The sequence below is a fragment of the Methylobacterium sp. SD274 genome (assembly GCF_017355285.1).
GTDB lineage: Bacteria > Pseudomonadota > Alphaproteobacteria > Rhizobiales > Beijerinckiaceae > Methylobacterium.
Genome location: NZ_JADIJP010000009.1, coordinates 1 through 57,671, shown reverse-complemented (window position 1 = coordinate 57,671; position 57,671 = coordinate 1). Strand labels below are relative to the sequence as shown.

At 67.7% G+C, this 57,671-nt stretch carries 48 protein-coding genes (1 of these 48 running past the window's edge); 22 read left to right on the top strand and 26 right to left on the bottom strand.

Going from position 1 to position 57,671, the window contains the following annotated elements; all coding sequences use genetic code 11:
• The 5 genes from IPV08_RS10200 to IPV08_RS10180 all read right to left on the bottom strand — a co-directional run.
• Nucleotides 1-644, bottom strand: the 5' portion of a protein-coding gene (locus IPV08_RS10200) for an ABC transporter permease (protein ID WP_056425186.1). The gene continues 247 nt to the left of window position 1, outside the view; only the first 644 of its 891 coding nucleotides appear in the window; its start codon is at nucleotides 642-644; its stop codon lies beyond the left edge, outside the window.
• Nucleotides 641-1,546 carry an ABC transporter ATP-binding protein gene (locus tag IPV08_RS10195; protein WP_207411783.1) on the bottom strand — a complete coding sequence of 302 codons (906 nt, stop codon included), beginning with the start codon at nucleotides 1,544-1,546 and terminating at the stop codon, nucleotides 641-643. Before IPV08_RS10195 ends, IPV08_RS10200 begins: the two co-directional genes overlap by 4 nt.
• Nucleotides 1,547-1,557: 11 nt before the next feature.
• The gene (locus IPV08_RS10190; protein ID WP_207411782.1) at nucleotides 1,558-2,589 is read right to left on the bottom strand and encodes an ABC transporter substrate-binding protein; all 1,032 of its coding nucleotides are present in this window, start codon (nucleotides 2,587-2,589) and stop codon (nucleotides 1,558-1,560) included.
• A 358-nt stretch (nucleotides 2,590-2,947) separates the two neighbouring features.
• Nucleotides 2,948-3,613: a methionine ABC transporter permease MetI gene (locus IPV08_RS10185; protein ID WP_207411781.1), complete on the bottom strand. Its 666-nt coding sequence runs from the start codon at nucleotides 3,611-3,613 to the stop codon at nucleotides 2,948-2,950.
• A complete protein-coding gene (locus IPV08_RS10180; protein WP_207411780.1) occupies nucleotides 3,603-4,727 on the bottom strand; it encodes an ATP-binding cassette domain-containing protein in 1,125 nt (374 codons plus the stop codon). Before IPV08_RS10180 ends, IPV08_RS10185 begins: the two co-directional genes overlap by 11 nt.
• Nucleotides 4,728-5,222: 495 nt before the next feature.
• Between IPV08_RS10180 and soxC the strand changes: the two genes are divergently transcribed.
• Together soxC and IPV08_RS10170 are read left to right on the top strand one after the other, a co-directional pair.
• Entirely contained in the window at nucleotides 5,223-6,482 is a 1,260-nt protein-coding gene (soxC, locus tag IPV08_RS10175; protein ID WP_246747884.1) for a sulfite dehydrogenase, read from the top strand.
• A complete protein-coding gene (locus tag IPV08_RS10170) occupies nucleotides 6,472-7,080 on the top strand; it encodes a cytochrome c (protein ID WP_207411779.1) in 609 nt (202 codons plus the stop codon). The genes soxC and IPV08_RS10170 overlap by 11 nt, the downstream gene beginning before the upstream one ends.
• Here the strand turns inward: IPV08_RS10170 and IPV08_RS10165 are convergent.
• The 3 genes from IPV08_RS10165 to IPV08_RS10155 form a co-directional block, all read right to left on the bottom strand.
• Nucleotides 7,044-7,862: a MetQ/NlpA family ABC transporter substrate-binding protein gene (locus tag IPV08_RS10165; protein WP_207411778.1), complete on the bottom strand. Its 819-nt coding sequence runs from the start codon at nucleotides 7,860-7,862 to the stop codon at nucleotides 7,044-7,046. The genes IPV08_RS10170 and IPV08_RS10165 overlap by 37 nt on opposite strands.
• A 113-nt stretch (nucleotides 7,863-7,975) precedes the next feature.
• A complete protein-coding gene (locus IPV08_RS10160) occupies nucleotides 7,976-8,776 on the bottom strand; it encodes a MetQ/NlpA family ABC transporter substrate-binding protein (RefSeq protein ID WP_207411777.1) in 801 nt (266 codons plus the stop codon).
• Nucleotides 8,777-8,814: 38 nt separating this feature from the next.
• Nucleotides 8,815-10,212 carry an LLM class flavin-dependent oxidoreductase gene (locus tag IPV08_RS10155; protein WP_207411776.1) on the bottom strand — a complete coding sequence of 466 codons (1,398 nt, stop codon included), beginning with the start codon at nucleotides 10,210-10,212 and terminating at the stop codon, nucleotides 8,815-8,817.
• Nucleotides 10,213-10,537: 325 nt separating this feature from the next.
• Between IPV08_RS10155 and IPV08_RS10150 the strand changes: the two genes are divergently transcribed.
• Nucleotides 10,538-11,755, top strand: a complete 1,218-nt coding sequence (locus IPV08_RS10150) for an acyl-CoA dehydrogenase family protein (RefSeq protein WP_207411775.1) — start codon at nucleotides 10,538-10,540, stop codon at nucleotides 11,753-11,755.
• Between the two features lie 51 nt (nucleotides 11,756-11,806).
• Nucleotides 11,807-13,159, top strand: a complete 1,353-nt coding sequence (locus tag IPV08_RS10145) for an LLM class flavin-dependent oxidoreductase (RefSeq protein WP_207411774.1) — start codon at nucleotides 11,807-11,809, stop codon at nucleotides 13,157-13,159.
• Nucleotides 13,160-13,240: 81 nt separating this feature from the next.
• Here the strand turns inward: IPV08_RS10145 and IPV08_RS10140 are convergent, their stop codons facing one another.
• The 8 genes from IPV08_RS10140 to IPV08_RS10105 form a co-directional block, all read right to left on the bottom strand.
• Complete coding sequence (locus IPV08_RS10140; protein ID WP_207411773.1) at nucleotides 13,241-16,579, bottom strand: DEAD/DEAH box helicase; 3,339 nt, start codon at nucleotides 16,577-16,579, stop codon at nucleotides 13,241-13,243.
• Nucleotides 16,580-16,909: 330 nt separating this feature from the next.
• On the bottom strand, nucleotides 16,910-17,704 hold the full coding sequence (locus IPV08_RS10135; protein WP_207411772.1) for an ABC transporter ATP-binding protein: 795 nt from the start codon (nucleotides 17,702-17,704) through the stop codon (nucleotides 16,910-16,912).
• A complete protein-coding gene (locus IPV08_RS10130) occupies nucleotides 17,698-18,741 on the bottom strand; it encodes an ABC transporter permease subunit (RefSeq protein WP_207411771.1) in 1,044 nt (347 codons plus the stop codon). The genes IPV08_RS10135 and IPV08_RS10130 overlap by 7 nt, the downstream gene beginning before the upstream one ends.
• Nucleotides 18,742-18,750: 9 nt before the next feature.
• Nucleotides 18,751-19,824, bottom strand: a complete 1,074-nt coding sequence (locus IPV08_RS10125; RefSeq protein WP_207411770.1) for an ABC transporter substrate-binding protein — start codon at nucleotides 19,822-19,824, stop codon at nucleotides 18,751-18,753.
• 70 nt (nucleotides 19,825-19,894) lie between these two features.
• A complete protein-coding gene (locus IPV08_RS24540; RefSeq protein ID WP_244477986.1) occupies nucleotides 19,895-20,065 on the bottom strand; it encodes a hypothetical protein in 171 nt (56 codons plus the stop codon).
• A 382-nt stretch (nucleotides 20,066-20,447) separates the two neighbouring features.
• Nucleotides 20,448-23,546: an efflux RND transporter permease subunit gene (locus IPV08_RS10115; protein ID WP_207411769.1), complete on the bottom strand. Its 3,099-nt coding sequence runs from the start codon at nucleotides 23,544-23,546 to the stop codon at nucleotides 20,448-20,450.
• Between the two features lie 59 nt (nucleotides 23,547-23,605).
• Complete coding sequence (locus tag IPV08_RS10110; protein ID WP_207411768.1) at nucleotides 23,606-24,835, bottom strand: efflux RND transporter periplasmic adaptor subunit; 1,230 nt, start codon at nucleotides 24,833-24,835, stop codon at nucleotides 23,606-23,608.
• Nucleotides 24,832-25,515, bottom strand: coding sequence for a TetR/AcrR family transcriptional regulator (locus IPV08_RS10105; protein WP_207411767.1), 684 nt, complete (start codon nucleotides 25,513-25,515; stop codon nucleotides 24,832-24,834). The genes IPV08_RS10110 and IPV08_RS10105 overlap by 4 nt, the downstream gene beginning before the upstream one ends.
• A gap of 350 nt (nucleotides 25,516-25,865) precedes the next feature.
• Between IPV08_RS10105 and IPV08_RS10100 the strand changes: the two genes are divergently transcribed.
• Entirely contained in the window at nucleotides 25,866-26,363 is a 498-nt protein-coding gene (locus tag IPV08_RS10100) for a hypothetical protein (RefSeq protein WP_244477987.1), read from the top strand.
• A 392-nt stretch (nucleotides 26,364-26,755) separates the two neighbouring features.
• On the opposite strand, the gene IPV08_RS10095 is transcribed toward IPV08_RS10100, so the two are convergent.
• The 10 genes from IPV08_RS10095 to IPV08_RS10050 form a co-directional block, all read right to left on the bottom strand.
• Nucleotides 26,756-27,154, bottom strand: a complete 399-nt coding sequence (locus IPV08_RS10095) for a hypothetical protein (RefSeq protein ID WP_056425232.1) — start codon at nucleotides 27,152-27,154, stop codon at nucleotides 26,756-26,758.
• Between the two features lie 808 nt (nucleotides 27,155-27,962).
• Nucleotides 27,963-28,856, bottom strand: a complete 894-nt coding sequence (locus tag IPV08_RS10090) for a transporter (RefSeq protein WP_207411766.1) — start codon at nucleotides 28,854-28,856, stop codon at nucleotides 27,963-27,965.
• Nucleotides 28,857-29,174: 318 nt separating this feature from the next.
• On the bottom strand, nucleotides 29,175-30,743 hold the full coding sequence (locus IPV08_RS10085) for a cytochrome c (RefSeq protein WP_207411765.1): 1,569 nt from the start codon (nucleotides 30,741-30,743) through the stop codon (nucleotides 29,175-29,177).
• Between the two features lie 46 nt (nucleotides 30,744-30,789).
• Nucleotides 30,790-31,149: a hypothetical protein gene (locus IPV08_RS10080; RefSeq protein ID WP_207411764.1), complete on the bottom strand. Its 360-nt coding sequence runs from the start codon at nucleotides 31,147-31,149 to the stop codon at nucleotides 30,790-30,792.
• Complete coding sequence (locus IPV08_RS10075) at nucleotides 31,146-31,667, bottom strand: tryptophan-rich sensory protein (RefSeq protein ID WP_207411763.1); 522 nt, start codon at nucleotides 31,665-31,667, stop codon at nucleotides 31,146-31,148. Before IPV08_RS10075 ends, IPV08_RS10080 begins: the two co-directional genes overlap by 4 nt.
• The gene (locus IPV08_RS10070) at nucleotides 31,664-32,848 is read right to left on the bottom strand and encodes a geranylgeranyl diphosphate reductase (RefSeq protein WP_207411762.1); all 1,185 of its coding nucleotides are present in this window, start codon (nucleotides 32,846-32,848) and stop codon (nucleotides 31,664-31,666) included. The genes IPV08_RS10075 and IPV08_RS10070 overlap by 4 nt, the downstream gene beginning before the upstream one ends.
• A 5-nt stretch (nucleotides 32,849-32,853) precedes the next feature.
• Entirely contained in the window at nucleotides 32,854-34,197 is a 1,344-nt protein-coding gene (locus tag IPV08_RS10065) for a BCD family MFS transporter (RefSeq protein ID WP_207411761.1), read from the bottom strand.
• On the bottom strand, nucleotides 34,197-35,120 hold the full coding sequence (chlG, locus tag IPV08_RS10060) for a chlorophyll synthase ChlG (protein WP_207411760.1): 924 nt from the start codon (nucleotides 35,118-35,120) through the stop codon (nucleotides 34,197-34,199). The genes IPV08_RS10065 and chlG overlap by 1 nt, the downstream gene beginning before the upstream one ends.
• A 100-nt stretch (nucleotides 35,121-35,220) precedes the next feature.
• A complete protein-coding gene (gene ppsR, locus IPV08_RS10055; protein ID WP_207411759.1) occupies nucleotides 35,221-36,666 on the bottom strand; it encodes a transcriptional regulator PpsR in 1,446 nt (481 codons plus the stop codon).
• Nucleotides 36,667-36,701: 35 nt separating this feature from the next.
• Nucleotides 36,702-37,586, bottom strand: coding sequence for a cobalamin B12-binding domain-containing protein (locus IPV08_RS10050; protein ID WP_246747883.1), 885 nt, complete (start codon nucleotides 37,584-37,586; stop codon nucleotides 36,702-36,704).
• Between the two features lie 292 nt (nucleotides 37,587-37,878).
• On the opposite strand from IPV08_RS10050, the gene bchF reads away from it, so the two are divergent.
• The 17 genes from bchF to bchO all read left to right on the top strand — a co-directional run.
• Nucleotides 37,879-38,385 (top strand): 2-vinyl bacteriochlorophyllide hydratase, encoded by a 507-nt coding sequence (gene bchF / locus IPV08_RS10045; protein ID WP_207411758.1) that lies wholly within the window; start codon nucleotides 37,879-37,881, stop codon nucleotides 38,383-38,385.
• The gene (locus IPV08_RS10040; RefSeq protein ID WP_207411757.1) at nucleotides 38,382-39,665 is read left to right on the top strand and encodes a ferredoxin:protochlorophyllide reductase (ATP-dependent) subunit N; all 1,284 of its coding nucleotides are present in this window, start codon (nucleotides 38,382-38,384) and stop codon (nucleotides 39,663-39,665) included. The genes bchF and IPV08_RS10040 overlap by 4 nt, the downstream gene beginning before the upstream one ends.
• Before the next feature lie 4 nt (nucleotides 39,666-39,669).
• Nucleotides 39,670-41,316 carry a ferredoxin:protochlorophyllide reductase (ATP-dependent) subunit B gene (gene bchB / locus IPV08_RS10035; RefSeq protein ID WP_207411756.1) on the top strand — a complete coding sequence of 549 codons (1,647 nt, stop codon included), beginning with the start codon at nucleotides 39,670-39,672 and terminating at the stop codon, nucleotides 41,314-41,316.
• A complete protein-coding gene (locus IPV08_RS10030) occupies nucleotides 41,291-45,001 on the top strand; it encodes a magnesium chelatase subunit H (RefSeq protein WP_207411859.1) in 3,711 nt (1,236 codons plus the stop codon). Before bchB ends, IPV08_RS10030 begins: the two co-directional genes overlap by 26 nt.
• Nucleotides 44,998-45,891 (top strand): ferredoxin:protochlorophyllide reductase (ATP-dependent) iron-sulfur ATP-binding protein, encoded by an 894-nt coding sequence (gene bchL / locus IPV08_RS10025; protein WP_207411755.1) that lies wholly within the window; start codon nucleotides 44,998-45,000, stop codon nucleotides 45,889-45,891. Before IPV08_RS10030 ends, bchL begins: the two co-directional genes overlap by 4 nt.
• Nucleotides 45,892-45,906: 15 nt before the next feature.
• The gene (gene bchM, locus IPV08_RS10020) at nucleotides 45,907-46,647 is read left to right on the top strand and encodes a magnesium protoporphyrin IX methyltransferase (protein WP_207411754.1); all 741 of its coding nucleotides are present in this window, start codon (nucleotides 45,907-45,909) and stop codon (nucleotides 46,645-46,647) included.
• Nucleotides 46,644-48,089, top strand: a complete 1,446-nt coding sequence (locus IPV08_RS10015) for a BCD family MFS transporter (protein ID WP_207411753.1) — start codon at nucleotides 46,644-46,646, stop codon at nucleotides 48,087-48,089. Before bchM ends, IPV08_RS10015 begins: the two co-directional genes overlap by 4 nt.
• A gap of 2 nt (nucleotides 48,090-48,091) precedes the next feature.
• On the top strand, nucleotides 48,092-48,865 hold the full coding sequence (gene puhA / locus IPV08_RS10010; RefSeq protein ID WP_207411752.1) for a photosynthetic reaction center subunit H: 774 nt from the start codon (nucleotides 48,092-48,094) through the stop codon (nucleotides 48,863-48,865).
• Nucleotides 48,862-49,548: a photosynthetic complex putative assembly protein PuhB gene (puhB, locus tag IPV08_RS10005; RefSeq protein WP_207411751.1), complete on the top strand. Its 687-nt coding sequence runs from the start codon at nucleotides 48,862-48,864 to the stop codon at nucleotides 49,546-49,548. The genes puhA and puhB overlap by 4 nt, the downstream gene beginning before the upstream one ends.
• Nucleotides 49,549-49,566: 18 nt before the next feature.
• Nucleotides 49,567-50,040 (top strand): photosynthetic complex assembly protein PuhC, encoded by a 474-nt coding sequence (gene puhC / locus IPV08_RS10000; RefSeq protein WP_207411750.1) that lies wholly within the window; start codon nucleotides 49,567-49,569, stop codon nucleotides 50,038-50,040.
• Nucleotides 50,037-50,336 (top strand): hypothetical protein, encoded by a 300-nt coding sequence (locus IPV08_RS09995; protein ID WP_207411749.1) that lies wholly within the window; start codon nucleotides 50,037-50,039, stop codon nucleotides 50,334-50,336. The genes puhC and IPV08_RS09995 overlap by 4 nt, the downstream gene beginning before the upstream one ends.
• 50 nt (nucleotides 50,337-50,386) lie before the next feature.
• Nucleotides 50,387-51,424 (top strand): magnesium-protoporphyrin IX monomethyl ester (oxidative) cyclase, encoded by a 1,038-nt coding sequence (gene acsF, locus IPV08_RS09990; RefSeq protein WP_207411858.1) that lies wholly within the window; start codon nucleotides 50,387-50,389, stop codon nucleotides 51,422-51,424.
• A gap of 1 nt (nucleotide 51,425) precedes the next feature.
• A complete protein-coding gene (puhE, locus tag IPV08_RS09985; RefSeq protein ID WP_207411748.1) occupies nucleotides 51,426-52,238 on the top strand; it encodes a putative photosynthetic complex assembly protein PuhE in 813 nt (270 codons plus the stop codon).
• A 222-nt stretch (nucleotides 52,239-52,460) separates the two neighbouring features.
• The gene (gene hemA / locus IPV08_RS09980) at nucleotides 52,461-53,678 is read left to right on the top strand and encodes a 5-aminolevulinate synthase (protein ID WP_056425295.1); all 1,218 of its coding nucleotides are present in this window, start codon (nucleotides 52,461-52,463) and stop codon (nucleotides 53,676-53,678) included.
• 230 nt (nucleotides 53,679-53,908) lie between these two features.
• Nucleotides 53,909-55,069, top strand: coding sequence for a magnesium chelatase ATPase subunit I (gene bchI / locus IPV08_RS09975; RefSeq protein WP_207411857.1), 1,161 nt, complete (start codon nucleotides 53,909-53,911; stop codon nucleotides 55,067-55,069).
• Nucleotides 55,066-56,832 (top strand): magnesium chelatase subunit D, encoded by a 1,767-nt coding sequence (locus IPV08_RS09970; protein ID WP_207411747.1) that lies wholly within the window; start codon nucleotides 55,066-55,068, stop codon nucleotides 56,830-56,832. Before bchI ends, IPV08_RS09970 begins: the two co-directional genes overlap by 4 nt.
• Before the next feature lie 11 nt (nucleotides 56,833-56,843).
• Nucleotides 56,844-57,671 (top strand): alpha/beta fold hydrolase BchO (gene bchO, locus IPV08_RS09965; protein WP_207411746.1); only part of this gene is annotated, 828 nt, incomplete at its 3' end.

Below are 57,671 nucleotides of genomic sequence, written 5' to 3'. Positions count from 1 at the left end.
ATCGCCGGCAGGGCGGCGGGGATGAGGATCTGAATCACATAGGACGGGCCGCGCAGGCCGTAATTGCGCCCGGCCATCCGCAAGGTTTCGGGTACGCCCTGAAAGCCCGCATAGGTGTTGAGCGCCATCGGCCACAGCACCGAATGGATGAGGACGAAGATCAGACTGCCGGAACCGAGGCCGAACCAGAGCAGGGCCAGCGGCAGAAGTGCGATCGCCGGCAGCGGATTGAACATCGCCGTCAGGGTCGAGAGCAGGTCGCGGCCGAACTGGGTCGATACGGCCAGCGTCGTCAGCAGGAAAGCGAGGACGATCCCGCAGACATAGCCCTGCAGCAGTACGACGAGGGAGATCCGTACCCGGTCCAGCAATTCGCCGTTCACCAAACCATCGAACAGGGCCGCCATCGTGGCGCCGAAGCCGGGCAGCAGCAGGTCGTTGTCCTGCCACCGGGCCAACCCCTCCCAGAGGAGGATCAGAGCGACGATGATCAGGCCCTTGCGCAGCCAATCCTGCTGCCAGAGCCGCGTCGAGAACGGCAGCACCCGTTCCACCGGGGCTTCCACGAAGGGGGCGAGCACATGGTCGTATTCCGGGCGGATCGGCGGCACGAGGGGCCGGCCCGCGAGACTGGCATTGCTCATGCCGCAACCTCCGTGGATGCGCGGCTTTCGGGTGCGGCCTCGAACAGGCGCGTGTGCAGTCGCTGCACCGCGTCCTGAAAATCGTGGCTCCCGATGCTGGTCAGATCGAAAGCATGGCTGTTGAACTCGGCCCGCACCCGGCCCGGATGGGGCGAGAGCAGCGCCACCCGGTTCCCGACCACCAGGGCCTCCTCAATAGAGTGGGTGACGAAGAGAAGGGTGAAGCGGGCGTCCTCCCAGAGGGCCAGCAACTCCTCCTGCATCCGGCGCCGGGTCAGGGCATCCAGAGCCGCGAAGGGCTCGTCCATCATCAGGACCTTCGGCTGCATCGCGAGCGCGCGGGCGATCGCCACGCGCTGCTTCATGCCGCCCGAGAGCTGGTGCGGGTAGCTCTCGGCGAAGGGCGTCAGCCCGACCTTGTCGATGTAGTGGCGGGCCCGCTCCATCGCTTCGCGCCGTCCCAGCGCCCGTGCCGCGCGCAAGGGGAAGGCGACGTTCTGGGCCACCGTCTTCCAGGGCGGCAACTGGTCGAATTCCTGAAACACCACGATCCGGTCGGGTCCCGGCTCGCGCACGGGCACGCCGCCGAGGGTGATCTCGCCCTCGACGGGGCGAATGAAGCCCGCAGCCGCCTTGAGCAGGGTGGACTTGCCGCAGCCCGATGGCCCCAGCAGAACGAAGCGGTCCCCCTGGTGGATGTCGAGATCGATGCGATGGGTGGCGCGCACCACCCGTTCCGGCGTGCGGTATTCGAGCGTCACACCCGCGATCCGCAAAAGCGGCGATGCCTCGGCCGCGATCGGGGAACGCGCGCGCGCGTCTTCACGCCGGATGGAACCCCGCGCGCGGGATTCGGGATGTTCGGCGATGGCAAAGTCGGAGCGGTGGGCTGCGAAACTCATGGCGTGCCGCCTCAGCTGCCGCTGCTGATGCGCGGATCGTCGAAGAAGTAGTCGCCGATGGCCGATGGCTCGGCCTTGATCGCGCCGACCCGGTGCATGAACTTGCCGAGGCCGATCGTGTTTTCCGGCTGCACCTTGAAGGTCGCCGCAGGGTTCTTGATGATCTTCGTCAGGAGAGCCGGGTCGAGCTTGCTGTTGTTGATCCGAATATAGATGTCGGCGGCTTTCTCCGGGTTCTCGGTAATGAACGTCGCGGCTTCATCGAGCGCGCCCAGGAACGCCTTGTAGGTCTTCGGGCTGTCCTTGTAGAATTTCTCCGTGGCGTAGAGCACGGTGGAGGAGGCCGGCCCGCCCTGCACGTCATAGGAATTGAGGACGATCCGGGCCTTCGGGTTCTCGGCCAGTTCCTGCTCTTGGAAGGGCGGGTTGCCGAAATGGCCCGAGATCTCCGTGCCGCCCTTGATGATCGCGGCGGTGGCCTCGGGATGCGGGACGGCGACACTGATCTTGTCGAGTTTGGCGAAGTCCTTGTCGCCCCAAAGCTTCGCCGATGCCAGTTGCAGGATGCGCGACTGAACCGAGACGCCGACGGCGGGAACCGCGATACGGTCCTTCTCGGTGAAGTCGGCGATGGTCTTCACGTCCGGATTGTTGGTGACGAGGTAGTAGGGGAAGTTACCCAGGGACGCGACGCCCTTGACGTTCTGCCGCCCCCTGGTGCGGTCCCAGAGGGTGAAGAGCGGGCCGACCCCGGCACCGGCGATCTCGATATTGCCGGACAGGAGGGCGTCGTTGACCGCCGAGCCGCCGGAGAGCTGGACGTAGTCCACCTTGATATCGAGGCCCGCCTGCTTGCCGTGCTTCTCGATGAGCTTCTGATCCTCGACCACGTTGAGGAGCAGGTAGACGACACCGAATTGCTTGGCGATGCGCAATTGGCCTTCGCCGGCGGCAGCATGGCCCACGGCCACCAGGGACAGGGCGAGCCCGCCGAAAAGGGACGCGGCCTTGCGGCGCGAAAGGGACATGCGTCGGGTCGTCATGGGGAACCTGCTGTCGAATTCGGGCGCGGAATGCGGAGCCGGGACGTGAAAGGCACCTGCAAATCTGCTTGGCGGCGCTCGCCGCGTCAATGAAATCGTTCTCTTTATAGAACAGCGGATGGAGATGATCCGTCTCTAAAAGCCGTATACTTTAGTAGCCATCCAGCTTTCATCGATAACAAGAAGGATATTTCCAGCACTTCAGTGGGAATCTGGAGGTTGCTGGTTTGCACCCTCCCCACAGTCGTTCGTTTTATGGGACACGGAGGGCAGCTTGTCGGATGTAAGGCCGGTCACCGTCCCCGCCACACCAACTCATGTGCCGGATCGATCTCGCCCGATCGGCACGGAGGCGGGATCACGCCCGGCGGACACGCCGGTTGAGTCGGGCAGCGAGACGCTCGCCGATGGTCTGCACCGCCTGGACCAGCACGATCAGCACGACGACGACGGCGAGCATCATCTCGGGGCGAAAGCGCTGGTAGCCATAGCGGATGCCGAGATCGCCCAGCCCCCCACCGCCGACGGCGCCGACCATGGCCGAATAGCCGAGCAGCGACACCACCGCGAGGGTGAGGCCGAGGAGGATGCCGGGCAGCGCCTCGGGGATCAGCACCTTGCGGATGATGGTGAGCGGGCCGGCACCGAAGGCGCGCGCGGCCTCCACGAGCCCGGAATCGACCTCGCGGATCGCGGCCTCCACGAGGCGGGCGATGAAGGGGGTCGCCGCCACCGTCAGCGGCACCGTGGCGGCCCATAGGCCGATGGAGGTGCCGGCGATGAGGCGGGTGAAGGGGATGATTGCCACCACCAGGATGATGAAGGGTGTCGAGCGGGTGGCGTTGACGACGAGACCCAGGATGCCGTTGAGCCACGGTGCGGCAAGCAATTCCCCGCGCCGACTGGTCGCCAGGAAGATCCCGAGCGGCAAGCCGAACAGCGTTCCGAGACAAGCCGCGACGGCCACCATGGCGAGGGTGTCACCGGTCGCCTGGAGCAGCAGGCGGATCATTTCAGGCGACACGGCGAGCCTCCACGCTGCGAGCCGGCAGGTAGCCGAGGAGATCGGAGACGAGACCGTGGGCGTCGAGGAACGCACGTGCGCGCCCGACGACATCCGGCCCCGCGGGCAAGCCCACCGTCAGCGAGCCGAAGGGCTGTCCGGCGATCTCGTCGACGGTGCCGGACAGGATGTTGGCCTCGATGCCGGTCTCACGCGCGAGCCGCGCGATGATCGGGTCGCTGGCGTGAGCTCCGCGAAAGGCGATCCGCAGAACCGCGGTGCCGCCGGGAATCGGCTGGGTGTCGATCTCGGCGCGAAGCCCGGCCGGCAGCGCCAGCCCCATCTCCCCGGCCAGGAGTGTCCGGGTGATCTCGGCCTGCGGACGGGTGAAGACCTCGAACACGTCGCCCTGCTCGACGATACGGCCCGCCTCCAGCACGGCGACGCGGTCCGCCACGGCGCGGATCACCGACATCTCATGGGTGATGAGCACGATGGTGAGGCCGAGTTCGCGATTGATCCGGCGCAGCAGCGCCAGGATCGACCGGGTGGTTTCGGGGTCGAGGGCGGAGGTGGCCTCGTCGGAGAGGAGCACGCTCGGTCCGGTGGCCAGCGCGCGGGCGATGCCGACACGCTGCTTCTGCCCACCCGAGAGTTCGGCGGGATAGCGGTCGCGCTGATCCTCCAGTCCGGTCAGGGCCAGTAATTCCCCGACGCGGGTGCGGATCGCGGCCCTGCCGCGCCCTTCGATCTCCAGCGGTAGGGCGATGTTGCCCGAGACGGTGCGAGACGAGAGCAGGTTGAAATGCTGGAAGATCATGCCGATGCGGCGGCGCACGTGGCGTAGCGCGCGCTCGTCGAGGGACGAGACCTCGGCATCCCCGACCTTGATCGTCCCGGCGCTGGGGCGTTCCAGCCCATTGATCAGACGGATCAGGCTCGATTTTCCGGCGCCCGACCGGCCGATCACCCCCAGCACCGAACCCGCCGCCACCGAGAGGTCGATCCCACTCAGCGCCGAGACATGGACGCCGTCACGGGTCGAGTAGGACTTCGCGACCCGGTCGAAGCGGATGAGTGCATCCGACGGCGCGAGGCCGGCCTTGCCGGGGCTATCATGATGAACTGACGACACGCAACGAACCTCATGGACCTGCACACGCATCGCCCATGCAGGTTCGCCAGAATGACTAGGATCGAAGATGTATTCCTACATCTTATACTTTGGACGCTCAATGAAAACGGTTATCAAATCGATCGCCGATTGGAAGAGAACGATCCCCGTATTCGCACCGGAAGGGAAGGATCCTCCATCCGCCCACTCGACCCGGCTCTCGCAGCAGGACTTCCGAGCACCGATTTCCGCGAGCCAAGACGCTGCGGCCCCCTTCGGCAGCACTATTCGACCGCGCAGGCCGGACCCACGAAAATCACCCCGTCAGACACCCGCTCGATAGAAGATGCTATCGAATTCTCGAAAGTGTTCAGAATTTCATTTCATTGAATACATGGGACGATTACGCTTTAATGCTTCGAGATCGGCAGAGGCGGCAGTGCCTTTGCACGGCTCTGAATCCCATGACCTTATGTTTCGCGTTCTTTGACGAACGCCCATTCGGACCCCGTCTTCATGTCGTTTGATATCATGCGCGTACCGCGCCGGTCATCGAGCCGGCGCGGCTTCCTTCGGCTGGCCGGTGGCGCGGCGGGCGGGATCGGCATCGCGTCAGCCGCGCAGGCCCTGGATGCCGGCGATCCCCTGGCCGTTCCCGAATGGAGCCGTACGCCCGGAGCACCGTCCGCATCGCCGCCCTATGGACGGCCATCGCCCTACGAAGTTCTGGGCCGCAAGTCGCGGACGCCACCGACCTTTCCGGGAGCCGCCTCCACCGGCACGCCGCTCCAGCACCTGCATGGCATCATCACGCCCAACGGTCTGCATTTCGAACGTCATCACGCAGGCGTTCCAGCCATCGACCCGGAGCGCCACCGGCTGGCGATCCACGGCCTCGTGGAACGCCCGCTCGTCCTGACCATGGACGATCTGGTGCGGATGCCCTCGGTCTCGCGCATCCACTTCCTCGAATGCTCGGGCAATACCCCTTGGCTCGGGGCCAAGCCGGGCTGGACCCTCCAGGAAAGTCACGGGCTCCTCTCCTGCGCCGAATGGACCGGGGTCGACTTGGCGACTCTCCTCGATGAGGTCGGCGTGAAGCCGGGCGCCGCCTGGATCCTTGCGGAAGGCGCGGACGCGGCCGGGATGACCCGTAGCATTCCCCTCGATCTCGCACGCGACGGTGCGATCCTGGCCTATGCCCAGAATGGCGAGCGGCTCCGCCCGGAACAGGGCTACCCGCTGCGGCTGTTCGTGCCGGGGGTCGAGGGCAACCTCAGCATCAAATGGCTGCGCCGGCTCAAGGTCGGAGACCAGCCGTTCCAGACGCGCGAGGAAACCTCGAAATACACCGACCTGATGCCGGATGGGTCGGCACGGCAGTTCACGTTCGCGATGGAGGCGAAATCCGTCATCACCTCACCCTCCGGTGGCGAGCAGTTGCGAAGCCCCGGCTTTCGCGAGATCCGCGGTCTCGCCTGGACGGGACGCGGCCGCATCGCAGGCGTCGAAGTCTCCACCGACGGCGGAGCATGCTGGCAGGCAGCCGTTCTGGAGGGTCCGATCCTGCCGCGATGCCTGACCCGGTTCCGGCTCCCCTGGCGCTGGGAGGGCGGCCCCGCGCATCTCCTCAGCCGGGCCACCGACGAGACGGGCTACGTCCAGCCACCGCGTGAGGCGCTGCTCTCCGTCCGGGGCACCCAATCCTTCTACCACAACAATGCGATCGCCGGCTGGCGTGTCGCCGCCGGAGGAAACGTGAGCCATGCGGTTTAGCGGCCTCGGCCTTCTCCCCTGCCTGATGGTGACGGGCGCCGCCCTGGCGGACCCGTCCGGGCCCGTCTCCCTCCCTGGCAACGGGCTCGGCCCTCTGGCGATTGGGCAGCCGGCGAGCCAAAGGATCCTCGCCCTGTGGGATATCGACGTGCGTGCCGACGGGCAGGGCCTGCCCGCCGGCCATGGCAGCGTGCGCCAGGGCGAGGCCCTGTTCGGCGCGCGCTGCGCCGCCTGCCACGGGGCGCAAGGGGAGGGTGCATCCGCCGACAGGCTCGTGGGCGGCCAGGGCAGCCTCGCGACGGGCAAGCCGGTGCGGACGGTGGGCAGCTTCTGGCCCCATGCCACCACCCTGTTCGACTATATCCGCCGCGCCATGCCCTACGACGCACCGCAATCCCTGAGCGCCGACGAGACCTACGCCCTCAGCGCCTATATCCTGCATCTCAACGGCATCCTGCCGGAGGAAGCCGAACTCGATGCCGCCTCCCTGCCGAGGGTGCGGATGCCGAACCGGGACGGGTTCACCGCCGATATCCGCCCCGACGTGCCGGCGCGCGCCAGTCAGACGCCTCTTACCGGGATCACCGCGCCGCGATAGCGCTCGCGGATGAAACCGGCGACCTCGGCGGATTGTATGAGGGAGGAGAGCGTCTGGATGCGTGCATCCTGGGCCAGTGCCTGGGTCGTCACCAGCACGTTGGCGTAGGGGTTGCCCTCCGCCCGCTCCAGCCCGAGGGAATCCTTGGCCGGGTCGAGGCCGGATTCGAGGGCGTAGTTGCCGTTGATGACCGCGAGGGCGACGTCGTCGAGGGAGCGCGGCAATTGCGGCGGCGCCACTTCGATGAAGCTGAGAGATTTCGGGTTCTCGGCGATGTCGCCGGCCGTGGCGAAGGTGCCGTCGCCGCCGGGCCTGAGACGGATGAGGCCGTTCTCCTGCAGTAATCTCAGCCCGCGGCTGAAATTAGTGACGTTGTTCGACAGGGCGACGGTCGCCCCCTTCGGTAGGTCGGCGAGGCTGCGGACGCGGCGCGAATAGAGCCCGAGCGGCTCCACATGCACGCTTGCGGTCACGGCGAAGCGGACACCGAGTTCGGCCTCTTCGCTTCGCAGATACGGCACGTGCTGGAAGAAGTTGGCGTCGGCATCGCCATCGAGAACGAGGCGGTTCGGGCGGATGTCACCACTGATCTCGATGATCCGCAGGGGCAGGTCCGGAGCGAGCTTGTCCTGCACATAGGTCAGGATCTCGGCATGCGGCACCGAGGAGGCGACCACCTTGAGGGGTGTCGCGGCCCGGGCCGCGGAGGCCGTGAGCAGGGCAAAGGTGCCGCCCAGCAGGGGAAGGGTGCCGCCCAGCAGGGCGCGACGGTTCAGCGGCATGGAAAATCTCTCGGTTCGGAAGTGCCTGAGCGATCGCATTCGAGCGCCGTACCGGGCTGCGGGTGCGCGCTTGATCAAACGGAGCGGGGCGGGAGTTTAAGTCGGCGACCGCGCTACCAGACCGGCTCGAGGAAGCCCTTGTAGGTCCGCTCGATGTAGTCGCGCACCGGCGCCGACCGGAAGCTGCGGATGAAGGCGGTGAGACGCGGATCGTCGCGATTGTCGGGCCGCGCGACGAAGCTCAGCGTATAACGCCGATCCCCGGCCCCATCGGTGATGAGGGAGGTTCTGGGGTCGCCGCCGGCGGCGATCAGGTAGGTGAAGCTCACCTGCGCCAAGGTCACGTCGTCCATCGCACGCGGCAATTGCGCCGCTTCGAGTTCGATGATCCGCAGGCGCTTCGGATTGGCGACGATGTCGGCGACGGAGGCCTCGTCGCCGACGCCCGGCTTCAAGGTGATCAGCCTGGCGGTCTCCAGCAGGCGCAAGCCCCGCGCCGCGTTGACGGGATCGTTCGCGATGGCGACCGAAGCGCCGTCGGGGACCTTGTCGAGGCTGGTCACCGTCTTCGAGAACAGGCCCACGGGCAGGACCATGGCGCCCTCCACCGCCACCAGCTTGTAGCCGCGCGAGCGGATCGCGCTCTGGAGGTAGGGCACGTGCTGGAACAGGTTGGCGTCGATATCACCCGAGGCCACGGCCTCGTTGGGCGTCACCCAATCGGTGAACTCGACGATCTCGACATTCTGTCCCTGCTTGCGGGCGAGATCGGCGGCGAAGGCCAGGGTCTGCCCCACCGGCCCCGGCGTCGCGCCGATCCGCAGGGGTTTTTCCGCGGAGGCGGGGCCGGTCGCCAGAGCGAAGAGGACGGCCGCGAAGCCGAGGAGGCCGCGGCGGGTACGGAGCGGGGGCATCGTGGAAGCCTGTGATCGGGGAGGGGAGAGGGTGGCGGTCAGGCGGCGGAGGCGCGCGCCTCGCTGCCGGACCGGCGGAAGCGGGCACCCGGATGGGTCGCCTTCAGGGTGGCGCCGCCCTCCGGGAAAAGCTTTTCGCGGAGCGTGCCTTCGCGATACCGCGTCTTGAACGCGCCCCGGTCCTGCAACGCGGGCACGACGAGATCGACGAAGGCCTCGATCGTCTCGGGCGCGACGGCGCGGGTGAGATTGAATCCGTCGATATCGGCCTCGTCGGCCCAGGACAGCAGCGCGTCGGCGACGTCCGAGGGCGATCCGACGATGAAGGGAGCCCTCGCCCCGCGCGGGCCGAACTCGGCGAAATCGGCACGGGTGAAGGGCCGTTCGCCGGGCAGCGTCAGGTTCTCCAGCAAGGACTGCATGGCATTGGTCTTGACGTAGGCGAGCCCCTCATGGGCATCGAGTTCGGACAGGTCGATTCCGGTCCAGCCGGAGACGAGGGCGAGTTGGCCCTCCACATCGAGATACCGCGCATACTCGTCGCGCAGATCGAACGCCTCGGCGCGGGTAGGCGCCACGATAACGGTGGCCCCGAGGAACATCCGGATATCGTAGGGATCGCGGCCCGCCTCCTTGGCCGCCTGCCGCGTGGCGCGCACGGCCTTGCCCGCGATGGCCTTGGTCTGGCCGTTGAGGAAGATGCTCTCGGCATGGCGGGCGGCGAAGAGACGTCCTTGCGACGAGGCGCCGGCCTGGTAGAGCACGGGCGTCCGTTGCGGCGACGGCTCGCTGAGATGCTGCCCATCGACCCGGTAGCTCGGCCCGTCATGGCTGACGCGGTGGACCCGGTCCGGCTGCGTGAACAGGCCGCTCGCCCGATCACGCAGGGCCGCACCGTCTTCCCAGCTTGCCTCCCAGAGCTTGTAGGCGGCCTCCAGGAAATCCTCGCCGGCATCGTAGCGCGCATCGTGTTCGCGGGCTTCGGGCAGGCCCATGCCGCGTGCGCCGCTCTCGAGATAGCCGGTGACGACATTCCAGCCGATCCGCCCATTGGTGAGATGATCGAGGGTCGAGAGCCGGCGGGTGAAGGTGTAGGGGTGTTCGTAAGTGAGGTTCGCCGTGACCCCGAAGCCGAGATGCGTCGTGGCATGGGCCATCGCCGGCACCAGGAGGAACGGATCGAGGTTCGGCGCCTGCGCCGCCCGGGCGAGGGCAGTGGCCGGGGAGGCACCGTAGACGTCGTAGACCCCGACCACGTCGGCGAGGAAGATCCCGTCGAACAGGCCGCGCTCGGCGGTGCGGGCCAGCGACACCCAGTAATCGAGGGTATTGTAACGCGCCGCCGCGTCGCGCGGGTGCCGCCACAGCCCGGCCCAGGTATGGCCCGGCGCCCCCATCTCGAAGGCGTTCAGCCTCAATTCGCGGCGTGGGCTCATGGCAGATCCAGGCAATCCGGGGCGACGGTATCGTGCGATGGGGAAGAGAGGCCTCGTTCACGCGATGCGGGAGGCCTTCAGGCGCATGAGCCTAGCCGGAGACCGGACCCGGTCAACAAGAATGATCTTTCAACGATCACCCCTTCCAAGCATACATCGTCTATTTTACGATGTTTTAGAGCATAACATCTCCAAATCGCACATTTGATCATAATTTATACTTGTCTGCCCTGCCCGGATTGACGATCAGGACGACCACGAGGCCGGGGGCCATCGAGCGCGAGCCCCTTCGGCGTCACGGCATCACAGGCACGGGATCGACGGAATGTCTCAGACGGAAGCGGGATGGGGCGCGGGACCGAGCGCGGGCTACGAGGCGCTCGCGGCCGGTTTCCGGCCGGTCTTCGCGCGCATCCGCGCCACCGCCATCACCCGCGATCTCGCGCACACGCTCCCCCATGACGAAATCGACTGGCTGAAACAGGCGGGCTTCACCACCCTGCGTCTCGCACGCGAAGAGGGCGGCCACGGCGCGAGCCTGCCCGAATTGTTCAACCTCCTCATCGAGTTGTCCCAGGCCGACCCCAACGTCACCAACGCCCTGCGCGCGCATTTCGGCTTCACGGAGGACATGCTGTGCTCGTCCTCGCCGGAATGGCGGGCGCGCTGGACCGCCCGGATCGGCGATCGCCAGACCGTCGGCAGCGGCGTGTCCGAAACCGGCGAGGCCAAGGTCGGGCAGTTCGATACGGTGCTGAGGCCGCAGGGTGGGCAATGGCTGCTCAACGGCCGGAAATTCTACACCACCGGCTCGCTCTTCGCCGATTGGATCCACGTCTCGGCCCAGGACGAGGCGGGCGCATCCCTGGTGGCGGCCGTGCCGGCGCGGGCGCCGGGTGTCGAGATCGTCGACGATTGGGACGGTTTCGGCCAATCGCTCACCGCGAGCGGCACGGCGATCTTCACGGACGTCCTCATCGGGCCGGAGCTGATCAAGCCCGATCCGGAGCGTTTCCCCTACGCGATGGGGTTCTTCCAGCTCGTCCATCTGGCGACTTTGGCCGGCATCGGCCGTTCGGCCGCCATCGACGTGTCGCGGCTCGTGGCCGAGCGCAAGCGGGTCTACAGCCACGGCAACGGCAGCCGGGCCGGCGACGATCCCCAGGTGCAGCAGGTGGTGGGGCGCGTGCGCGGGGCGGCCTATGCGGCGGGCGCCATCGTCCTCAAGGCGGCGGAGGCCCTGCAGCGGACCTACGACATCCACCGCACGGGAGAAGCGGCGGACCATGCGGCGGGTATCGCCGACATCGAGGTGAACCAGGCGGTGACCGTGGTCACCAATCTCGTTCTCGAAGCCACCACGACCCTGTTCGATGCGCTCGGCGCCTCGGCGGTGAAGAGCGGTCTCGGCCTCGATCGGCACTGGCGCAACGCCCGCACCATCGCCTCGCACAATCCCCGGATCTACCGCGACCGGGCGGTGGGCAATTTCGCGGTGAACGGCACGGCCCCGCCGCGCCAATACCGGGTCGGCTCGGCCTGAAGCGCCCCCTGCCAAGCAAGCCCATTGCAACGAGAGATCAAGGACAGACCCATGTCACGTCGCCGGGACACGATGCGCCTCGGTGCCTTCCTCTATCCGGGCGGGCACCACGTCGCGGCGTGGCGGCACCCCTCGTCGCAGGCGGATGCGGGGATCGATCCCGCCCATTACCGCCGCCTCGCCAAGGTGGCCGAGGCGGCGAAGTTCGACCTGATCTTTCTCGCCGACGGGGTCAGCATCCGCGGCGACGACATCGACGCCCTGAGCCGCACGGCGATCCGTTATGTCGGACAGTTCGAGCCGCTGACCCTGCTCTCGCATCTCTCGGCGGTGACGGAGCGCATCGGCCTCGTGGCCACCGCCTCCACGACCTACAACGAGCCGTTCCACGTGGCGCGCAAGTTCGCCTCCCTCGACCATCTCAGCGGTGGCCGGGCGGGCTGGAACCTCGTCACCTCGGCGGACCCGCGCGAGGCCTACAATTTCAGCCGCGACAGCCATCTCGCCCATGCGAGCCGCTACGCCCGCGCCGAGGAATTCGTGGATGTGGTCACCGGCCTCTGGGACACGTTCGAGGACGACGCCTTCGTCCGTGACCGCGACGAGGGCCGCTTCTTCGACCCGGCCAAGCTGCACGTGCTTGGGCATGAGGGCGAGCATTTCTCCGTGCGCGGCCCGCTCAACGTGCCCCGTCCGCCCCAGGGCCATCCGGTCGTCGTGCAGGCGGGCTCCTCGGAGGCCGGCAAGGCATTGGCGGCCCGGACCGCCGAGGTGATCTTCACCGCCCAGGCGACCCTGGACGATGCGACCGCCTTCTACGCCGACGTGAAGGGCCGGCTCGCCCGGCACGGCCGAGAACCGGACGCGCTCAAGATCCTGCCGGGCGCTTTCCCGGTGGTGGGTCGCACGATGGCTGAAGCCGAGGACAAGTACGGCGCGTTGCAGGAGCTGATCCACCCCGTCGTCGGCCGCTCGCTCCTGGAACAACTCGCAGGGCTCGACCTCTCCGGCTATTCCGACGATGCGCCGGTTCCGCCGGCCAGCGGGACGGAGGGCGGCAAGAGCCGGCAGGACCTTCTCGTCACCATCGCCCGGCGCGAAGGCCTGACCATCCGCGAGCTCTACCTGCGCATCGCCGGCGCTCGGGGCCACTGGACCCTCATCGGAACACCAGCCCGGATCGCCGATGCCCTTCAGGAGCGGTTCGAAGCTTATGGCGCCGACGGGTTCAACATCATGCCGCCGACGCTCCCCGGCGGGCTCGACGATTTCGCCACACTGGTGATCCCCGAATTGCAGCGGCGTGGACTGTTCCGAACGGAATACGAAGGGACCACGCTCCGCGAGAATCTCGGCCTCGCCCGGCCCCACCATCGTCGTCACGACGTGGCCCGGCCAGAATGATGCGCCGCAGCTTGCCCCGAGGCGTCCTCCTTCAGACGCCTCGGGGCAAGCGATGACACTTCCCGTCCGAGCCCCCCGATCTCACCCGGCCTTCCGCATCGGCGAAGATCCGCTCCTTCCCTCCTTAGCCGGGCGCCGGGCGCTGGCCTCCTGCAGGCGTTCGAGGAGGCGGGCCGCAAGATAGCCGCGCTCGACGGCATCCTCGCACTGCGCGCGCAGGAGCACGCGGCGGTCGCGGCGCTCGATATGCGCGTTGACCGGCAGCAGGATCGGCGGCGCGTTGGCACGGAAATCCGCCGCCAGGCCTTGAGGTCCTCCGCTCAACCGGGCGATTCCGAGCGTGCGGCAACCGACCCGGAGCCGGGCCAGGGTGACGAGGGCCTCGAACGCCTCCGGCGGTGGCCCGAACCGGTCCGCAACCTCGTGGCGGAGCGCCTCGACCTCGTCGGCGGTCGTCAGGCGCAGGAGCCGCGTATAGAGGCTCAGGCGCACTTCCGGCTCCGGTACATAATCCGCAGGCACGCCGCCGGAGAGACCGATCCGGATCTCGGGGGTCCAATCCTCGGCGGTCTCGCCCTTCGCGGCCCGCAAGGCGAGATGCAGAAGGTGCTGATACAGGCCGAGCCCGATCAGCTTCACATGGCCGGCCTGGTTTTCGCCCACGAGATCGCCGGCCCCGCGCAGGTCGAGGTCGCGGGCGCTGATGGCGAAACCGGCACCGAGCCGGTCGAGGGCTTCCAACGTGCGCAGCCGCTTCTCCGTCGCCGGGCTGAGAGGCTTCTCCGGCTGGTGAAGCAGGTAGACGACGCCCCGGCGTTGGCCGCGACCGACCCGGCCCCGCAGCTGGTGCAGCTGCGACAGGCCGAAACGCTCCGCATCCCAGACCAGCATCGTATTGGCGCGGGGCACGTCGAGGCCGCTCTCGATGATGCTGGTCGCCAACAGCACGTCGCCCTCGCCATCGGCGAAGCGCACCATCACGTCGTCCATGTCCGCCGCCTTGAGCTCGCCATGGGCGATCATCGTGCGCAGGTCGGGGACGAGCTTGGCGAGACGCTCCGCCATGGGGCCGATATCCTCGATCCGCGGGCAGACGACGAAGCTCTGTCCGCCCCGTCGATGCTCGCGCAGGAGCGCGTCCCGCAGGCCATCGGCGTCGAACGGCGCGATCACCGTGCGGATGGGCTGGCGCACCGCGGGCGGCGTGGCGATGACGCTGAGGGATTGCAGTCCGACGAGGGCGGATTGCAGGGTGCGGGGGATCGGCGTCGCCGTGAGCGTGAGGACGTGACCGTCCCCCGCCGTGTTGCGGAGCGCCTGCTTCATCTTGGTCCCGAAGCGCTGCTCCTCGTCGATCACCACGAGGCCGAGATCGGCGAAACCGACGCCCTTGGCGGTGAGGCAATGGGTGCCGACGACGAGGCGGATGCTGCCGTCGGCGAGCCCGGCCTTCACGCGCTTCGCCTCGGCCGGCGAGACAAGCCGTGAGAGATGGGCGACCTCGATGCCGAAACGGGCGAAGCGCCGGGTAAAGGTCTGCACATGCTGGCGAGCCAGCACGGTGGTGGGCGCCACCACGGCCACCTGACGGCCGGCGAAGATCGCGGCGGCGGCGGCACGCAGGGCCACCTCGGTCTTGCCGAAGCCGACATCGCCGCAGACGAGCCGATCCATCGGCCGCCCCGAGGCGAGATCGCCCATCACCCCGTTCACGGCGCGTGCCTGATCGGCGGTGAGGTTGAATCCGAAACCGGCGGCGAAGCGCTCCATCTCCCGGACCGGGGGTGACAGAACCGGCGCCTTGACCTCCCGGCGTGCCTCGGCATCGGCGAGCATCATGCGGGCCGCCTTGGCCATGCAGGCCTCGGCTTCGAGACGCCGACGCCCCCAGGACCCGCCTTCGAGTTTGTCGAGTGTCACCGCCTCGGCCTCCGAGCCGTAGCGCCAGATCCGGTCGGCCTGGGAGACCGGGACCATCAGGATCGCGTTTCCGGCAAAACGCAGACGCAGGGCGTCCTCGCCGCCTTCCGCTCCGGTCTCGACATGCTCCAATCCCTCGAAGACGCACAGACCGTTGTCGCGATCGACCGCCACATCGCCGATGCGCAGTTCGACCTCGCCGATGGGAAGGCTCGCCGTCGGCTCGCCCTCAGCCGCAGCGGCGGCGCGGCTCCCGAACAGGTCGGCGGCTGCAATGACGCAGACACCCTGTCCCGGCACCCTGAACCCCGCCTCGATGGGAGCGGCCAGCGCCAGGATCGCACCGGGCCCGGCACGGGCAACCTCCGTCCAGTTCGTCACCTTTCGTGCCTTACGACCCAACACACGCTCGGCGACGCGGATCAGGCGACCGAGAGGCTCCTCCGGTCCCGTCAGCAGGATGCGTTCTCCGCTTTCGAGATGCTGGCGCAGGGTCTCGGCGAGGGCCGCATTCGGACGGGTTTTCCGCACGAAGGCCGGAATGGCGAGATCCTCGGATTCGTCCGCCGACGCGGTGGCGACACGTCGCTTCTCTTGAAGGGCAGTCCAACTCCGGGGGTCGAGATAGAGGTCCCCGAGGTCACGGTTCCGGTCGCCGGCATCGCGCCCTTCGGCGATCTGTTCGAAGAAGGCGGCGGCGCGCTGTTCGGCGCCGGTCTCGACCACGAGGCGGGCATCCGGGACGTAGTCCAGCACCGTCGTGAGCGTAGGGTAGAAGCGGGGAAGCTGGTGCTCCTGACCGGTGAAGGGCCGCAGCTGGTTCTCCGAGCCCTCAGGCAGAAGGATCTCCGTGGCCGGGTCGATGACCAGTCGCTCGGCCTCCGCCAGGGAGCGCTGGGAGACCGGATCGTAGGACCGGATCGCGATGACGCGGCCGTCCTCGTGCTCGATCCGGCAGGGGCGCGGCGCGGCGGCGGGGAACACGTCCACCGTCCTTCCCCACACCGCCACCTCGCCCGGCTCGTCGACCCGGTCGTCCAGGATGTAGCCGAGTCGCTGCAACGTCGCGGTGATCGCCGTCGGGTCGAAATCATCGCCGACGCGGATCTCGAGATGGGCGTCCGCCCATGTCTCGGGCGGTGGAACCCGCTGGATCAGTGCGGGGGCGGTCGTCAGGACGATGTCGGGCAGGGCGGCTGCATCCGTCAGCCAGCGCAACACGCCCGTGCGCTGCCCCATGACGCCGCGCGACGGCGAGGTCCGGTCGAAGGGCAGGCAATCCCATTCCGGGTAGATCGCAACGCTGCGATCGGGTGCCAGCGCCCGCAGGATCGCCGCGATGGCCTCCTGCCGGTGCGTTTCGCGCACCATGTGAATCAGGGGCTTGTTCAGGGCCACGATGTCGAGGAGCGCCACGGCCAGGGCGCCGATGGGAACGAGGGGAGCGACGACCTCTTCGGAGGCGTTGTCGGGAGACGTCCTAGTCCGGCGTTTTGCCATCGGGGAGTGCGCTGCCCATCATTGATGTCGGGAGTCGGCAAACGTGGGCCGACGCGACTCGGGTCCCGAGATTCACGATCTGTCCCCAGTTTGTCGCAGACCGTACCGAGTGGGCATGATGGGGTGGACGAGGGCGTCATCCATGGCCGGGCGGGGGCATTCCTCCCTGCTCGACGTGTCGCTCATTCAACCCTCCGCCCGCGTGAATCCAAGCCGGTTTCAAGCGCGGGACAGGCAGGATCGGGCGGATCGTCCGCGCTGGAGTAAAGCCCGCCGCATGACGCATGTTGAGCCCGTCCGATGGCGGTCGTTTGCCCCCTCCGATGGCGGTCATTTCTCCCCGAGGATGCCGAGGATCTCGGTGCGCAGGCTCAGGAGCTTCGGGTCGTCGCGGCGGCGCGGATAGGGGGCGTCCACCGCGATCTCGGTCCTGATCCGAGCCGGCCGGTCGCTCAGCACGATCACCCGCTGGGCGAGGATGAGGGCCTCCTCGACATCGTGGGTGACGAGGAGCGCGGTGAAGCGGCTCTCCTGCCAGAGCCGGACGAGTTCACCCTGCATGGCGAGGCGGGTGAGAGCGTCGAGCTTGCCCAGAGGCTCGTCGAGGAGCAGCAGGCTCGGATCGTTGACCAGGGCCCGGGCGAGCGCCGTGCGCTGGGCCATGCCGCCGGAAAGCTGGTGGGGATAGGCCTCGGCGAAGTCGGCAAGCCCGACGAGGTCCAGCGCCTCGTCGATGCGGTGCCGATGGCGGCGAAGCAGCCCGCGCGCCTCCAGGCCAAGCGAAACATTCCCCCGCACCGTGCGCCAGGGATAGAGCGTCGGATCCTGGAAGACGAGGAGTCGTTCCGGATCGGGTCCGGCGATCGTCTCCCCGTCGAGGGCGAGGGTGCCGGATTCCGGCGGTTCGAGACCGGCGGCGAGGCGCAGCAGCGTCGACTTTCCGCAGCCCGAGGGCCCGAGCAGGGCGACGAAGGAGCCCGGCGCGATGGTCAGGTCGATGTCGTCGAGAACGGGCAGGCGCGTACCGCCGATGTCGAAGGCGTGGGAGACACCTCTGACAGCGAGGGCTCCACGCCGGCGGGAAGAGGAGGCGCCGGTCGGCGCTTCGAGGGTCACCGCTACCATTGGACGAGCCCCTTCTGCCAGGACAGGACGCGGTCGCGCAGACGGAACAGCAAGGTGATCAGGGTCGAGCACATCAGCGCCATGGCGATGAGAGCGGCATACATATTGGCATAGGCCGCCCACCCTTGCGCCCATTGCAGGTACCAGCCGAGGCCGGATTTCACGCCAAGCATCTCGGCCACGACGAGGACCGCGAAGGAGGCGCCGAGCCCCATGAACAGGCCGACGAAGACGTGGGGCAGGGCCGCCGGAATCGCGACCTTGCGGATGAGGAAGCTCTGCGAGGCGCCGAGCGTCCGGGCGACATCGTAATAGGATTTGTTGGCCGCCGCGATCCCGGACCAGGTCAGCACCGTCACCGGGAAACCCGTCGCCAGAGCCACGAGGAACGTGCTCGCCGACCAGGACGAGGGGAACACGAAGAAGGCCAGCGGCAGCCAGGCGGTGGCCGGGAGCGGTCCGACGAAGCGCAGGACCGGATGGACCCAGTAGCCGGCCGTCCGCGACCAGCCCACCGCCACACCGAGAACGAAGCCGACCGCGGCACCGATGAGGTAGCCGCCCGACAGAAGGATCAGCGAATTGACGATGCTGCCGCCGAGTTTCGGCCAATCCTCTGCGAAGACTTCCAGAATCGCCTGAGGAGGCGGGAAGAACGGCATCGGCAGCCATTCGAACTTGGCCGTCACCAGTTCCCAGACGGTGAAGGCGAGGGCGAGGGCGACCGTCCAGGGTCCCCAATGGCGCAGGCGGGCTCCGACCCGGCCGAGGGCAGGGAGAAAGGGGCTCGCCAGAAGCAAGGCCGCACCGATCAGGCCAGTGCCATGTCCAAACGTGGTGGAATACGGAAAGTCGCCGTTCTCCGGCAGACCGATCGTGAGGGCCGCGAGGGCTAGCCAGACGAAACCGGCGAGGAGGCCGACCCACCACAGGGCAGCGAGACGAGTTCGCCATGCGGAGCGACTCGATACCGTGGCATCCGCATCGGCGGCCCGGCGGAAGCCTCCGCCGAACGCCCCCGTCAATGAACTCGACATGGATGCCCCTCAGCTCAGGACGTCGGCATAGACGCGGTCGGCGAACTTCGCCGTGTCGGTGGAGCGGCGGATCACGTTCACGCGCTTCAGTTCGTCGCCGTAGAGGGCGATCTCCTGCTTGAGGGTGACGCCCACCGGCCGGTGATCGTGCGTATGGCTGCGCAGCATCGCGGCCAGATCCTCCACCGACCCTTTGCCACCGTAATTCGAGAAGATGCCGGCGGCATCCAACGGATCGGAGGCGACGCGGTGGCCACCCTCGAGGATGGCGCGGGTGAGGGCGGTGGCAACCGCCCGGTCGTTACGGATCAAGCTGCCGCGCAGGGCCACCACGCAGCAGGAGCGTGTGGCGAAGCTGCCCGTCAGGTTGGTGGCCACTTCGGTGAAGCGCGGGTCCTTCAGCCAGCTCCAGGTGCGCGGGTCGGCATCGGCCAGGGCCTGGGCCTCGCCCTTCTCCACGGCGAGGTTGAGAAGATCGGCTGGGTATTGCCGCCATTCCATCCCCCTGTCGGGATCGATACCGGCATCCGACAGGAGCAGGGCGAAGAAGTTCTTGGCCGGGCTCGCATGGTCGCTGATCGCGATGGTCTTGCCTTTCAGAGAGGCAATGTCGCTGATGCCTGCGGATTTTGCGCCGAGCAGCCTGAGGCAACCTCCATGGAGGCCGGCGGTGATCTTGACGTCGAATCCCTGTTCGAGGGGCTTCAGCCAGCGCAGGGCCATACCGATGCCGGCATCGGCCTTGCCGGTGGCGATGGCCTCCAGCAGGGCCTCCGTAGAGCCGCCGAAATTGATGAATTCCACGTCGAGCCCGTAGGCCGCGAAGATGCCCCGCTCCTTGGCGACGGGGGCCGCGGCGGTGCAGATGGCATTGGCGTTCCAGGCGAGCTTCACAGGCCGCAGCGGGCCGCTCCAAGGCTCAGTGGCCACTGCCGGCGCGCACAGGGGACCGGGATCGAAGGGCACTGCAGGGCCCGGAACCCAGGCACGCCCCGCCGTCGCGGTAAGGCCGAGGGGCAGGGCGGCCGCGACGGTGGCGCCCGCTCTCAGCAGGCGGCGTCGGGACAGCAGGTCGTCGGTCATGGTCGTCTCCGGGGCCGCGAGCAGCCCGCCTTCATGGATCGATGGAATGTCTGGAGAGGCAGTCGGCGGGTCAGGCCGGGGCGTAACTGAGATAGGCGACCATCATCTCGGCCACCGCCCGGTGGGCGTAGTCGGAGACGCTCTCTCCGCCATCGACCGGAAAGGCCTCGACGACGCGGCGGCCAGCCAGCACTTCGGACAGCTCCTCGGGCATCAGCCCGTTCTCGATGGCGGCAGCCACGGCTGCCCTGCCATAGGTGCGGCGAACATGCTTCGGCGCGAGAGCGCCTGCAAAAGCCCAAGCGCTCGCGGAGCTAGCCGCTTCAATTCTCGCGTCGTGATAACCCATGACCATCAACCCCATTCGTCAGAATCGTCCCATGATGAGTGCCGCCAAGATCGGCGAGACATGCATGGTGAAGGCAACGATTATCTTTGGGGTGACGGATCTTCATTGCGCCCTCGCGTCGGCAGCGAGCCGATAGACTTGTCGACAGGCGAAACTATAGGTGAGGGCTCGCGAAATGTGCTTCCAAATGTCCCGCATTCCGCAGGTGAGAGCTCTCTCCCGACCGGTCGATCGGGAAAGTTCCTGGTACTGATGCTCGCATTCCGACGGACCGTCAGCGGGCGGAGCCAGCCATCGCGTCGGAAACCGGCGCCTCGTCGCGGGCGCCGACGAAGCGGCCGAACAGGCGCCAGAGCAGGGCGCCGAGGCTGTCCATCAGAAGGAACACGGCCGGCACGAAGACCAGTGAGAGCAGGGTGGAGACGATGAGGCCGGAGATCACCGCCACCGCCATGGGTGCGCGGAACTCGCCACCGACACCCAACGCCATCGCCGAGGGCACCATGCCGGCGGCCATGGCGATGGTTGTCATCACGATAGGACGCGCCCGCTTGCGGCCGGCATCGACGATGGCGGTGACGCGGTCGACGCCGCGCGCCATCTCTTCCACGGCGAAATCCACCAGCATGATCGCGTTCTTCGTGACCAGCCCCATCAGCATCAGGATACCGATGACCACGGGCATCGATATCGGCATGTTGAGGATGAGGAGGCCGAGGATCGCGCCACCGATGGAGAGCGGCAGCGAGAACAGGATCGTCAGTGGCTGAAGAAACGAACCGAACAAGAGCACGAGAACGGCGTATACCATCATGATCCCGGCCCCCATCGCCAGCAGGAAGCCGGAGAAGACCTCGCCCATGATCTCGGCGTCGCCGGTCTGGCGAATGGTGACGCCAGGCGGCAGCGACTTCGCGGTGGGTGTTTCCAGGGCTTGAGCGATGAGCGAGCCCAACGCGTCGGACCCTTCCATGTTGGCCTCGACCGCCACGCGGATTACGCGGTCATAGCGCTCGATGGCGCCCGGTCCCTGGTCGAGCTCGATATCAGCCACAGCGGCGAGAGGCACGGCGCCGCCGTTCTTTGCTGGGACCTTGAGGTTCTCCAACCGCGAAATCGCGCCGCGCGCCGCCTCGGGCAATTGAACGCGGATCGGAATCTGGCGGTCGACGGCGTTGAACTTGGCCAGGTTCAGGCCGATATCGCCGATCGTCCCGACTCGTACGGTCTCGGCGATGGTTTCTGTGGAGACGCCGAGATCGGCGGCGCCCCCCTCTTTCGGGCGGATGCGCACTTCCGTGCGGTTGAGCGGTGCGGTCGACATCACGGAGACGAGGTGTGGGATCGCCGCCATGTCGCGCTGCAGCCTTGCCGCCACTTCGGCGACGATCTCGGCATCCGGCCCTCCGACCACAAGGGCGAGGTCGCGCTGGCCGGAATCGCGCAGGGACCAGGAGCGGATGTCCGGTTCCTCCGCCAGCAACGCGGCGATGTCGGTCTCTACCGCCGCCTGCTTCTTCGAGCGCGCGTTCTTCGGAGTCAGGTTGACGATGAGGGTGGCGAGCCGGGTCTCCTTCTTGCCCCCCACCTGACGACCGCCATCGACGAAGACCGAGGTGACTTCCGGCAGGGAACGGATGCGTTCGACCACTCGGTCAGCGACAGCTACGGTGTCTACGAGCTTCGCGCCAGGTGCGAGTTCCACGATGAACAGCGTGCGGGCATTGTCCTGCTTCGGCACGAAGCCGGAGGGCAGCAAGCCCGTGGAGGCGAGCGAACCGGCAAACAGCACGAGGCCGACGATGAGGGTGATGACGCGGTGGCGCACGGACCAGCCCACCAACCGGCCATAGGTGCGCATCACCCATCCCTCACGTTCGTCGTGGTGATGGCCGTGGTCGCGTAGGAAATAGGCAGCGAGCATCGGCGTGATCAGCCGCGCCACGAGCAGCGACATGAACACCGAGACGGCTATGGTGAGCCCGAACTGCATGAAATAGCGGCCGGCGATACCGCCCATGAACGAGACCGGCGCGAACACCGCGATTAGCGTGGCGGTGATGGCAATGACGGCGAGCCCGATCTCGTCGGCGCCCTCGATCGCCGCCCGGTATGCTGACTTCCCCATCCGCATGTGCCGGACGATGTTCTCGATCTCGACGATGGCGTCATCCACCAGAATGCCGGTGACGAGGGTGATGGCGAGCAGGCTGATGCCGTTGAGGGTAAAACCCAGCGCATCCATCGCCCAGAAGGTCGGGAAGACGGAGAGCGGTAGGGCGACCGCCGCGATCAAGGTCGCGCGCCAGTCCCGCAAGAACAGGAAAACCACGATGACAGCGAGAACAGCGCCCTCGATCAGGGTATGCATCGCCGAATCGTAGCTTCCGATCGTGGCCGAAACCGATGAATCGATGACGTCGAAAGCCACGTCGGGATAGGTTTTGCGGAACTCGTCGATGCGCTTCTCGACGGCTGTCGCCACCTCGGCATCACTGGCGCCCGAGCCGCGCGAGACCGCGAAGGCGACGACCGGCTCGCCATTGAAACGCGCGAAGGTGCGCGGCTCCTCGATGGCGTCCTGCACCACAGCGAGATCGTCGAGACGAACCTTGCGTCCCCCCGGTAGGACGATGGACGTCGCCTTGAGCTCACGTACCGTGCGAGAAGCGGCAAGCGTCCGAATCGATTGTTCGCGACCACCGACCTCGCCACGTCCGCCCGCCATGTCAGCTGAGGTCAAGCGTAACTGCCGGTTCACATCCGCAGCGGTGATGCCGAGCGCCAGCAGGCGGTCGGGCTGGAGCACGACGCGGATCTCGCGCGCGACGCCGCCGACACGCTCGACCCCACCGACGCCCTTCACCCCCTGGAGCGAGCGGGCGATCCTGTCCTCCACCAGCCAGGAGAGGTCGGCAGGTGTCATCGCCGGGGCCTTCACGCCGTAGATCAGAATCGGCAGGCCTGCGATCTCGACACGGCTGATCACCGGTTCGTCGATGGTGCGTGGCAGGTTGATGCGGATCTTCGAGATTGCATCCTTTACGTCGTTGACCGCGCGGTCAGTGTTCACCTCAAGACGAAATTCCACCGTCGTGACGGAGGATCCCTCTGTGATCGCCGAGGTGATGTGCTTCACGCCGCGTACGCCGGCTATTGAATCCTCGACCCATTTCGTCACCTGGGTCTGGAGCTCGGATGGGGCAGCGCCGGCCTGCGTGATCGCCACCGAGACGATGGGCACGTCGATATTCGGCATGCGCGTGACTGGAAGCCCACGAAAGCTGACGAGGCCGAGAACGATCAGGACGAGGAACAGAACCAGTGGGCCGATCGGCTTGCGGATCGCCCAGGCGGAGACGTTGAGGCGCATCGGCACAAACCGTGTTCGCGAGATGGAAACAACAGAGCCCGGCTATTCCGGGCCCTATTTCAGGGAATGCCAGCTTCGGCGGTTTCGCGCGGGGACGGGCCGCTCGCGATGGCCGGAGCCGGCGTAACGGCAACCGGGATGGCGCGGACCCGGTCGCCGTTACGCAGGAAGCTTCCAGAGCGCGCGACCACGGCCTCGCCTTGGTTGAGGCCTGAGCGGATTTCGATATCGTCATCGTCTGAGATGCCGGTGCTCACGGTCCGCGCCTCCACGAGGCCATCGGCGACTATGAGGACGCTACTGCGCTGCGGCCCGCCATATAGAACGGAGGCCTGGGGCACGGTGATGCCACGGGTTCGTGCCACCTCAATGGCCCCTCGAGCAAAGGTGCCGATACGCAGGCGCGGATCGGGATCGAGCCGGACGCGGACCTTGCCGAGGCGGGTTGCCTTATCGACCTCCGGGTAGACGGCGCGCACGCTCCCTCGCACGCGCTCGCCAGTGGTAAGCTCCATCGAGGCGGGTGCCCCCTCCCGCAACAGTGGCAGCTTGGTCTCGATGACCTCGCCTTCGAGCTCAATCTCGCCTCGGGCGATGAGCCTGAACAACGGCTCAGAAGAGGAGGAGGCTGCCATACCGACGCGGGCCGTACGGCGGTTTACGATACCGGCTTCCGGCGCGCGGATCTCGGTGCGGGCGAGGCGCAATGAGAGTTCGTCGCGCAGAGCCCGCGCCTGAGCGAGTTCCGCCCTTGCGATGACAAGACCATTGCGCGCGAAGGCGAGCTTGCCCTCCGTTTGACGCAAGGACGCAGTGCGCCCCTCCATGATCGCCGCTGTGCCGTTGCCGCTACTCATGAGTTGCTTAGCTCGCTCGAAGGCAAGGCGTGCTTCCATCTCGGCGGCTTCCGCCTGTTCGATATTGCTCTGTGCTTGCGGCACGGTGGCCGACGCCTTGCTGACCAGGGCGTCCTGCTGAGCGATCTGCTGGTCGATGAGATCGCGCGAGAGCCGCGCCAGGATCTGGCCTCGCTCTACGCGCATGCCCTCCTCGACCAGCACTTCGGTGACCCGATAGCCCTCGATTTCGGGCGTTACCAGGATTTCGTCACGGGGAACCAGAGATCCGGTAACGACGACCTGCTCGACGATTTCGCGGCGTGCCGCCTCGACAGTGCTCACCGCCGGCGCCGGCTTGTTTGGAGCCAGCGCGACCTCAGCGAAGGCCGAACCCGACGGTAGGCCAAGAATGAGAACAAAGGGACGAACGACCTTGAGGACGGAACTCATCGGCTACCCTCCAAGAGAGAGTGGGACGGAAAACCGAGCGAGACGGGAAGCGCGCCGGCCTCCGCCTCCTGCGCCGCCGTCGGCAGCCGTCCGTCCAGTCCCGCCTCGATCAGGGCGCACAAATGCGCCGCGGCGGGGGCTGGATCGAAGGCTGGCCAGAGCGCCAGGTTCACGAGAATGCCCTTCATCAGCGGGTTCAGCGTTTTGTCGTAGAGAATGGCGGCATCGCAGGCCGGTGAGGTTGCCAGAGACGAAAGAGTCTCGACAAACCAAAGGCGGGCCTCGGTCTCGCCTCGCTCGACCATGCCGGCAATGTCGGGGTTGCGAGTGGCCTCGGACCAGAGATCGACGCGCAGGACCGCGCTCTCGCGGGTCGCCCGGGCGAAGTAGCGTTCGAGGATGCCCATTAGGGCCCCACGGCGATCGCCGGCCCGCTCCATCTCTTCGACGAGGGTCATACCATGCCCGCGCTCACGCTCCGCGAGGCCTAAGACAACGGCCTCCTTCGACTTGAAGTAGTGGTAGATGTTGCCTGCGGTCATCCCGGCTTGACGGGCGAGATCCTGCATCGTTGTGCGGTGGAAGCCATTGCGGACGAAGCAAATCTCGGCGGCATCGAGGATGTCCTGGCGGCGGGTCGACTGGCTGCTTCGAGGCTCAGTGAGGACGCCGGCGCTCATGATGCGGCCCCCGTATTCGCGACGATGCCCACACCTTGAGCATTGATCGATCCGCAGGAGTACGCATGTCCACCAAGGTGGGCGCAGACCCGCGCCTGCCACCCATCCGATCCTGCACCCGTCCAGCCAATGAAAGCGAGCCAACCGACGAGAATCAAGAGCCCCGGCAGAAGATTGGACATCCGGCAAGCGGAGCGGGCCGAGGCCACAATGCGCTGGGAGATCCCATCGCGAGGCGCATCCACGTCATCGTACCAACCTAGATCGCCCATCGCGGCCTCCTGTCTCTCCGCGAATCTATTGAACGTTCATTCAAACGTCAATGAATGAACGTTCAATAGGAGCTAATAATGTTATCCGACTCCCTCCTCGACGGGATGAGCAGCGCTCCTAGTTTAACTCCCATGCGCTTCATGATTCTGACCGCCGCCCTCGTGTCATTCTTCAGCAGTTCGGCCCAGGCAGATCCGTGCGGGGATCTCATCGACAGCGTCGTGGCTGAGACGAAGGCCACGCTCGTCAACCGCACCGTTGATTTCGCGGAAATGTCGGTCACCAACGGGATGACGCTGACACTCGCCTGCGGTGACCCGTCCGCTGTCGGAGTCCAATTCAAGGGGGAGACGCCGAGCGATGACTACTATGACCTGTTCGGCCGGGCCGGGCGGATCGCTACCGGGATTGCACCAGACCTGATCGTAGCCGCAGCTCGCCGCGCCCGCGAGCAGGCGGTCATCTCCCGCCACAGCCATGCCGATGCGGCGACATCTCTCGTCACGTGCTCTGTCATAAACGGGAGCCGTGGACCAATGACCGGCTGCGCGGTGGTAAATAAGCGCGACCGCTGAGGCATCCCCCCTGGGTCGCTGCCGAGCAAAGTATAGGTGCGCCACAGCAGGCCTTACGCCGGTGCGGTGGATTTGCTCGATGATGCTCGGCTCGATGCTTCGGCCCAGTCAGATTTCCCGGTTAGCCATAGGAACCCACCTGCCGATGGTCGAGCCGGGTGGGCGACGTCGTCGCTCGTGAAGAAAAACGTCGTGGGTATAAGCAGACGCTGACTATCAAGAGCGGATAGCTGCACCTCGGGGCATCTACCCCGGTGGTGTTCAGGGATGCATCTTCGGCGACGAGGAAATTAGCTGTCTCGCCGCCACCATTCACATTGTCTCCGGAGAGCCGCCCCCCTCCGGAGCCTACCGTCGATGAACAAGGACAGCCAGTGCTTCTTACGGGAGGATCAGGCTGAGGCACCGGCGGAAGAGTCGAACAGGAAATCGTCGGCGGCTGGGACAGTGACAGACAGGCCGGAGCCGTAGGCCGCTTTTGAGAGGCGCCAGGGGCGGTCGGCCTGGGCGCGGATAGCCTCGGACGGACGCAGGCGCCGCAATGCCCCTTCTTCGCTCAATTCCTCGACGGTGAGGAAGCCGTAGACCTGCAGGCGGGCGGCGATCAGCTTCGTCTCACGATCACCCGCCGCAACCGCGAGCGTTCCGCTGGCATAGACCGCATCCATCAGCGCGCGCTGATCGACCCGCCTCGCGGCTAGGGAGGGCGATACGACGGGAGCCTGGGGCTGGGGCCTGCCGGGACGTCGGAAGGGAACCACGTTGTCGATCGCCGTGTGAACGCTACGCATACACCGTTACCCTTACAAACCACGCGCGGAGACCAGCGCATGTCGCCCCGGCCCCAACGATCGCTAGGTTTCGACGAGTCGGATTAATGGGCGGTTTACGGTAAATCCCAGCCCTGTCCCGAAGGTGCACCGCCTTGTACTTCACACGGAACCGAGGAAATTCCCTTACGCCGACCCACCCGAACGACGATGCTCGCCCGTCCGGACACACATGTTTCGAAACAGGAACAGAGCAAAGCATTTTCCAGTTTAAATGCGTCACCCTCTAGTTTCTGAAGAAGGTTTTATTCTATCGGATAACGCTATGCCATGCGAGATCGGCTCCACCCAGCGCCATCCCGACGAATTGTCGATTTGAGATACGGGTTTCTTGTTAAATAATATTGGGGTAAGGCGACTCTCTCAAGTCAGAAAATTAGCATATAGCCACGTCTGGCGTTCATGGCAGGCCTTATTGCAACGATCGATCCAAATCGACAGGCTCTCGCTTCGGATGAGAGCATCTATATTCACAACATTGGGAATGAGGAACTTTGGCTGTGGAGGTGATCTGGGCCGCGCGTTATGCGCGTTGGCTACCTCGAGCCCCGGGGGCAAGCGCTCCCGCATCGTGGCGGTGCCCCTGCATCAGCCAACCTGTCCCAACTTCGCAGGACACCTCCTCGACGGCCCCTTGTCACGACCGCCTTCGAAGGCATGGACGCCAGCAGGGGATGCCGACTTCAAACCGGCAACACGCTCCTTATCGATACCGGAGCCCGGAGCGTGCTGGAGTCGGCCTTTCGCTTGAACGCTCTATGAGGAATCCCTAGCGCAGGGATTGCCGCCCGCTCAGTGGGATCGAGGGAGCCGCCGAATTGGTGCTCTCCTTGTAGATCGGCACGATGAGCCGCAGCCAACCGCGCGTTTCTTGACCGCCGTAATTGTGCTCCACCACATCCCGCGTGACATAGGCCTGGAGGTTCACAGGCCCGAAATTGTAGCCGACGAGGCCGCCGACGGCGATCTGTCCCTGGCGGCGATACCCAGGAAATCGGGTGGGCATGTCAGTGGAGGCGAAGGCTACCGGGCCGACCTCCCACTTACCGAATTTCTTGGTCGCAGTGAGGTCGAGGTTGAGATAGTCGGGATAGACCACACTTTGGGCGGTCACCGGATCGACGAAAACTCCGTAGAGCAGATTAGCGGTCAGGTTCAGTCCGTTACCCGTATAGCTCGCAGCGAAGCGGTGGCTGAGGGACGCGTTCCGGGTGAGGAACTCCGTCTCGATCGGCAGGTATCCACCGAAGAGATAACTGACGCCGAAATCGTTGCCGAGGTTCCAAGCAAGTTGGGCAGCGAGCAGTGGTTGGCCGATGCCGCTCTGATAGGCTGCGCCTCGCGGACTCGACGCTACGACCGGCTGGATCGCCGCTAGGTTGAGGCGCGCGCCCAGCAGGTTCCAGGGCGTCGCCCAAAGGAAGGTGGGCAGGTTGATATTAGATTCGGAATCAAGCGGCCGGGTATCGCGGACACCAAAGCTCGACGTGTTCACGAAGTAGAGGCCGACGGGAAGCTGGGCGCCAACGGGGAGACCGACCGTCTGTCCCGGTTGCGCCGCAGAACCGGCCTGGACCGGCCTTGAAGCCAGGGTGGTCAGGCCGAGGCCGACGCACAGGGTGAGACCGAGCGTGTATGTCGCGTGACGGGTACCGTGAATCATCCAGTGCCTCTTCTTCGAGCGTGATGGGAAGAGCGCTGCGTTCGAGCCAGCTCTCCTTCATCGACGCACCAGCACCGGATCTCATTCCCCACGTATCGCCATCGCATCTGCGGACGTCACCTAAAGGTCACATATAGATAAAGGGGCAATTCTCTCGCGAAATACCTACAAATTAAAGCAGCGATTGTTATTTGCATAGACGGAAATATTTATTTGTACTCTTGCCGCGATACCGCTTTCCAATGTGAGATCAAAATCATCGGCTTCGCGTTTGCAGCGCTCGCAGGTATTGATGTCCGCGACGTCGTTAGCGCTGAATCACGGCGTCGGCGCAACACCAGCGGGGGCCGGCAAGGCTACACGTTTCTCGGGATTCCTGATCTGACTATATACGACGCTGGAAAAGCTGCCGATGACCGCGTGCCAGCCGATCTTGCCGTAGGCCGGATCATGGCGCGCAGTCTGGCAGAACACTGTCGTCAGCCCATTGACGATGTGGTCGTCCTTGGCCCCTCCGGCGGCTGCCTTTACCTTGGGTAGCAGAGAGTCGATGACCGGCACGAAGTTGTCCGGCGCCAAGCCTTTGAGGCTCTCGGCACTCCCCGCATCGGCGATGGCCTTTGCGACCTCGGGTTGCGCGATCTCCGCGCAGGGCGCCGTTCCGGCGAGCATGGTCTGAGTGGCGGCGCGGGCGGTTGTGACGATGCCGCGCTCGGCGATGACGGGGGCGTTGTTGCCCCACGCGTTGCGGATGTAGTCCGTGACGTCGGCGACCTCTCGGTCGGTCATGCCGGCCCCCACGGCCGGCATCGGCGCGTAGCCGTTCTGGGCAGCGAGGCCGCCGAGGATGACGCGGATCACCGTCTCGGGACCTTCCGCCTGCACCGAGGTATTGCCGGCGAGCGCCGGGATCGCCCCCTCGACGCCCTGGCCGTCCGGCTTGTGGCAGGAGGAGCAATAGCTGAGATAGGCGGCCGCTCCCGGCGCATCGGCCTGGTTAAAGGCCTGGATGTCCTTCATTTTATAGCTCTCTTTGGCTTTCTGCGTGCGCAGGTAGGCGACCATCGCCTTCAGGTCGGCATCGGTCAGCCTGGAGAGGGATTCCTCGATGGTCTGACGCATCGGCCCGGCTGCGACGCCCGGCCGGTTGCCCGGAGCCGTGCCGGTTTTGAGGTATTCGACCACCTGATCGTCGGTCCAGGAGCCGATGCCGGTGTGGTCGTCGGGGGTGATGTTGGGCGCATACCAGCCGTCGATGACCCCGCCACCGAGTTTGCCCGCCAACCCGCTGTTTCCGACGATCTTGTTGGCGTTGTGGCACATGCCGCAATGGCCGAGCCCCTCCACGAGGTAGCCGCCGCGATTGACCTCGGCGCTGGCGTTTTGATCCGGCTTGAACTCGCCCGCGGTGAAGAACGCGGTGCGCCAGGTGATGAGCGCGCTGCGAATATTGAAGGGGAAGGGGATCTCGGAAGGTTTGCGGGGCTCATTCACCGGCTCGAGGGAGCGCAGATAAGCAAAGATCGCATCGGAATCGTTGCGCGTGACTCTGGTGTACCAGGCGAAGGGGAAGGCCGGATAGAGGTAGCTGCCCTCGTTGTCGATGCCTTCGTGCAAGGCGCGGTAGAAGTCGTCGGCAGTCCATTTGCCGAGCCCGGTCTCGTCGTCCGGTGTGAGGTTAGGCGTGCGGATTTTCCCGATCGGCGTGTTGAGGACATAGTTCCCGGCAAAGGGCCTGCCGCCCGGTGCCGAATGGCAGGCGACGCAATCGCCCGCCGTCGCCAAGTATTCGCCCCGCTTGATCTGTTCCGCATCTTGGGCCGAGACACCGGTCACGGCGGCGATGAGACCGGCCGAACCGAGCAGAAGGGCAGATATGCGACGCATGATGCCGGTTCTCCACTCATGAAGCCGAAGGTTGGACAGCAGCAATTCAGGCACGCTTCGTGACCGGTCTGCCCGGTTGGCGAAAATCGGGCATCGCCGGATCGGATGCGGAACGCGCCCCCCCAAACATGCGCAACGCGACCTCCCCTAGATGCGCCATCAGCGAGGCGATGAGGCAGAGCGCAACCACCGTCCAATCCGAGCCGATTAGCGCGGCGCGGATCGCCAGCATCAGCGCCGCGCCCGAGGCGAGATTGCAGAAAAGGGGCGGAAGGAGCGGGCGATCTCGCCCATGAAGGCGCCATGCCACGAGGGCGGCGGCCTCCAGGGCCACGAGACCGAGGATTACGTCGATGATCCGCCCGGAGGCGAAGAGCGACGCCAGGGTCGCCACATCCGGAATCATACCCGGCTTCCGACATCGCGGACCGGTACGGCCCGGCCAAACGGCCCGTTCAGCTGCACGATCGCCCGGTTGAGAAGTGTCGCGACGCTGACCCATGCGAGGTAGGGCGCGAGCAGCAACGCCGCGATCCCCGAGGCCTGGGCCGTCACCGCGATCAGCGCCACGATGGAGAGCCAGAGGGCGATGACTTCGAGATAGGCCCAGTCCGGCCGGCGTAGGCGGAAGAAGATGCCGCTCCAGGCGATGTTGAGACAGAGGTTGACGCCGTAGGCGACCAGCAGCGCGGTGCGCGCCGAGGTTCCGGCATCCGCGTGCCAGGCCATCAAGGCGGAGATCGCCATGAGGGTGAAGATCGTTGTCCAAACCGGGCCGAAGGCCCAGTCCGGCGGCTTCCACAAGGGACGCCGCAGGGTTTGATACCAGGGGCCGGTCGTCGTCAGGAGACCACCGGCGAGGGCGGTGACGAGGGCGGCCGCCGCCGCGGCCACGACCGGGCCGGTCTCGCAACCGCCGATCACGGCGAGACCCAGCGGAACAGGTGCGCCAGATCCTTGAAGAAGATCCGCGCATGGGCGGCGGGCTTTGCCCGGACCAGCTCCTTGTTCATGTAGGAATCCCAGGTGAGCTGCTGGACGTCCTTGTCCTTGCAGATCGAGACGAAGCGCTCCCGCAGGGAATCGTTGCGGTACCAGACCCATTGCATCATGCGCAGGATCAGGAAGACGCGGCCGTGCAGGCGCATGAAGCGACGCCGGGCAAGGGCCAGGGATGCGGCCTTGCCGGTGGCGAGGAAGGTGTCGGCCGCCTCCGCCGCGAGCCGGCCGCCGAGCATGGCGTAGTAGATGCCCTCGCCCGAAGCCGGGGCGACGATGCCGGCGGCGTCCCCGGTGAGCAGCACGTCCCGGCCATTGTCCCAGCGCCTGAGCGGCTTCAGCGGCAGCGGCGCGCCCTCGCGGCGCAGGGTCTCGCCGGCATCGAGGCCCGTGGAGGCGCGCAGGGACCGGATCGCCCCGCGCAGGGAGAACCCCTTGCGGGCGCTGCCGGTGCCGATGCTGATCGTGTCGCCATGGGGGAAGACCCAGGCGTAGAAATCCGGCGAGAGCTTGCCCTGGTAGTAGACGTCGCAGCGCGTCCCCTCGACATCGCCGCTCCCATCCGCCGGCGGCCGGACGATCTCGTGATAGGCGAAGACCTGTTTCATCGCCGCGTGGCCGGGAATCTCGGCCCGCCCGACCACCGAACTCGCCCCGTCCGCGCCGATGACGAGGCGGGTGCGGACCCGGTGCTCCGCATCGCCCAAGCGGTAATGCACCACCGCCCCGCCTTCCGCGTCGCGGATGATGCGGGTGAAGCTGCCGGGGCGGTGGTCGGCCCCGGCCAGGGCCGCGCGCTCGCGCAGCCAGGGGTCGAAATGCTCCCGGTCGACCATGCCGACGAAGCCGTCGCCGATGGGCATGTCGACCCGCTTGTCGGCCGGTGAGATCATGCGGGCCGAGCGGACGCGGGCGACGAGCAGCGCGTCGGGAATGGCGAAGTCACGGATCAGGCGCGGCGGGATCGCGCCGCCGCAGGGCTTGATCCGCCCCGGCTTGTCGAGGAGCAGCACCCGCCGCCCCATCCGGGCGAGATCAGTGGCGGCGGTGGCCCCGGCCGGGCCGCCTCCCACCACCACGACGTCGAAGGTCTCCAATTCCGGCATGGGTCTCACCTCAACGACAATCGGGGCTGGAGCACGGGCTCGGCGGGGCGGGCAGGGCGGCGCAATTGCGTCGCAGCGGCATGCTCGATCCGCATGGCCAGGGCGGCGCCAACCAGAAACAGGGCGGCCTCGGCCAGGAAGACGGCGGCGTAGGCATGGACCGGTTCGGGGCTGACGAGGCGGGCGAGATCCACCGCCATGGTCCCGAGGAAGCCTCCGGCCCCGAAGGCGACGCCCTGGGCCGCGCCCCAGACGCCCATTCGGGTGCCGCGCTCGGCCTCGCCACCGGCACCCGCCAGACCCATCATCGAGCCGATGGCGGCCACGGCGAACATCCCGTTGAACAGGCCAAGAGCGAAGACGGCGGCGCGCAGGGGGAAATCCGGGCCGACGAGGCCACCGACGGCGATTCCGGCCAGAGCCAGCGCCGAGCCGGCGCAGCCGGTGGCGGTCCATACTTTCAGCGAGCCGAGATAGGGACCGCCGATTCCCATGGTGAGGCCGGCGACGGTGAGCATGCCGGCGAGCACGCCGCCATGCTGGAGACCGGACAGCTTGGTGGTAGCCCCCGGCGTCATCGCGAAGACGAGGCCGGCGAAGGGTTCGAGGATGAGCTCCTGCGCGCTGTAGGCGAGCATCGCCACGAAGATGAAAATGGTGAAGCGGCGCGAGGCCGGCTCCGACCAGACCCGGGCCAAGACCTCGCGGAACGGCCGCTTCCCGCCGGCATCGGACGGTGCGGCCGCCGCGCGGCGCGGCTCGATTCCACGGATTGCGAGACAGGCGAGGGCGAAGGCGGCAAGCGACACCGTGCCGGAGACCATCACCAGCCGGACACCGGAAAACGGATCGAGGAAATGTCCGGCGATCGGCGCGGTGATGGCGAAGCCGGCGATCATCATCACCCAGACGATGGTGGCGGCAGCCCCCCTGCGGCGCGCATCGACGCCGCCGGCCAGGAGAACGAGGAGAGAGGTCCCCGCCGCGCCCGCGCCCATCCCCACCAAGAGGAAGGACAGGATGGCGAGGGCGATGCCGGTGGAAAGCTGCGTTTCCATGAGGGCGGTCGCCGTCGCCGCACCGAATCCGCCGAGGCAGAGCGCGGCCATGCCGCCGACGATCCAGGGCGTGCGCCGCTCGCCCACATCCGAGCCGTAGCCCCAGCGCGGGCGCAGGACCTGCACGGCGTAGTGGAGGGTGACGAGGGCGCCGGGGATCATCGCCGGCAAAGCGAGCTCTACGACCATGACCCGGTTGAGGGTCGAGGTCATGAGAACGACCACGGCACCCAAAGCGGTCTGGACGAGGCCGAGGCGGACGATGGCGAGCCAGCCCATAATCGGCGCCATCACGCGGCTCCCTGCTGCGCGAGGGCCCTGAGGGCGAAAGCCGCCACCAGCATGCCGAGCACGTAGAGGGTGGTGCCGGTGCCGTTGTACCAGGCTGCCCGCTCGCGCGGGCTCCGGAGCAGGCGGGACATCAGCGCGAGTTGCGCCACGAGCAGCCCCGTGACGAGGGCCGCGTGCCCCGCGCAGTTCCAGGCCGAGAGGAGGAGGATCACCGCCAGCTGTGGCAGGGCCATGACGAGGCAGGCGAGGCGCGCGGCCCGGTCGGTCCCGAGCTGGACCGGCAGCGAGCGGAGATTCATGCGCGCATCCCCCTCTACCGACTTGAAGTCGTTGAGGGTCATGATGCCGTGGGCACCCACCGAATAGAGGAGGGCCACCGTGAGAACGCGGTGGTCGGGCAGGGCGCCGGCCATCACGGCGGCACCTGTGAACCAGGGCAGGCCCTCGTAGCAGAGCCCCACTGCCGCGTTACCCCACCAGCCGTTCTGCTTCAGCCTCAGGGGCGGCGCGCTGTAGATCCAGGCGAGGACGAGACCGAACAGCGCGGCGCTGAGGATCCAGACCCCGAGCGAGGCGGCGACGGCGAGGGAGAGGGCGGTCCAGGCCAGCGCGACGTAGAGGCCCCAGCGGCCGGGCATCCGGCCGGACGGGATCGGGCGCAGCGGCTCGTTGATCGCATCCACATGGCGGTCGTACCAATCGTTGACCGCCTGCGAGGTCGCGCAGACCAGGGGGCCGGCGAGCACGATCCCGGCGAGGATCAGCGGCCAGCGCCCCTCGGCTGCCATACCCGATGAGACCACGCCGCAGGCGAAGGCCCACATCGGCGCGAACCAGGTGATCGGCTTCAGAAGCTCGACCAGGGTGGCTGGAGCGGGGATGCCGACGGAAGCGGCGGGAGGGGTGGACGCCGACGTTGCCATGCCCCGAAGCTAGGGGCCGACCGTCGGAAGTGTCAAGAAAGATTGACACATAAAATGCCAATCTTGTGCGACATTTGGCCTGCCGGAAGACAGGCCTGAACTATTGTTCGTCGGCAGGCTCCGGCGCATCGAGATCGCCGATGCCATAACGGCGCAGCTTGGCGTAGAGGCCCTGCCGGCTGAGCCCCAGCATCTCGGCGGCAGAGGCCCGGTTGTCGCGGGTGATGCGCAGGGCCGCCTCGATGCAGAGGCGCTCGATCAGGTCCGTCGATTCGCGCACGAGGTTCTTCATCGAGACCCGGCCCACGAGTTCGGTCATCTGCTCGACGGAGCGTGGCAATTCCCGACCGCCCAAAGCCGCCGCCGTGCGGCGCGGCGTCGAACGGATGGTGAAGCCGAGGCAGGGTTGCCCGGCGCCGGGCACCGCGACGGCGGCGACCTCCACCTCCTCCACCGAACCGTACTCGCCCCGGAGACTCGTCGCGAAATGGCGCACCGAGCCATGCTGGCCGAGGGTGGAGAACAGCGCGGCGGCCTCGGTCTCCTCTCGGCCGAGCCAGCGATCGAGGGGTTCGCCGCGCACCTGTTCCTCGGTGGCGAGCTGCACGAGATCGAGGAAGGCGGCGTTGGCGGCGAGGATACGGCGGGCCGGATCGGTGACGACGAAACCTTCGGGCAGGCTCTGGATCACGTCGAGGGCGGAGGTGCCGGCACGGCTCGGTCCGGCCACCTCGGCGGGGCCGGAGGAGAGGCGCAGGAGCGCGCTCGTGGCGTTCTCCTGGCGGAACAGGGAAGCGGCGACGCGGGTCTCGCCGCGACCGTTGCCGAGCTGCGCGACGAGATCGCCGGCCTGGCCGGTGATGCGCAGGCCAGCGAACAGCGATTCGAGTTCGCGGGTGCTGGCGGAATCGAACAGGTCGACCACGTCCTGTCCGATGATGCGCTTCTCCGCCCGGCCGAGGAGGCGGGCGGCGGCCGGGTTCACCTCGGTGACCCGGCGGGTGGCGGCATCCACCACCAGGACAGGCTCGCCGGCGAGCTGGAAGAGCAGACGGTAGCGGGTCTCGGCGCCGCGCAGGCGCAGGTAGTCGCGTTCCAGGGCCTGCTGGGTCTCCGCGAGCTTTCGCTGGAGCACGGCCATGGCGCGGAGATTGCGGCCGATGGCGATGATCGGACCGCCATTCTCCAGGCGCAGGGCGGAATAGCGGACCGGCAGGTCGATGCCGGTGGCGGAGGGATGGTTCACCTGCCGCCAGCGCGTGACGGCGCCCGGGGCGGCATCGCGTAGGAGGGCGGCGATCTTCGGCCGGCTCTCGACCGTGACGGTATCCATCCAGGGCTGGCCGAGCCAGGTCTCACAGCCTTCATCGGCGAAATCCGCGTTGCCGAAGGCCGCATCGCGGATGATCCCGTCCGCATCGACCACCAGAGCGAGATCCGTCGCGGCCGCGACGAGAAGCCCGGCCGCCTCCGCGTCCAGGGGACCGAGTGCCTTACGAAGCGCTGCGAAGGTTTCCGCCGCGGCGGGAAGTGCCAGACTGGTCAAGGATCACCACGATGTGACGACGTCGAGCCGGTCTTTCAGCAGGGTCTGGCCCGCGGATCAAGCAAGCTCTCGGCGATGGTTATGGCAAGGCGTGCATCACCCGCCGTCGCGTCCGCGCCGACGAGTGCCGAATATTCGGGATGGTTCATGAAGATCGGCCCGCCGACCATGACACGGACCGATGGATTGCGCGAGGTGCGACGAAGCTCGGTCACCAGCCGGGTGAGGGTTGGGAGTAGGGTTTCGCAGCCGAGCGATACGCCGATCACATCGAACCAGCCCGTGCTGGCGGCGCGGATCGCCTGGGAATGCGCGGAATGGGCCGCACTGGTCACATCCCATCCGGCGTCGCGGAAGAAGCGTTCGACGAGGGAGAGACCGAAGCTGTGCGTCTCGCCGGGACAGGCCATCAGGAAGACGCTGCGGCCGTGCGGGTCCGGCGCCGGCTCGTCGCGAAACCGGGCGGTGAGCTCGTGCATGATGCGCTGGAGCCGGCCCATAGCGATGGTGAGCTCGGCGAAGTCGCAGAGGTCCTCTTCCCACAAGAGGCCGAGATGGCGGGCCGTGGGGGCGAGGAGATCGAGGAGCAGGCTGTCGAGGGCGAGCCCGTCATCAACGAGGCGCGCGATCCGGTCTTCGACATCCTCGCCGTCCGGTGACAGGACCAGCGTGGCGAAATCCGTGATCTGCTCCGTGCTCGGCAGGATTCCCGGGCGGTTGGCACGGGAATCCGCCCGGTGGGCGAGCATCAGGCGAGGGATGATCTCCGCCTCGATGACACTGGCGAGATCGACGTCCCACGCGGAGTTCCGCTCCTGCCTGGCCCTGCCAGGATATAATGCGAATTCCGACGAGGCGCACTCGTCCAATGCAACCGGCTCGATCCCGGAAGCCGTGCGAAACCGCCAGACATCATCCATTGGGTCCTCCAATGTTTTATGACGGCTTCTTGATCCAGTTCGATCTTGATTGTCGAACTTGACGTCTTCGACTTAAAAAGCGTCCGACGCTGCTTGCAGTGCGACAAGCGGGCCTTGTCGATAACGATACGCTTCACAACCCATTTGGCAATCCAGCAACTCACATTATTATGCATCAATGCTGTAAATTTAAAATGACGTAAAGCCAGCTTGACACTTATTCCGCCGGTTCATACCCTCCTCGGCAACGGACCCCGACCATGCGGGGCCAAGCCGGGACAGGGTGGAACCGATGCCTGCAAGAGGGGGCCAGCCGACTCGACCTCTCTACTCGCCGGCCGAGCGCGCCCGGCGCGACGCCTCCCGCTGGACCCTGGTCCAGGGCATCCTCGCACCCCTCCAGTTCCTGGCCTTCCTGATCAGCCTCGGCCTCGTCCTACGCACATTGGCGACGGGGGAGGGCGCGCAGATGGCCAACGTCTCCATCGTCGCCAAGACTTTGCTGCTCTACGCGATCATGGTCACGGGCTCGATCTGGGAGAAGGACGTCTTCGGGCGTTACCTGTTCGCCCCGGCCTTCTACTGGGAAGACATGGTCAGCATGCTCGTGCTGGCCTTGCACAGCGCCTATCTCGGGGCGCTGGTCACGGGTGCCCTCACGACGGCTGAGCTGATGCTCCTGGCGCTCGCCGCCTACGTGTCCTACGCCGTCAACGCCGCGCAATTCCTGCTGAAGCTGCGCGCCGCCCGGCTCCAGGCCCCGTCCCGCCTCGTCCTCTCACCGGAGGGCGTGCGATGAATGCCCATGCCAAGCTCGGTAACTTCGACCCCGCCTGCGGCGTCGAGATCCGGCAGGAGCGCGGCCAGCGGGCGGTGTTCTGCGGCCTTACCGGGATCGTCTGGCTGCATCGCAAGATCCAGGACGCCTTCTTCCTCGTCGTCGGCTCGCGCACCTGCGCCCATCTCATCCAGTCGGCCGCCGGGGTAATGATCTTCGCCGAGCCGCGATTCGCCACCGCCATCATCGACGAGCGCGACCTCGCCGGCATCGCCGACATGAACGACGAGCTCGACCGCGTGGTGGGCCGGCTGATCGAGCGCCGCCCCGAGATCAAGCTGCTGTTCCTCGTCGGCTCATGCCCGTCGGAGGTGATCAAGCTCGATCTCGGCCGTGCAGCGCAGCGCCTGTCCCGCGGGCTGTCTCCCCAAGTCCGGGTGTTGAGCTACTCGGGCAGCGGCATCGAGACCACCTTCACGCAGGGCGAGGATGCCTGCCTCGCCTCCCTCGTCCCTTCCATGCCGGCCGAGGCGAAAGATGCCGCCCCCTCGCTCCTCGTGGTCGGGGCGCTGGCCGACGTGGTCGAAGACCAGTTCGCCCGCATTTTCGCAGAACTCGGCATCGCCCCCGTGCGGTTCCTGCCCGCGCGCCGGGCCGGCGAAATGCCACCGGTGGGACCGAACACCCTGACGCTACTGGCCCAGCCCTTCCTCGCCGACACGGCACGGGCGCTGGAGGAGCGGGGCGCAACACGGCTCGCCGCCCCGTTTCCCCTGGGCGCCGAAGGCACCACCGGATGGCTCAGGGCCGCGGCGGACGCTTTCAGCGTAGCCCCCGCCCGGTTCGCCGCGGCCACCGCCGCGGGATCGCGCCGCGCAGAACAGGCGCTGGCGCCCTACAGGGCCATGCTCGCCCGCCGCCGCGTGTTCTTCTTCCCCGATTCGCAGCTGGAAATCCCGCTGGCGCGCTTCCTGTCACGGGAACTCGGCGCCGAACTCGTGGAAGTCGGCACGCCCTACCTGCATCGCGGCCATCTCGCCGACGAACTGGCGCTGCTCCCGCGCGGAACGACGATCGTCGAGGGCCAGGACCTCGATGCCCAGATGGACCGGTGCCGGGCGGCCCGGCCGGACCTGACGGTGTGCGGCCTCGGCCTCGCCAACCCGCTGGAGGCGGAGGGGCTGGCGACGAAATGGTCGATCGAGCTGCTGTTCACCCCGATCCAGGGCTACGACCAGGCCGGCGACCTCGCCGAACTGTTCGCCAGACCCCTCGTCCGTCGCACCCGGCTGGAGGTCTGACGCGATGCAGCTCACGATCTGGACCTATGAAGGCCCGCCCCATATCGGCGCCATGCGCGTCGCCACCGCCATGCGGGGACTGCACTACGTCCTGCATGCGCCCCAGGGCGACACCTATGCCGACCTGCTCTTCACCATGATCGAGAGGCGCGATGCGCGCCCGCCGGTGACCTACACCACCTTCCAGGCCCGCGACCTCGGCGCGGACACCGCCGCGATCTTCAAGAATGCGGTGGAGGCTGCCTACGAGCGGTTCCGGCCGGAGGCGATGATCGTTGGCGCGTCCTGCACCGCCGAACTGATCCAGGACGATCCGGGCGGTCTCGCCAAGGCTCTCGCCCTGCCGATCCCGGTCATCCCGCTCGATCTCCCTTCCTACCAGAAGAAGGAGAACTGGGGCGCCTCGGAGACCTTCTACCGGCTGGTGCGTACTCTGGCCGTCCCGGTGAAACCCACCGCGCCGCGCGAGACGCGGCGTCCGCTCTGCAACATTCTCGGCCCCACCGCCCTCGGCTTCCGCCACCGCGACGACCTCGTGGAGATCAGGAGCCTGCTCGGCCGGCTCGGGATCGACGTGAACGTGGTGGCGCCGCTCGGGGCGACCCCCGCCGATCTCGGCCGCCTCGGCGAGGCCGATTTCAACGTGGTGCTCTATCCCGAGATCGCGCGGGCCGCCGGGCAGCACCTGCACAAGACCTTCGGGCAGCCGATGGTCGAGACCGTGCCGATCGGCGTCCAGGCCACCGTCCGGTTCGTCGAGGAGGTGGCGGCGCTCGCCGGGATCGATCCGGCCCCGGTTCTCGACGGCGCACCGTCGCGGCTGCCCTGGTACTCGCGCTCCGTCGATTCGACCTACCTGACGGGCAAGCGCGTCTTCATCTTCGGCGACGCCACCCATGCCCTCGCCGCCGCCCGCGTCGCGTCCACCGAACTCGGCTTCAAGGTCGTCGGCCTCGGCACCTATACCCGCGAATTCGCCCGCGAGATCCGGGCGGAGGCGGCGCTCCACGGCATCGAGGCCCTCGTCACCGACGATTACCTCGACGTGGAAGCGGCGATCCAGGCCAGCGCCGCCGAACTGGTACTGGGCACCCAGATGGAGCGGCACATCGCCAAGCGTCTGGGCCTTCCCTGCGCGGTGATCTCGGCCCCGATCCACGTCCAGGATTTCCCCGCCCGGCATTCGCCGCAGATGGGGTTCGAGGGCGCCAACGTCCTGTTCGATACCTGGGTCCATCCGTTGATGATGGGGCTGGAAGAACATCTGCTCGGCATGTTCCGCGAGGACAACGAGTTTCACGCCGACGCTGCGCCCTCCCATCTCGGACCCGCTCACCAGCCTGTCCCTCCCCCCTTTGCGGGGGAGGGTGGCCCTCGCGTCAGCGAGGGTCGGGAGAGGGGAGCGCCAGTTCCGGAGAGGTCGCCCCCTCTCCCGCCTGCTCCGCAGGCACCCTCCCCCGCAGAGGGGGGAGGGAGTTCCAGTTCCGCACAAAGCACCTGGGCCCCCGACGCCGAGAAGGAACTCAGGAAGATCCCGTTCTTCGTGCGGGGCAAAGCCCGCGCCAATACCGAACGGTTCGCCCGCGAGCGCGAACTCCCCCTCATCACAGTCGAGACGCTCTATGATGCCAAAGCGCATTTCGGGCGCTGAGCGTCCGGCCCTCCGCATCGTCGTCGTGACGATGGACAATCACATGGCGAGCGCGCTCGAACGCGCCCGCCACCGGCTCCATGACGAGATGCCGGGGCTCGTCCTCGGCTTCCACGCCGCCGCCGAGTGGGACACCGATCCGGGTGCGCTCGCGTCCTGCAAGGCGGACATCGCGGTCGCCGACATCGTGCTCTCGACCATGCTGTTCATGGACGAGCATGTCCGCGCCATCCATCCGGCGCTGCTCGCCCGCCGCCCGCATTGCGACGCCATGATCGGCTGCCTGTCGGCGAGCGAGATCGTGAAGACGACGCGCCTCAACCGCTTCGACATGGACGGCACCAAGCGTGGCGCCCTCGATTTCCTGAAGAAGCTGCGCGGCAAGCCCGGCGCCCAGGGCAACGCCGCCCGCCAGATGGCGATGATCCGCCGCCTGCCGAAGATCCTGCGCTTCATCCCCGGCTCGGCCCAGGATGTCAGGGCCTATTTCCTCACCCTGCAATACTGGCTCTCGGGCTCGGACGAGAACATCGCCGCCCTGGTGCGCTTCCTCGTCGGCCGCTACGCCGCCGGACCGCGCGCGGCCTGGCGCGAGATCGCCGCCGCTCCGGCCCCCATGAGCTATCCCGAGACCGGTCTCTACCACCCACGCATGAAGGGCCGGATCGGCGAGGACGTGACACGGGTTCCGGCTCCCGCCGGCACCGTGAAGGGCCGCGTCGGCCTGCTGGTGATGCGCTCCTACGTGCTGGCCGGAAACACCGCCCATTACGATGGCGTCATCGCCGCCCTCGAGGCGCGCGGGCTCGCCGTCGTGCCGGCCTTCGCCAGCGGCCTCGACAACCGCCCGGCGGTGGAAGCGTTCTTCAGGAGCAACGGGCGGCCCACCATCGACGCCCTCGTCTCGCTCACCGGGTTCTCCCTGGTGGGCGGCCCCGCCTATAACGACGCCTCGGCCGCCGAGGAGACCCTGCGCGGCCTCGACGTGCCCTACCTCGCCGCCCACGCCCTCGAATTCCAGACCGTGGAGCAATGGGAGGCCTCCGATCGCGGACTCTCCCCCGTGGAGGCCACCATGATGGTGGCGATTCCCGAACTCGACGGCGCCACCGCGCCGATGGTGTTCGGCGGTCGCTCCAGCGCGTCGCCCGGCGCCAATACCCGCGACATGAGCGTCCATGCGGAACGGGCGGACATGCTGGCAGCGCGCGTCGAACGCCTCGTCTCGCTGCGCAGGACGGAAAAGGCCTCGCGGAAGGTCGCCATCGTCCTGTTCGGCTTCCCGCCCAATGCCGGGAGCATCGGCACGGCGGCGTTCCTTTCGGTCTACCACTCGCTCCACAACACGCTGAAGGGCCTGAAGGCCGACGGTTACGACGTCGCCGTGCCGAACAGCGTCGACGACCTGCGCAACGCCGTGCTCGCCGGCAACGCAGCCCGCTACGGCACCAGTGCCAACGTCCATCACCGCATCCCGGCCGACGACCATATCCGGCGCGAGCGCCACCTCTCCGAGATCGAAGCGCAATGGGGTCCGGCGCCGGGGCGCCAGAACAGCAACGGCTCGCAGATCTTCGTGCTGGGCGCGCAATTCGGCAATGTCTTCGTCGGCGTGCAGCCGGGCTTCGGCTACGAGGGCGACCCGATGCGGCTGCTGTTCGAGCGCGGCTTTGCCCCGACCCACGCCTTCTCCGCCTTCTACCGCTACCTGCGCGAGGATTTCCGCGCCGATGCCGTGCTGCATTTCGGCACCCACGGGGCTCTTGAATTCATGCCCGGCAAGCAGACCGGCCTGTCGGATTCCTGCTGGCCCGAGCGCCTGATCGGGCCGCTGCCCAACGTCTACCTCTACGCCGCCAACAACCCGTCCGAGGGGATGATCGCCAAGCGCCGCTCGGCCGCCACCATGGTGAGCTACCTGACGCCGAGCCTCACTCAGGCGGGGCTCTATCGCGGGCTCATCGACCTGAAAGCCTCGGTCGAGCGCTGGCGCGGCCTGGAGCCGGAGGCGGAAGCCGAGCGGCGCGAACTCGGCCAGCTGATCCAGGCGCAGGGCTCAGCCCTCGACCTGACATCGGCCGAGCCGGCCTGGTCCGGGGACATGTCCGGCAGGATCCTGACCCTCGGCCTCGCGCTCAGCGAACTCGAACACAGCCTGATCCCGCACGGGATGCATGTGGTCGGGGAGGGCACGCCCCCTGAAGAGCGGATCGACCTGCTGACCGCCCTGGCCGAAGCCTCGAACGGGCTCCGGCCCGACCGCGCCGGCATTGCCGCCCTGGTGGCCGGCGACACGATCGACCAGGCCCTGACGGCCTCCGGCCTGCCTCTCGACGACACCCACCGCGCCGCCTTCGCGGCCCTATGCGAGACCAACGCGCTGCTGGCGGTGGACCACGAGCTTCCGGCCTTGCTGCGGGCGCTCGACGGCCGCTTCATCCCGCCCGTTGCCGGTGGCGACCTCCTGCGCAACCCGTCCGTGGTGCCGACGGGGCGCAACATCCACGGCTTCGACCCCTACCGCCTGCCCTCGGCCTTCGCGGTAGCCGACGGCACCCGGCAGGTTGTCCGCATTCTCGCCCGCTACCGCGACGAGGGTGCGCCCTTGCCCGAGAGCATCGCCCTCGTCCTCTGGGGCACCGACAACCTCAAGAGCGAGGGCGGACCCATCGCGCAGGCCCTGGCCCTGATCGGCGCGAGCCCGCGCTTCGACGGCTATGGCCGCCTGTGCGGCGCGACGCTGATCCCCCTCGAAGAGCTCGGCCGCCCGCGCATCGACGTGGTGGTGACCCTGTCGGGCATTTTTCGCGACCTGCTCCCTCTCCAGACCAAGCTGCTGGCGGAAGCCTCCTATCTCGCGGCCATCGCCGACGAGCCGTCGGAGCGGAACTTCGTGCGCAAGCATGCCCTCGCCCACATGGACGAGCACGGGATCGACATGGAGACGGCAGCCCTGCGGGTGTTCTCCAACGCCGAGGGCACCTACGGCGCCAACGTCAACAACCTCGTCGAATCCGGTCGCTGGGAGGACGAGGACGAGATCTGCGAGACCTTCTCGCGCCGCAAATCCTTCGCCTATGGTCGCAACGGCCGGCCCACCGCACAGCGGGCCCTGATGGGCAGCGTGCTGGCCAAGGTCGATCTCGCCTACCAGAACCTCGATTCCGTCGAAGTGGGCGTGACCTCGGTCGACCATTACTTCGATGGCCTCGGCGGGATGGGCCGCGCGGTCGCCCAAGCCAAGGGCGAGGCCGTGCCGATCTTCATCAGCGACCAGACACGGGGGGAGGGCGTCGTGCGCTCCCTTTCCGAGCAGGTCTCCCTGGAGACCCGGACCCGCATGCTCAACCCGAAATGGACCGAGGGCATGCTCGGCCACGGCTACGAGGGCGTGCGCCAGATCGAGGCGCATCTCACCAACACCATGGGCTGGTCGGCCACCTCCAACGCCGTCGCGCCCTGGATCTACCAGCGCATCACAGAGACCTACCTCCTCGATCCGGCGATGCGCGAGCGCCTCGCCGCCCTCAACCCGACCGCGTCCGCCAAGGTCGCGCATCGGCTGATCGAGGCGCACCAGCGCGGCTTCTGGACTCCCGACGCGGCCACGCGCGACGCGCTCGACCGTGCCGAGGAGGAGCTCGAAGACCGTCTCGAAGGCATCACCGCAGGGGTCGCCGCATGAACATCGCCATCCGTAATCCCGTGGCCACGCGCCGCGAGGAAGGCAGCCTCCAGGTCGAACTCGATCCGGCGCTGAAGATCGGCACAGCCAAGGTCTTCGCCGTCTACGGCAAGGGCGGCATCGGCAAGTCCACCACCTCGTCGAACCTGTCGGTGGCCTTCTCGAAGCTCGGGAAACGCGTGCTGCAGATCGGCTGCGACCCGAAGCACGATTCGACCTTCACCCTGACGAAGCGCCTCGCCCCCACGGTGATCGACGCCCTGGAGGCGGTGCAATTCCATTCGGAGGAATTGCGGATCGAGGATTTCGTGGCCGAGGGCTACAATGGCGTCATGTGCGTGGAGGCTGGCGGCCCGCCGGCCGGCACCGGCTGCGGCGGCTACGTCGTCGGCCAGACGGTGAAGCTCCTCAAGGAGCATCACCTCCTCGAAGACACCGACGTCGTCATCTTCGACGTCCTCGGCGACGTGGTCTGCGGCGGCTTCGCCTCACCGCTCCAGCATGCCGACCAGGCCCTCATCGTCACCGCCAACGACTTCGATTCGATCTTTGCCATGAACCGGATCGTGGCCGCGATCCATTCGAAGTCGAAGAACTATCCCGTGCGGCTCGGCGGCGTCATCGCCAACCGCTCGGCCAAGACCGACGAGATCGACCGTTTCAACGCCGCCGTCGGCCTGGAGCGCATCGCTCATTTCCCCGATCTCGACGTGGTCCGGCGCTCGCGCCTCAAGAAATCGACCTTGTTCGAGATGGAGCCGACGCCCGAACTCATCGCAGTGACGGACGAGTACATGCGGCTCGCAGCCCATCTCTGGGCCGGCGGCAAGCCGCTCTCGGCGATGCCGATGAAGGACCGTGACCTGTTCGAGTTCCTCGGGTTCGATTGAGGTGGGGGCAGGCCGATGCATACCGGGACCTACGCCGAGCGCCGCTCGCAACTGACCACCTATTTCGACCGTACCGCGGTGGAGGCCTGGGCGCGCCTCACCACCGACGCCCCGGTCTCGAAGATCCGCGCCACCGTGCGGGCCGGCCGGGACGCTATGCGGGCGAACGTCTTCTCCTGGCTGCCCGAGGATCTCACCGGCCGGCGCATTCTCGATGCCGGCTGCGGGACGGGAGCCCTCAGCGTCGAGGCCGCCCGGCGCGGGGCGGAAGTGGTCGCCATCGACGTATCGCCGACGCTGGTGGGCCTCGCCCGCGAGCGCAGCGCCGAGCTGCTCGGCGGCCACCATATCGACTTCCGCGTCGGCGACATGCTCGATCCCTGGCTCGGGCGCTTCGACCACGTGGTGGCGATGGATTCGCTCATCCATTACAGCGCCAGCGACATCGTCCGGGCGCTCGCCGAATTCGGCCTGCGGACCGACGGATCGCTGGTCTTCACCGTGGCCCCGCGCACGGCGCTCCTCACCCTGATGCACGCCGCCGGCCGGCTCTTCCCGCGCGGCGACCGGGCGCCCGCCATCGTGCCGATCACCGAGTGCGGCCTGCGCCGCCGGATCGGCGGGGAGGCCGCACTCGCCGGGTTCGCTGTGGGGCGGACACAGCGGGTCAATAGCGGGTTCTACCTGTCGAACGCCGTGGAGTTGGCGCGGAAAAGCCCTCCCCGCATCGCTGGGGAGGGGGGAACCGTGCCATGAAACCCGCCGACCTCACCGCCCGCCTGCTCACGCGCCTCGGCCCCGGCCTGATGCCGTTCCTGCCCTTCGCCGACGCGGCGACGCCGGAACTGCCGCTGGGGCGGCTGCTGCGGCTGTCGCTGTTCCAGGTGACGGTGGGGATGGCCGCCGTGCTCCTCATCGGCACGCTGAACCGGGTGATGATCGTCGAACTCGAAGTCCCGGCCTGGATCGTGGCGGTGATGCTGTCGCTGCCGCTGGTCTTCGCCCCCTTGCGGGCCCTGGTGGGGTTCCGCTCGGACACCCACCGCTCGGTCCTCGGATGGCGCCGCGTCCCCTACATCTGGTTCGGCACCCTGCTGCAGTTCGGCGGTCTCGCCATCATGCCGTTCGCGCTGCTGATCCTGTCCGGCGACACCACCGGCCCGGCCTGGCCGGGCCATGTGGCGGCGGCGCTCGCCTTCGTCATGGTGGGGGCCGGCCTCCACACCACCCAGACCGTCGGCCTCGCGCTCGCCACCGATCTCGCCCCCGCCCATGCGCGACCGAGGGTCGTGGCGCTCCTCTGCGCGATGCTGCTGGCCGGCATGGTGGTGAGCGCGGTCGCCTTCGGGCTGCTGCTCGCGAACTTCTCCGCGATCCGCCTGATCCAAGTGATCCAGGGCGCGGCCCTGGTGACGATCCTCCTCAACGGCATCGCCCTGTGGAAGCAGGAGGCGCGGCAGCCGGGGCGGACCGCCAGGGACCTGCCGCGTCCGAGCTTCTCGCAATCCTGGTCAGCCTATGCCGGCAGCGGCTTGGCGCGACGGCGTCTCGTCGCCACCGGGCTCGGCACGGCGGCCTTCTCGATGCAGGACATCCTGCTCGAACCCTATGGCGGGCAGATCCTGCACCTGCCGGTGGCCGCCACCACGGCGCTCACCGCGATGCTCGCGGCCGGAGGCGGAGTCGGCCTGTTGCTCGCGGCGCGCTGGCTCGGCCGGGGCGGCGATCCGTTCCGGGTCGCGGCGGCCGGCAGCGTCGTCGGCATCGTCGCCTTCTCGGCGGTGATCTTCGCCGCGCCCCTCGCCTCGGCCCAGCTCTTCACCACCGGCGTCACGCTCATCGGCCTCGGCGGCGGTCTGTTCGCGCACGGAACCCTCACCGCCTCCATGGCGAAGGCGGGGCCGGAAGAGACCGGGCTCGCGCTGGGCGCCTGGGGCGCCGTCCAGGCCAGTGCCGCGGGCATCGCCATCGCGGCGAGCGGCATCCTGCGCGATATCGGTTCCAGCCTCTCGGCCTCCGGAGCGCTGGGCGAGGCGATGAGCGACCCGTCGGTGGGCTACCTCATCGTCTACCACATCGAGATCGCCCTGCTCTTCGCGACGCTGCTGGCCATCGGGCCCCTCGTCCGCGATCCGACCACCCGCCTCAGGCAGGGGCGCGCCCTCCTGCCGACCCCCGTTTCCCGTCAAGGAGCCTGACCATGCAACGAGGTGAAATCACGGGTTACATCGACGTCGCCCAGGTCGTGCTCTATGCATTCTGGATCTTCTTCGCCGGCCTCGTCTTCTATCTTCGGCGGGAAGACCGGCGCGAAGGCTATCCGCTGGAGAACGAAGTGGCCGGACGCCTGAAGCGGCCCGACCCGATCCTGATCCCGAGCCCGAAGCAGTTCCTGCTCTCGAACGGCCTGGTGAAGACCGCGCCGCAGACCGACATGCAGCCCGCCCGGAACTACAGCGGCCACAAGCGCGAGATCTGGCCCGGAGCCCCGATGGAACCGGATGGCGACGGGCTTCACGACCAGATCGGCCCCGGCTCCTATGTCGACCGCGACGACCATTACGACCGGACCTGGGACGACGAGAAGCGCATCGTCCCCTTACGCGTCGCCGAGCATTTCGTGGTGCACGAGGATGGTCCCAACCCGATCGGCATGACCGTGTTCGGGGCCGACCGGAAGGTGGCGGGCATCGTCAGCGACCTCTGGATCGATCGCGGAGAGTCGATGGTCCGCTATGTCGAGGTCGAGCTCGCCGGGGGCGGGCGCCGGGTGCTGATGCCCAACACTTTCTGCCGGACGGGCCGGTTCACCCGCACCGTGAAGACCGAGGCGCTACTGGCCCATCAATTTGCGGACATCCCCGGCCAGAAGGACCCGGATTCGGTGACCCTCTACGAAGAGGAGCGGATCATGGCCTATTTCGGTGCCGGCACCCTCTACGCCACGGCGGACCGCCAGGAGCCGTTCCTGTGAGCCGCGCCGCGAGACACCGCCCCGGCGTTCCCGCCAACGCCTTCGACGCTCCGCCCGGCTTGCCAGCACCGCTGCCGCCCGGTGAGCATATCCTCTGGCAGGGCCGCCCCTGCGGCTTCGGCATCGCCGCCCGGGCCCTGCATATCCGCCTCGTCGGCCTCTGGTTCGTCGGACTGGCCCTCTGGGCGGCGATCCCGCCCCTCGCCGAGGGCGACCTCACCCAGGCCGCGCTGGTGGCCGGGCCGACCCTCGCTGTCGGCAGCGGCGCGCTGGCCCTGCTCAGCCTGCTCGGCTGGCTCTCCGCCCGCTCGACCACCTACACGATCACCAATCGCCGGGTGGTGATGCGGCTCGGCATCGCCCTGCCGATGACCCTCAACCTGCCTTTCACCCTGATCGAGAGCGCCGGCTGCAAAGTTTTTACAGATGGCAGTGGTGATCTGCCTTTACGGCTGCGAGCCGGCAACCGCGTCGCCTACCTTCATCTCTGGCCTCACGCCCGGCCATGGGCCCTTTCACGACCTGAACCGATGATGCGATCGGTGCCGGAGGCAAAGCAGGTAGCCGAAATCCTCGCCCAGGCTCTGTCAACTGTACTTGACACAACAGAGGAAACTGCGGCTCCTATCGTGGTCGCGCGGAAACGGCAGGTACGTCCTCCGCGCCTCGCCAACGCGAGTTGAATGCAGGGAGGAGACGCGATGACGGCGAAGGCTGATGCCGCCCGGATTCCGCGACCGCTGGTCATCGGGGCGCTCGGGCTCATGGGGTTCGTGACCGTCGTAGTGGGGGTCGGCCGCAGCGAGGGGATTGGCCTCTCACACATGCCGCCGGCCCGGATCGTCCGCTCTGTCGATCTGACCCCGGATGACCGCGCCGACGGCGCCATCGTTATCCGGGATGCCTGGACCCAGGACGTCATCACCATCGTCGAGCCCGGCCAGGACAATTTCGTCCGCGCCACCTTGCGCGGCTTCGGCCAGGCCCGCCTGCGCGCCGGCCTCACCCGAGACCAGCCCTTCCGCCTGACGCGATTCGCCGATGGCGGCCTCGAACTCTCCGACCCGTCCACCGGACGCGTGGTCAATCTCGGCGCTTTCGGCCCGTCGAACTTCGCAGCCTTCATCAGGCTCCTCGCCGATACGAGACTTGCCGACAGCGGAGCGGTGCGATGAGTGCTTGGTTCGGACGGCGGATCGTCGAGGTGCCCTGCACCGTCGAGATCGAGCAGACCCCCGAGACGCTCCACGCCCACGTGACCCTGGACGCCACGTTCGAGATCGAACCCGGAGACGAGGTTCAGGTCCACGACGCGCCCACCTCAGTTCCCTATGGCGAGCGACTCGTTGTCAGCCGCACCGCCACGATCACCCGTGCCGGCATCCTGGAGCGGATCTGGACCAAATTCGCCGGCCATTTCGAGCTCACCGAACTCTACGAAGTCAGCTTCTCAGAGAGGAGGCGCCTGTGAACGTCTCGATCCAGCACCAAGGCCCGAAGGGCGTCACGCCCAAGCTGCCCATGAACGAGGGCACCAAGGCCGCCCAGGAGACGACCTTCCTCTCACCCCGCTTCTACACCACCGATTTCGAGGAACTCGACCGCACCGATGTCGAGCCCGTGCGCAAGCAATGGGACATCCTGATCGCGGAACTCCGCGCCGACCCGAACAAGCGCCACTTCACCCGCAACGAGGAGTTCGACCTCGACATGTCCGGCCTCGACCCGGACCTGCGCAAGGAATTCATGGATTTCCTCGTCTCCTCGATCACCGCCGAGTTCTCCGGCTGCGTGCTCTATGCAGAGATGAGGAAGCGCGCCAAGAACCCAGACATCCGCGAGTTGTTCGGCTTCATGAGCCGGGACGAAGCCCGCCACGCCGGCTTCATCAACGACGTGCTCAAGGATTTCGGCATCGGCGTCGATCTGGGCTTTCTCACCAAATCGAAGAAATACACGTTCTTCCGCCCGAAATTCATCTTCTACGCCACCTATCTCTCCGAGAAGATCGGCTACGCTCGCTACATCACCATCTTCCGCGAACTGGAACGCAACCCGGAAAGACGTTTCCACCCGATCTTCAAATGGTTCGAGAAGTGGTGCAACGACGAGTTCCGTCACGGCGAGGCCTTCGCCCTGCTCATGCGCGCCAACCCGAAGCTGACTACCGGCATCAACCGCTACTGGATCAAGTTCTTCCTGCTCGCCGTCTTCGCGACGATGTATGTGCGCGACCATTGCCGGCCGCATTTCCACAAGGCGCTGGGGGTCGATCCGACGGATTACGATTTCAAGGTGTTCCGGATCACCTCCGACATCTCGAAACAGACCTTCCCGCTCACCCTCGACCTCGACAATCCGAAGTTCAAGGCGGCCCTCGACCGGCTCCTCGTCTGTTCGACCAAGCTCGCGGACGCCAAGGCGCAGGGCGGGATCGTGGGGAGGCTCAAACAAGGCGCCTTGATCGCGGCCTCGGCGGTCAACTTCGTCCGGCTCTATGCCCTGCCGACCATCGACAACCCGATGCCGGCCGAGATCCGACTCGAGCCGGTCTGGTAGCGTGGGCGCTTATGCGGTCCCCGCACTCTACGCGATCGTTGTCTGGTGGTTCTCCACCGGACTGATCCTGCTTCTCGACCTCAAACCCCGGCACACCCATGCCTGGAGCATGGCGGGAGCGACCCTGGTGCTGGCCGGCGCCGTCTGGGCCATCGCCCGAAGCGTCGGCGACACGAGCGAGGCGGGGGCCTATATCGCTTTCACCGGAGCGCTGCTGGTCTGGGGCTGGCAGGAGATGAGCTATTACATGGGCTTCGTGTCCGGCCCGCGTGCCGTCGGATGCGCGCCGGGCACGCGAGGCCTCGCTCGATTTCGGGCGGCGGTGGCCACGAGCCTGTGGCACGAGGCGGCGATCGTCGCCGGGGGAGCGGCCATCCTCGCCCTCACCTGGGGCGAGCCAAACCGTTTCGCCATGTGGACCTATCTCACCCTCTGGGGGATGAACCTCTCCGCCCGGCTCAACATGTTCCTGGGCGTACGCAACCTCAATGCCGAGTTTCTCCCCGAGCATCTCAGCTACCTCTCGTGCTTCCTCACCAGGAAGCCGATGAACATGCTGTTCCCGGTCTCGGTCGCCGTCGGGACAGCGCTGACGGTGGCGATCGGGCTGGCCGCCATCGACGAGCCGGCACTGCCACACGATGTCGTGGGCCTGACCATTCTGACCACCATGCTGGCGCTCGCCACCCTGGAACACGGGTTCCTGATGCTGCCGCTGCCCTCCGCCGCCCTTTGGAGCTGGAGCCTGCCCTCGGGCAAGAGGCCGTCCCTGCGCGCCGAACCAGCGCCGGTGCATCCCCGCGACCGTGCCTGATCCCCTCGATCCGCCTTCCCTGATCCAAGCCCCGACCGCGCGCTTCCATATCGGACGGGTCGGCGGAAACACGCCGCGCCGATCGAGTGAGCAAATTATTGGCGATTCAAAGCGTCAAGTTGAGTTGACACCCATGGGCACTCGATGGTCAAAAAAGCTGCCGGGACAAGGCAAGGCGTCGCTCGTTCAGACAGGTCGCCGCTCGTTGGGGAAAGGGACGCCATGAACTACGAGACATTCTTCGGGAACGAGTTGGCCGGTCTCCACCGCGAGGGCCGCTACCGCGTCTTCACCGATCTCGAGCGCCAGAACGGCCGCTTCCCCCACGCCACTCATCACAGCCCAGGCGGCGAGCGCCCGGTGACGGTCTGGTGCTCCAACGACTATCTCGGGATGGGCCAGAACCCAGTCGTGCTCGACGCCATGCACGAGGCCCTCGACCGCTGCGGCGCCGGGGCCGGCGGCACTCGCAACATTTCCGGCACCAACCATTACCACGTGCTTCTGGAGCAGGAGCTCGCCGACCTCCACCGCAAGGAAGCGGCCCTGCTCTTCACCTCCGGCTACGTCTCGAACTGGGCGGCGCTGGGCACGCTGGCCGGCAAGCTGCCGGGCTGCGTCGTGCTGTCGGATGCCGAGAACCATGCCTCGATGATCGAAGGCATCAAGGCCTCCCGCGCCGAGCGGCACATCTTCCGCCACAACGACCCGGAAGACCTCGACCGCAAGCTGCGGATGATCGACCCGGCGCGGCCCAAGCTCGTGGCCTTCGAGTCGGTCTATTCCATGGACGGTGACATCGCGCCCATCGCCGAGATCTGCGACGTCGCCGAAGCCCACGGCGCGCTCACCTATCTCGACGAAGTCCACGCGGTCGGCCTCTACGGCCCGCGCGGCGGCGGCATCTCCGAGCGGGAGGGCCTCGCCCATCGCCTCGACGTCATCGAGGGGACGCTCGGCAAGGCCTTCGCGGTGCATGGCGGCTACATCACCGGCTCGGCCAAGCTCTGCGACTTCGTCCGCAGCTTCGCCTCGGGCTTCATCTTCACCACCTCACTGCCCCCGGCGGTGGCCGCTGGCGCGGCGGCGAGCATCCGCCATCTCAAGGCCAGCGGCAGCGAGCGCGAGCGCCACCAGGAACGCGTCGCCAGGGTCCGGACCCGGCTCGACGCCGCCGGCATCCCCTACCTCCCCAACGACAGCCACATCGTGCCCGTGATGGTCGGCGACCCCGTCCTGTGCAAGGCGATCAGCGACACGCTGCTCGACGAGTTCGGCATCTACGTCCAGCCGATCAACTACCCCACCGTGCCGCGCGGGACGGAGCGCCTGCGCATCACCCCGTCGCCGCTGCATTCGGACGCCGACATCGACCATCTGGTGGGAGCGCTGGCGGCGATCTGGACGCGGATGGGCGTGGAGCAGGCGGCGGCGGAGTAGCATTCCCCTCTCCCCGCCGGGCGGGGAGAGGACCTCGTCCTCCCCCTGTCGGGAGGCGAGGTGAGCCCGGCAGGGCGAAGGTGAGGGGGGCCCTCCGGATGGGGCTCCTTCGACAGCGCCCCCTCACCCTTGGCTGCCGCCTCGTTTCGGACCCGACAAGGGGTCCGAAACCCTCTCCCCGCCTGCGGGGAGAGGGGACCATCCAGAGCTTGAATCGGGTCACCGGGAGACTGTCGATGATCGTCAACGGAACGGCCCGAACCGCATCACTTCCGTCACACGCCCACCCTCGCCCCGAGAAACCGGAGGGCGACGCGAGCCAAGGCATCCTCCGGAGGCCCCGAGGCGACCCGGAGCCCTCCTTCACGGCCCCGCCCGTCACCTTCCCGTTCTCCGCCATCGTCGGCCAGGATGAGATGCGGCGAGCCCTGATGATCGCGGCGGTGGACCCCATCGTGGGCGGCGTCCTCGTCTTCGGCGACCGGGGCACCGGCAAGTCCACCGCGATCCGGGGCCTCGCCGCCCTGCTGCCGCCGATGAAGGCGGTGGTCGGCTGTCCCTATTCCTGCGATCCCGCCAAACCCGCCGGCGAATGCCCGCATTGTTCCGGACGCGCCGACGCGAGACGAAGCCACCTCGCGCCGGTGCCGGTGGTGGACCTGCCGCTCGGTGCCACCGAGGACCGGGTGGTGGGCGCGCTCGACCTCGAACGGGCGCTCACCCGTGGCGAGAAGGCGTTCGAGCCGGGGCTGCTGGCCCGCGCCAATCGCGGCTTCCTCTATATCGACGAGGTCAACCTCCTCGACGATCACCTCGTCGACCTGCTCCTCGACGTGGCAGCCTCCGGGATCAACACCGTGGAGCGCGAGGGGTTGAGCGTCCGGCACCCGGCGAAATTCGTTCTGGTGGGCAGCGGCAACCCGGAGGAGGGGGAGCTACGGCCCCAGCTCCTCGACCGGTTCGGCCTCGCCGTGGAGGTGACAACCCCGACGGACCTGCCCACCCGCATCGACGTGGTGCGCCGGCGCGACGCCTATGAGCGCGACCCCGCGGGGTTCTGCGCCAGCTATGCCAAGGCCGACCGGGCGCTGCAGAAGCGCCTGACCGCCGCCAGGGCGCGCCTTCCCGGGCTCGACGTTCCCGACGCGACCCTGGAGGTCGCGGCCCGGCTCTGCCTCGCTCTGGGCACCGACGGCCTGCGGGGCGAGCTGACTTTGATGCGCACCGCCCGGGCGCTGGCCGCCTATGAGGGGGCCGACACCGTGGGAATCGAGCATCTCCGGCAGGTCGCGCCGTCGGCCCTGCGCCACCGCCTGCGCCGCAACCCGCTCGACGAATCCGGCTCCACCGCCCGCGTCGCGAGGGCGGTGGAGGAGGTGCTGGGCTCGTGAGCGAGAGCTCGGCGATCTGGGCCGACGCCCTGCGTATCGCCCGGCTCGTGGCCGCCGACCCGCATGGCTGCGGCGGCGTGGTGGTGCGCGCCGGGGCCGGCCCGGTGCGCGACCGCTGGCTCGACATCGTTCGCGAAAACCTCAATCCCGGCAAGCCGTTACGGCGGATGCCGGTGGGGATCGCCGAGGATCGGCTGATCGGCGGGCTCGACCTCGCGGCGACGCTTGCGGCCGGGCGGCCGGTGGCCCAGGCCGGGCTGCTGGCCGAGGCCGATGGGGGACTGCTCGTCGCCGCGATGGCGGAGCGGATGGGGCAGGGCACCGCCGCGCATCTCGCCGCCGCCCTCGATACCGGGCGTCTGAGGGTGGAGCGGGACGGGCTGGCGGAGACCCGGCCGGCGAAGGTAGGGCTCGTCCTTCTCGACGAAGGGATCGGCGAGGACGAGGCAGCCCCGGCCTCCCTGGCCGATCGGCTGGCCTTCCATATCGACCTCACGACCGTGCCGCCGAGCGCCATGCGAGGGGTGCTTCGACCGCCATGCGACGGCCTTTCGCCGGAATCCGACAAGCCGCCGCATGGCGGTGCGCCGAGCGGCCACGATCCCGTCGCGGAGCTGAGCGAAGTGGCGGCCCGGCTCGGCATCGCCTCGCTGCGCGCGCCGCTCCTCGCCCTCCGGGTGGCCCGCCTCCTCGCCCGGCTCGACGGGCGCGCCGAGACCGCCGAGGCGGATGCGCGGGAGGCCGCGCGCCTCGTCCTCGGCCACCGCGCCACCCGCCTGCCGGAACACGAGTCGGCCCCCGGGGAGGAGCCGGAGGAGGGCGAGCCATCTCCCCCCGAACAGGCGCCCGCCGAACAGCGGGAGCCCGGCCCCGACCCGGAGGAGGGCACCGGACAGGCGAGCGAGGACCGCATCGTCGAGGCCGCCCGCGCCGCGATTCCCGCCGGGCTCCTGGCGATGCTGATACGGGACGGGCCGCGCCTGCGAATGCCCAAGGCCGGCAAGGCCGGGGCGAAGGCTGTCTCCGCCCGTTCCGGCCGCCCCATGGGCGCGCGGCCGGGCGATCCGCGAAGGGCCCGGCTCGATCTCATCGCGACCTTGCGCGCCGCTTCCCCCTGGCAGGGCCTCCGCCGGCGGGCGGAGGGGGGCGGCACCTGTCTCATGATCCGCCCCGACGACATCCGAATCACCCGGTTCCGGCAGCGGACCGAGACCACGACGATCTTCACCGTCGACGCCTCCGGCTCCTCCGCCCTGGAGCGGCTGGCCGAGGCCAAGGGGGCCGTCGAGCTCCTCCTCGCCGAGGCCTATACGCGGCGGGACAAGGTCGCCCTGGTGGCGTTTCGGGGGGCCGGCGCGGAGCTGGTCCTCGCGCCGACGCGCTCCCTGGTGCGGGCGCGGCGCGGGCTCGCCGCCCTGCCCGGAGGCGGGGGGACCCCGCTCGCCGCCGGCATCGACGCCGCCGGAAAGGTGGCCCTCGGGGTCCGGCGCGGCGGCGGGACGCCGGTGGTGGTGATGCTCACCGATGGACGGGCCAACGTCGCCCGCTCAGGCATCGCCGGGCGGGAGCGCGCGGGCGAGGATTCGCTGAAAGCCGCCCGCCTGTTCCGCGAGGCGGATGTCCGCGCCATCCTCATCGACACGGCCCAGAGGCCGCAGGATTCGGCGCGCCGCCTCGCCGCCGCCATGGGGGCGCGCTATCTGCCCCTGCCCTATGCCGATGCTGGGGCGATGAGCGCCGCGATCCGGTCGGCGAGGGAATAAAGGGTTCCAGCATGCGCGCGCCCGCCGAACGACCCCGCTGGGAGAGCGAGGGCGCCGACTGGCCGCACCGGGAGGCGAGCCGCTTCGTCACGGCCTCCGGCCTCTCGTGGCACATCCAGGAGATGGGGGCGGAAGGGGCCCCGACCGTGCTGCTGCTCCACGGCACGGGGGCCGCCACCCATTCCTGGCGTGGGCTGATGCCGCTCCTGGCGACGCGGTTCCGAATCGTTGCCCCGGACCTGCCGGGCCACGGCTTCACCGACCCGCTCCCCGCCGCGCGGCTCTCCCTGCCGGGGATGGCGAGCGCCCTGAGCGACCTCCTCGACAGCCTCGCCCTCCGCCCGAAACTGGTCGTCGGCCATTCGGCGGGGGCGGCGCTCCTGGTCCGGCTCTGCCTCGACGGGCGGATCGCGCCCGATCTCCTGGTGGCGCTCAACGGCGCGCTCACCCCGTTTCCCGGCCTCGCCTCGGTGCTGTTCCCCAGCATGGCGCGGCTGCTCTTCCTCAACCCGGTGACGCCCAAACTCTTCGCCTGGACCGCCGACCGCCCGGCGGTGGAGCGCCTGATTCGCGGCACCGGCTCGCGCCTCGACCCCCAGGGGCTCGATCTCTACCGCCGCCTGTTCCGCACACCCGGCCACGTGGCCGGGGCCCTCGGCATGATGGCGAACTGGGACCTCGCCACCCTCGACCGCGCCATCCCCCGCCTCGCCACCCCGACGCTCCTCGTGGTCGGCAGCGAGGACAAGGCCATCTCCCCCGACACCGCCTTCGCCCTGAAGACACGCCTGCCCCACGCCCGCGTGGAGTTGCTGCGCGGCCTCGGCCACCTCGCGCAT

Coding starts and splice junctions, on each gene's coding strand:
- IPV08_RS10195 (WP_207411783.1), bottom strand. CDS start 1,546: ATGAGTTTCGCAGCCCACCGCTCCGACTTTGCCATCGCCGAACATCCC.
- IPV08_RS10190 (WP_207411782.1), bottom strand. CDS start 2,589: ATGACGACCCGACGCATGTCCCTTTCGCGCCGCAAGGCCGCGTCCCTT.
- soxC (WP_246747884.1), top strand. CDS start 5,223: ATGTCGTTTGATATCATGCGCGTACCGCGCCGGTCATCGAGCCGGCGC.
- IPV08_RS10170 (WP_207411779.1), top strand. CDS start 6,472: ATGCGGTTTAGCGGCCTCGGCCTTCTCCCCTGCCTGATGGTGACGGGC.
- IPV08_RS10165 (WP_207411778.1), bottom strand. CDS start 7,862: ATGCCGCTGAACCGTCGCGCCCTGCTGGGCGGCACCCTTCCCCTGCTG.
- IPV08_RS10160 (WP_207411777.1), bottom strand. CDS start 8,776: ATGCCCCCGCTCCGTACCCGCCGCGGCCTCCTCGGCTTCGCGGCCGTC.
- IPV08_RS10155 (WP_207411776.1), bottom strand. CDS start 10,212: ATGAGCCCACGCCGCGAATTGAGGCTGAACGCCTTCGAGATGGGGGCG.
- IPV08_RS10150 (WP_207411775.1), top strand. CDS start 10,538: ATGTCTCAGACGGAAGCGGGATGGGGCGCGGGACCGAGCGCGGGCTAC.
- IPV08_RS10145 (WP_207411774.1), top strand. CDS start 11,807: ATGTCACGTCGCCGGGACACGATGCGCCTCGGTGCCTTCCTCTATCCG.
- IPV08_RS10140 (WP_207411773.1), bottom strand. CDS start 16,579: ATGGCAAAACGCCGGACTAGGACGTCTCCCGACAACGCCTCCGAAGAG.
- IPV08_RS10135 (WP_207411772.1), bottom strand. CDS start 17,704: ATGGTAGCGGTGACCCTCGAAGCGCCGACCGGCGCCTCCTCTTCCCGC.
- IPV08_RS10130 (WP_207411771.1), bottom strand. CDS start 18,741: ATGTCGAGTTCATTGACGGGGGCGTTCGGCGGAGGCTTCCGCCGGGCC.
- IPV08_RS10125 (WP_207411770.1), bottom strand. CDS start 19,824: ATGACCGACGACCTGCTGTCCCGACGCCGCCTGCTGAGAGCGGGCGCC.
- IPV08_RS10115 (WP_207411769.1), bottom strand. CDS start 23,546: ATGCGCCTCAACGTCTCCGCCTGGGCGATCCGCAAGCCGATCGGCCCA.
- IPV08_RS10110 (WP_207411768.1), bottom strand. CDS start 24,835: ATGAGTTCCGTCCTCAAGGTCGTTCGTCCCTTTGTTCTCATTCTTGGC.
- IPV08_RS10105 (WP_207411767.1), bottom strand. CDS start 25,515: ATGAGCGCCGGCGTCCTCACTGAGCCTCGAAGCAGCCAGTCGACCCGC.
- IPV08_RS10100 (WP_244477987.1), top strand. CDS start 25,866: ATGTTATCCGACTCCCTCCTCGACGGGATGAGCAGCGCTCCTAGTTTA.
- IPV08_RS10095 (WP_056425232.1), bottom strand. CDS start 27,154: ATGCGTAGCGTTCACACGGCGATCGACAACGTGGTTCCCTTCCGACGT.
- IPV08_RS10090 (WP_207411766.1), bottom strand. CDS start 28,856: ATGATTCACGGTACCCGTCACGCGACATACACGCTCGGTCTCACCCTG.
- IPV08_RS10085 (WP_207411765.1), bottom strand. CDS start 30,743: ATGCGTCGCATATCTGCCCTTCTGCTCGGTTCGGCCGGTCTCATCGCC.
- IPV08_RS10080 (WP_207411764.1), bottom strand. CDS start 31,149: ATGATTCCGGATGTGGCGACCCTGGCGTCGCTCTTCGCCTCCGGGCGG.
- IPV08_RS10070 (WP_207411762.1), bottom strand. CDS start 32,848: ATGCCGGAATTGGAGACCTTCGACGTCGTGGTGGTGGGAGGCGGCCCG.
- IPV08_RS10065 (WP_207411761.1), bottom strand. CDS start 34,197: ATGGCGCCGATTATGGGCTGGCTCGCCATCGTCCGCCTCGGCCTCGTC.
- chlG (WP_207411760.1), bottom strand. CDS start 35,120: ATGGCAACGTCGGCGTCCACCCCTCCCGCCGCTTCCGTCGGCATCCCC.
- IPV08_RS10050 (WP_246747883.1), bottom strand. CDS start 37,586: ATGGATGATGTCTGGCGGTTTCGCACGGCTTCCGGGATCGAGCCGGTT.
- bchF (WP_207411758.1), top strand. CDS start 37,879: ATGCCTGCAAGAGGGGGCCAGCCGACTCGACCTCTCTACTCGCCGGCC.
- IPV08_RS10040 (WP_207411757.1), top strand. CDS start 38,382: ATGAATGCCCATGCCAAGCTCGGTAACTTCGACCCCGCCTGCGGCGTC.
- bchB (WP_207411756.1), top strand. CDS start 39,670: ATGCAGCTCACGATCTGGACCTATGAAGGCCCGCCCCATATCGGCGCC.
- IPV08_RS10030 (WP_207411859.1), top strand. CDS start 41,291: ATGCCAAAGCGCATTTCGGGCGCTGAGCGTCCGGCCCTCCGCATCGTC.
- bchL (WP_207411755.1), top strand. CDS start 44,998: ATGAACATCGCCATCCGTAATCCCGTGGCCACGCGCCGCGAGGAAGGC.
- bchM (WP_207411754.1), top strand. CDS start 45,907: ATGCATACCGGGACCTACGCCGAGCGCCGCTCGCAACTGACCACCTAT.
- IPV08_RS10015 (WP_207411753.1), top strand. CDS start 46,644: ATGAAACCCGCCGACCTCACCGCCCGCCTGCTCACGCGCCTCGGCCCC.
- puhA (WP_207411752.1), top strand. CDS start 48,092: ATGCAACGAGGTGAAATCACGGGTTACATCGACGTCGCCCAGGTCGTG.
- puhC (WP_207411750.1), top strand. CDS start 49,567: ATGACGGCGAAGGCTGATGCCGCCCGGATTCCGCGACCGCTGGTCATC.
- IPV08_RS09995 (WP_207411749.1), top strand. CDS start 50,037: ATGAGTGCTTGGTTCGGACGGCGGATCGTCGAGGTGCCCTGCACCGTC.
- acsF (WP_207411858.1), top strand. CDS start 50,387: ATGAACGAGGGCACCAAGGCCGCCCAGGAGACGACCTTCCTCTCACCC.
- hemA (WP_056425295.1), top strand. CDS start 52,461: ATGAACTACGAGACATTCTTCGGGAACGAGTTGGCCGGTCTCCACCGC.